General features: G+C 70.7%; 54 protein-coding genes and 1 tRNA gene (1 of these 55 cut by a window edge). 21 read left to right on the top strand and 34 right to left on the bottom strand.

From position 1 onward, the window contains the following. Together ABD844_RS34530 and ABD844_RS34535 are read left to right on the top strand one after the other, a co-directional pair. Positions 1-287: hypothetical protein (locus tag ABD844_RS34530; protein WP_344887302.1), on the top strand; the 287-nt coding region annotated here is incomplete at its 5' end. Positions 288-335: 48 nt separating this feature from the next. Next, positions 336-2,141, top strand: coding sequence for a hypothetical protein (locus ABD844_RS34535; protein ID WP_344887304.1), 1,806 nt, complete (start codon positions 336-338; stop codon positions 2,139-2,141). A gap of 74 nt (positions 2,142-2,215) precedes the next feature. On the opposite strand, the gene ABD844_RS34540 is transcribed toward ABD844_RS34535, so the two are convergent. After that, complete coding sequence (locus ABD844_RS34540) at positions 2,216-4,138, bottom strand: Xaa-Pro dipeptidyl-peptidase (protein WP_344887306.1); 1,923 nt, start codon at positions 4,136-4,138, stop codon at positions 2,216-2,218. A 73-nt stretch (positions 4,139-4,211) separates the two neighbouring features. Here ABD844_RS34540 and ABD844_RS34545 point away from each other — a divergent pair, with 73 nt between their 5' ends. Both ABD844_RS34545 and ABD844_RS34550 read left to right on the top strand, forming a co-directional pair. Next, a complete protein-coding gene (locus tag ABD844_RS34545; RefSeq protein WP_344887308.1) occupies positions 4,212-5,363 on the top strand; it encodes an ADP-ribosylglycohydrolase family protein in 1,152 nt (383 codons plus the stop codon). A gap of 80 nt (positions 5,364-5,443) precedes the next feature. Then, complete coding sequence (locus tag ABD844_RS34550; protein ID WP_344887310.1) at positions 5,444-6,103, top strand: FadR/GntR family transcriptional regulator; 660 nt, start codon at positions 5,444-5,446, stop codon at positions 6,101-6,103. A 108-nt stretch (positions 6,104-6,211) separates the two neighbouring features. On the opposite strand, the gene ABD844_RS34555 is transcribed toward ABD844_RS34550, so the two are convergent. From ABD844_RS34555 to ABD844_RS34595, 9 genes are all read right to left on the bottom strand, one after another. Then, positions 6,212-7,534, bottom strand: coding sequence for an NADH-quinone oxidoreductase subunit N (locus ABD844_RS34555; RefSeq protein WP_344887312.1), 1,323 nt, complete (start codon positions 7,532-7,534; stop codon positions 6,212-6,214). Beyond that, the gene (locus tag ABD844_RS34560; protein WP_344887314.1) at positions 7,531-8,991 is read right to left on the bottom strand and encodes a complex I subunit 4 family protein; all 1,461 of its coding nucleotides are present in this window, start codon (positions 8,989-8,991) and stop codon (positions 7,531-7,533) included. Before ABD844_RS34560 ends, ABD844_RS34555 begins: the two co-directional genes overlap by 4 nt. A gap of 2 nt (positions 8,992-8,993) precedes the next feature. Then, the gene (locus tag ABD844_RS34565; RefSeq protein WP_344887316.1) at positions 8,994-10,808 is read right to left on the bottom strand and encodes an NADH-quinone oxidoreductase subunit 5 family protein; all 1,815 of its coding nucleotides are present in this window, start codon (positions 10,806-10,808) and stop codon (positions 8,994-8,996) included. After that, positions 10,805-11,110 (bottom strand): NADH-quinone oxidoreductase subunit NuoK, encoded by a 306-nt coding sequence (gene nuoK, locus ABD844_RS34570; RefSeq protein WP_344887318.1) that lies wholly within the window; start codon positions 11,108-11,110, stop codon positions 10,805-10,807. The genes ABD844_RS34565 and nuoK overlap by 4 nt, the downstream gene beginning before the upstream one ends. Then, positions 11,107-11,604 carry an NADH-quinone oxidoreductase subunit J gene (locus tag ABD844_RS34575; protein WP_344887320.1) on the bottom strand — a complete coding sequence of 166 codons (498 nt, stop codon included), beginning with the start codon at positions 11,602-11,604 and terminating at the stop codon, positions 11,107-11,109. The genes nuoK and ABD844_RS34575 overlap by 4 nt, the downstream gene beginning before the upstream one ends. Beyond that, a complete protein-coding gene (locus tag ABD844_RS34580) occupies positions 11,601-12,548 on the bottom strand; it encodes an NADH-quinone oxidoreductase subunit H (RefSeq protein WP_344887322.1) in 948 nt (315 codons plus the stop codon). Before ABD844_RS34580 ends, ABD844_RS34575 begins: the two co-directional genes overlap by 4 nt. Beyond that, positions 12,541-13,575 (bottom strand): hypothetical protein, encoded by a 1,035-nt coding sequence (locus ABD844_RS34585; RefSeq protein WP_344887324.1) that lies wholly within the window; start codon positions 13,573-13,575, stop codon positions 12,541-12,543. The genes ABD844_RS34580 and ABD844_RS34585 overlap by 8 nt, the downstream gene beginning before the upstream one ends. Then, positions 13,566-13,940 (bottom strand): NADH-quinone oxidoreductase subunit A, encoded by a 375-nt coding sequence (locus ABD844_RS34590; protein ID WP_344887326.1) that lies wholly within the window; start codon positions 13,938-13,940, stop codon positions 13,566-13,568. The genes ABD844_RS34585 and ABD844_RS34590 overlap by 10 nt, the downstream gene beginning before the upstream one ends. 128 nt (positions 13,941-14,068) lie before the next feature. Further along, positions 14,069-14,806 (bottom strand): hypothetical protein, encoded by a 738-nt coding sequence (locus tag ABD844_RS34595; RefSeq protein ID WP_344887328.1) that lies wholly within the window; start codon positions 14,804-14,806, stop codon positions 14,069-14,071. A 298-nt stretch (positions 14,807-15,104) separates the two neighbouring features. Here ABD844_RS34595 and ABD844_RS34600 point away from each other — a divergent pair, with 298 nt between their 5' ends. Beyond that, positions 15,105-15,317, top strand: a complete 213-nt coding sequence (locus ABD844_RS34600) for a hypothetical protein (protein WP_344887330.1) — start codon at positions 15,105-15,107, stop codon at positions 15,315-15,317. A 309-nt stretch (positions 15,318-15,626) separates the two neighbouring features. On the opposite strand, the gene ABD844_RS34605 is transcribed toward ABD844_RS34600, so the two are convergent. From ABD844_RS34605 to ABD844_RS34635, 7 genes are all read right to left on the bottom strand, one after another. After that, a complete protein-coding gene (locus ABD844_RS34605) occupies positions 15,627-16,151 on the bottom strand; it encodes a YybH family protein (RefSeq protein ID WP_344887332.1) in 525 nt (174 codons plus the stop codon). 348 nt (positions 16,152-16,499) lie between these two features. Beyond that, on the bottom strand, positions 16,500-16,871 hold the full coding sequence (nirD, locus tag ABD844_RS34610) for a nitrite reductase small subunit NirD (protein ID WP_344887334.1): 372 nt from the start codon (positions 16,869-16,871) through the stop codon (positions 16,500-16,502). Further along, positions 16,868-19,297: a nitrite reductase large subunit NirB gene (gene nirB / locus ABD844_RS34615; RefSeq protein ID WP_344887336.1), complete on the bottom strand. Its 2,430-nt coding sequence runs from the start codon at positions 19,295-19,297 to the stop codon at positions 16,868-16,870. The genes nirD and nirB overlap by 4 nt, the downstream gene beginning before the upstream one ends. Beyond that, complete coding sequence (locus ABD844_RS34620) at positions 19,294-20,688, bottom strand: FAD-dependent oxidoreductase (protein WP_344887338.1); 1,395 nt, start codon at positions 20,686-20,688, stop codon at positions 19,294-19,296. Before ABD844_RS34620 ends, nirB begins: the two co-directional genes overlap by 4 nt. After that, the gene (locus tag ABD844_RS34625) at positions 20,685-22,697 is read right to left on the bottom strand and encodes a molybdopterin oxidoreductase family protein (RefSeq protein WP_344887340.1); all 2,013 of its coding nucleotides are present in this window, start codon (positions 22,695-22,697) and stop codon (positions 20,685-20,687) included. The genes ABD844_RS34620 and ABD844_RS34625 overlap by 4 nt, the downstream gene beginning before the upstream one ends. A gap of 1 nt (position 22,698) precedes the next feature. Then, entirely contained in the window at positions 22,699-24,009 is a 1,311-nt protein-coding gene (locus ABD844_RS34630) for an MFS transporter (protein WP_344887342.1), read from the bottom strand. A 230-nt stretch (positions 24,010-24,239) separates the two neighbouring features. Continuing rightward, positions 24,240-24,716, bottom strand: coding sequence for a GNAT family N-acetyltransferase (locus ABD844_RS34635; protein WP_344887344.1), 477 nt, complete (start codon positions 24,714-24,716; stop codon positions 24,240-24,242). Positions 24,717-24,817: 101 nt separating this feature from the next. Between ABD844_RS34635 and ABD844_RS34640 the strand changes: the two genes are divergently transcribed. After that, positions 24,818-25,795 carry an aldo/keto reductase gene (locus ABD844_RS34640; RefSeq protein ID WP_344887346.1) on the top strand — a complete coding sequence of 326 codons (978 nt, stop codon included), beginning with the start codon at positions 24,818-24,820 and terminating at the stop codon, positions 25,793-25,795. A gap of 322 nt (positions 25,796-26,117) precedes the next feature. Then, complete coding sequence (locus ABD844_RS34645; RefSeq protein WP_344887348.1) at positions 26,118-26,411, top strand: hypothetical protein; 294 nt, start codon at positions 26,118-26,120, stop codon at positions 26,409-26,411. A 205-nt stretch (positions 26,412-26,616) separates the two neighbouring features. Here the strand turns inward: ABD844_RS34645 and ABD844_RS34650 are convergent, their stop codons facing one another. Then, complete coding sequence (locus tag ABD844_RS34650; protein WP_344887350.1) at positions 26,617-28,266, bottom strand: helix-turn-helix domain-containing protein; 1,650 nt, start codon at positions 28,264-28,266, stop codon at positions 26,617-26,619. A gap of 328 nt (positions 28,267-28,594) precedes the next feature. On the opposite strand from ABD844_RS34650, the gene ABD844_RS34655 reads away from it, so the two are divergent. After that, complete coding sequence (locus ABD844_RS34655; RefSeq protein WP_344887352.1) at positions 28,595-28,918, top strand: hypothetical protein; 324 nt, start codon at positions 28,595-28,597, stop codon at positions 28,916-28,918. Between the two features lie 100 nt (positions 28,919-29,018). Here ABD844_RS34655 and ABD844_RS34660 read toward each other — a convergent pair whose 3' ends face one another. The 3 genes from ABD844_RS34660 to ABD844_RS34670 all read right to left on the bottom strand — a co-directional run bounded on the left by ABD844_RS34660 (position 29,019) and on the right by ABD844_RS34670 (position 32,956). After that, entirely contained in the window at positions 29,019-29,624 is a 606-nt protein-coding gene (locus ABD844_RS34660; RefSeq protein ID WP_344887354.1) for a response regulator, read from the bottom strand. After that, on the bottom strand, positions 29,621-30,892 hold the full coding sequence (locus ABD844_RS34665) for a sensor histidine kinase (protein ID WP_344887356.1): 1,272 nt from the start codon (positions 30,890-30,892) through the stop codon (positions 29,621-29,623). The genes ABD844_RS34660 and ABD844_RS34665 overlap by 4 nt, the downstream gene beginning before the upstream one ends. Positions 30,893-31,294: 402 nt before the next feature. Further along, a complete protein-coding gene (locus ABD844_RS34670; RefSeq protein ID WP_344887358.1) occupies positions 31,295-32,956 on the bottom strand; it encodes a TROVE domain-containing protein in 1,662 nt (553 codons plus the stop codon). Between the two features lie 864 nt (positions 32,957-33,820). Here ABD844_RS34670 and ABD844_RS34675 point away from each other — a divergent pair. The 3 genes from ABD844_RS34675 (at position 33,821) to ABD844_RS34685 (ending at position 36,663) form a co-directional block, all read left to right on the top strand. After that, complete coding sequence (locus ABD844_RS34675; RefSeq protein WP_344887360.1) at positions 33,821-34,411, top strand: DUF6461 domain-containing protein; 591 nt, start codon at positions 33,821-33,823, stop codon at positions 34,409-34,411. A 146-nt stretch (positions 34,412-34,557) separates the two neighbouring features. Next, positions 34,558-35,151, top strand: coding sequence for an HD domain-containing protein (locus ABD844_RS34680; RefSeq protein ID WP_344887362.1), 594 nt, complete (start codon positions 34,558-34,560; stop codon positions 35,149-35,151). A gap of 111 nt (positions 35,152-35,262) precedes the next feature. Continuing rightward, positions 35,263-36,663 (top strand): ATP-binding protein, encoded by a 1,401-nt coding sequence (locus ABD844_RS34685; RefSeq protein WP_344887364.1) that lies wholly within the window; start codon positions 35,263-35,265, stop codon positions 36,661-36,663. 960 nt (positions 36,664-37,623) lie between these two features. On the opposite strand, the gene ABD844_RS34690 is transcribed toward ABD844_RS34685, so the two are convergent. Continuing rightward, positions 37,624-37,995: a DUF5997 family protein gene (locus ABD844_RS34690; RefSeq protein ID WP_344887366.1), complete on the bottom strand. Its 372-nt coding sequence runs from the start codon at positions 37,993-37,995 to the stop codon at positions 37,624-37,626. A gap of 54 nt (positions 37,996-38,049) precedes the next feature. Between ABD844_RS34690 and ABD844_RS34695 the strand changes: the two genes are divergently transcribed. Next, positions 38,050-38,778: a LysR family substrate-binding domain-containing protein gene (locus ABD844_RS34695; protein ID WP_344887368.1), complete on the top strand. Its 729-nt coding sequence runs from the start codon at positions 38,050-38,052 to the stop codon at positions 38,776-38,778. 615 nt (positions 38,779-39,393) lie between these two features. Here the strand turns inward: ABD844_RS34695 and ABD844_RS34700 are convergent. Then, positions 39,394-39,624, bottom strand: coding sequence for a hypothetical protein (locus ABD844_RS34700; RefSeq protein ID WP_344887370.1), 231 nt, complete (start codon positions 39,622-39,624; stop codon positions 39,394-39,396). A gap of 101 nt (positions 39,625-39,725) precedes the next feature. Beyond that, positions 39,726-40,142 carry a hypothetical protein gene (locus ABD844_RS34705; protein ID WP_344887372.1) on the bottom strand — a complete coding sequence of 139 codons (417 nt, stop codon included), beginning with the start codon at positions 40,140-40,142 and terminating at the stop codon, positions 39,726-39,728. Between the two features lie 340 nt (positions 40,143-40,482). Here ABD844_RS34705 and ABD844_RS34710 point away from each other — a divergent pair, with 340 nt between their 5' ends. Next, positions 40,483-40,611 carry a hypothetical protein gene (locus ABD844_RS34710; RefSeq protein WP_344887374.1) on the top strand — a complete coding sequence of 43 codons (129 nt, stop codon included), beginning with the start codon at positions 40,483-40,485 and terminating at the stop codon, positions 40,609-40,611. Positions 40,612-40,659: 48 nt separating this feature from the next. On the opposite strand, the gene ABD844_RS34715 is transcribed toward ABD844_RS34710, so the two are convergent. The 7 genes from ABD844_RS34715 to ABD844_RS34745 all read right to left on the bottom strand — a co-directional run bounded on the left by ABD844_RS34715 (position 40,660) and on the right by ABD844_RS34745 (position 44,098). Then, a tRNA-Val gene (locus tag ABD844_RS34715) sits at positions 40,660-40,731 on the bottom strand. Between the two features lie 17 nt (positions 40,732-40,748). Next, positions 40,749-41,690, bottom strand: a complete 942-nt coding sequence (locus ABD844_RS34720) for an ROK family protein (RefSeq protein WP_344887422.1) — start codon at positions 41,688-41,690, stop codon at positions 40,749-40,751. 411 nt (positions 41,691-42,101) lie between these two features. Continuing rightward, positions 42,102-42,422 (bottom strand): hypothetical protein, encoded by a 321-nt coding sequence (locus ABD844_RS34725; RefSeq protein ID WP_344887376.1) that lies wholly within the window; start codon positions 42,420-42,422, stop codon positions 42,102-42,104. Positions 42,423-42,455: 33 nt separating this feature from the next. Continuing rightward, the gene (locus ABD844_RS34730) at positions 42,456-42,920 is read right to left on the bottom strand and encodes a peroxiredoxin (protein ID WP_344887378.1); all 465 of its coding nucleotides are present in this window, start codon (positions 42,918-42,920) and stop codon (positions 42,456-42,458) included. A 28-nt stretch (positions 42,921-42,948) separates the two neighbouring features. After that, on the bottom strand, positions 42,949-43,380 hold the full coding sequence (locus ABD844_RS34735; protein ID WP_344887380.1) for a DUF3052 domain-containing protein: 432 nt from the start codon (positions 43,378-43,380) through the stop codon (positions 42,949-42,951). A gap of 117 nt (positions 43,381-43,497) precedes the next feature. Further along, the gene (locus tag ABD844_RS34740) at positions 43,498-43,905 is read right to left on the bottom strand and encodes a YjbQ family protein (RefSeq protein WP_344887382.1); all 408 of its coding nucleotides are present in this window, start codon (positions 43,903-43,905) and stop codon (positions 43,498-43,500) included. Positions 43,906-43,915: 10 nt separating this feature from the next. Then, positions 43,916-44,098, bottom strand: a complete 183-nt coding sequence (locus ABD844_RS34745) for a DUF1918 domain-containing protein (protein WP_344887384.1) — start codon at positions 44,096-44,098, stop codon at positions 43,916-43,918. Between the two features lie 654 nt (positions 44,099-44,752). On the opposite strand from ABD844_RS34745, the gene aceE reads away from it, so the two are divergent. The 3 genes from aceE (at position 44,753) to ABD844_RS34760 (ending at position 49,989) form a co-directional block, all read left to right on the top strand. Continuing rightward, a complete protein-coding gene (gene aceE / locus ABD844_RS34750; protein WP_344887386.1) occupies positions 44,753-47,500 on the top strand; it encodes a pyruvate dehydrogenase (acetyl-transferring), homodimeric type in 2,748 nt (915 codons plus the stop codon). Positions 47,501-47,685: 185 nt separating this feature from the next. Next, the gene (locus ABD844_RS34755) at positions 47,686-49,197 is read left to right on the top strand and encodes an alpha/beta hydrolase (RefSeq protein ID WP_344887388.1); all 1,512 of its coding nucleotides are present in this window, start codon (positions 47,686-47,688) and stop codon (positions 49,195-49,197) included. A gap of 9 nt (positions 49,198-49,206) precedes the next feature. Beyond that, a complete protein-coding gene (locus tag ABD844_RS34760) occupies positions 49,207-49,989 on the top strand; it encodes a maleylpyruvate isomerase family mycothiol-dependent enzyme (RefSeq protein WP_344887390.1) in 783 nt (260 codons plus the stop codon). Positions 49,990-50,157: 168 nt separating this feature from the next. Here the strand turns inward: ABD844_RS34760 and ABD844_RS34765 are convergent, their stop codons facing one another. The 3 genes from ABD844_RS34765 to ABD844_RS34775 form a co-directional block, all read right to left on the bottom strand. Further along, positions 50,158-50,514, bottom strand: a complete 357-nt coding sequence (locus ABD844_RS34765) for a VOC family protein (RefSeq protein WP_344887392.1) — start codon at positions 50,512-50,514, stop codon at positions 50,158-50,160. A gap of 88 nt (positions 50,515-50,602) precedes the next feature. Beyond that, positions 50,603-51,331, bottom strand: coding sequence for a helix-turn-helix transcriptional regulator (locus ABD844_RS34770; RefSeq protein WP_344887394.1), 729 nt, complete (start codon positions 51,329-51,331; stop codon positions 50,603-50,605). Positions 51,332-51,597: 266 nt separating this feature from the next. Next, positions 51,598-52,620 (bottom strand): PHP domain-containing protein, encoded by a 1,023-nt coding sequence (locus ABD844_RS34775; RefSeq protein WP_344887396.1) that lies wholly within the window; start codon positions 52,618-52,620, stop codon positions 51,598-51,600. A 102-nt stretch (positions 52,621-52,722) separates the two neighbouring features. Here ABD844_RS34775 and ABD844_RS34780 point away from each other — a divergent pair, with 102 nt between their 5' ends. From ABD844_RS34780 to ABD844_RS34800, 5 genes are all read left to right on the top strand, one after another. Continuing rightward, positions 52,723-53,193 carry a hypothetical protein gene (locus ABD844_RS34780; RefSeq protein WP_344887398.1) on the top strand — a complete coding sequence of 157 codons (471 nt, stop codon included), beginning with the start codon at positions 52,723-52,725 and terminating at the stop codon, positions 53,191-53,193. A 2-nt stretch (positions 53,194-53,195) separates the two neighbouring features. Next, positions 53,196-54,341: a glutathionylspermidine synthase family protein gene (locus ABD844_RS34785; RefSeq protein ID WP_344887400.1), complete on the top strand. Its 1,146-nt coding sequence runs from the start codon at positions 53,196-53,198 to the stop codon at positions 54,339-54,341. 40 nt (positions 54,342-54,381) lie between these two features. Continuing rightward, entirely contained in the window at positions 54,382-54,813 is a 432-nt protein-coding gene (locus ABD844_RS34790) for a DUF350 domain-containing protein (protein WP_344887402.1), read from the top strand. A 154-nt stretch (positions 54,814-54,967) separates the two neighbouring features. Further along, positions 54,968-56,086, top strand: coding sequence for a PucR family transcriptional regulator (locus ABD844_RS34795; protein WP_344887424.1), 1,119 nt, complete (start codon positions 54,968-54,970; stop codon positions 56,084-56,086). 108 nt (positions 56,087-56,194) lie between these two features. Further along, positions 56,195-57,073, top strand: the 5' portion of a protein-coding gene (locus ABD844_RS34800; protein WP_344887404.1) for an ACP S-malonyltransferase. The gene runs 18 nt beyond the window's last position; 879 of the gene's 897 nt are visible here — the first part of the coding sequence; it begins with the start codon at positions 56,195-56,197; its stop codon lies beyond the right edge, outside the window.

Here is a 57,073-nt window from a genome sequence, read left to right on the forward strand (position 1 = left end):
GCTCGGTGCTGCTGCACCGGGTGGTCCCGCGGCGTGGGACGCGGCTGGCGGGCGTACGCGAACACGACAGCGCCCGGCTCGCGGCGGCCATGGCCGGGCTGCGGGCCATCGCGGGCGACCCCGACGCCACCCGCGCCTACCTGGCGCAGGCGTCGCTCCTCGACACCGTGCCCGCGGCGCGCAAGGACACTGTGCCTGTGGCGCACAAGGACACCGTGCCCGCGGCGCGCAAGCCCGTATCCGATTCCCTGCCGGATCCCCTGCCGAACCCCATCGGAAGCAACTGACCGAACCCGCACACCTGTCCGCGTACCGAATGGAGGAGGTGACACCGGATGTGGCGAACCCTGTCCGACGACGCACGTCAGGCAATCCGCGACGTGTGCGACAGGCATGGAGCGCGTCTCTATGACTACTGCCGCACCGAGCTGGCCGCCGGCGACGCCGAGCAGGCGGTGGCCGGCGCCGCGATGACGGCGCACCTGTACGCGGACCGCGTCGTGGATCCGGCCCTGCGCCGCGCCTGGCTGTACGGGGTGGCACGGGCGCACCGCGCGGTCGTGGCCAAGCCCGCGAGCATCGGCTCGTGGTCGCGTCCCGGCCGCATGTCGGAGCTGCTGCCCGAGGCGCTGCTGTCGCTGAACCGCCCGCAGCGGGAGCTGCTCGACCTGTCCGTCCGGCACGGCCTGGCGGACATGGAGCTCAGCACGATCTTCGAGCTGCCCGAGACCGAGGTCCGCGCCATCGTCACCAGGGCCGCCGCGGGCCTGGAGGCGTGGTTCGCCGCGATCGTCGCCGCCCGCTCCCGCGACGGATGTCCCGACCTGACGGCCCGGGTGTCCGAATGGGTCACCGCCCCCGGGCGGCGGGCCAGGGCCAGGATCGGCCGGCACATCCAGTCCTGCGCGACCTGCCGGGCCGCGCCGAGGACCATGTCGGCGGCGGCGTTGCTGCGCCGGCTGCCGATCGCGGCACTGCCCGGCACACTTCCCAACCGGCTGGCGTCGGCGCAGCCGTTGCCCGGCGAGGGGCCTCTCTGGCGGGCGGACGGCTTCCCTGTGCAGGCCCGCACACTGGTGGAGAGCGGCTCCTCGTCACCGCCTTCACCGGTCGCCGATGCCACGCCGTACGCCCCGGTCGCCGACCCCACGGCGGCGACCTCGGGAAAGCCCTGGTCGGCGGCGGGCGCGGCCGACGCCGACCAGGAGCACCCCGGCGTACCGGCGCAGCCGGGCGTACCGGCCGCGCGGCAGCCGCTGGCCGCACCCACGGGAGACGTGCCCATCGGGGACGAGCCCGCGGCGGCGCCCGCGGCGCGCGGACGGCATCCGTTCACGCCGCCGAGCCGCACCAGGGCCTACCGGGGCAGCCCGAGCGCCGACAGGCTCGTCTACAGCGCCGCGCTCAAGGGCGAGAGCAACGGCGTGCACCACAAGGACGCGGTCATCCGCTACGGCGGCATCAGCCTGTCGGGCCCCGACCAGCCGCCGGGCGGCGACGACGCGCAGTGGCGGGAGTTCTGGCGGGAACAGCCCGAGGACGACGACGCCGAGCCCGGCACGCCGATCAGGGCGGTGGCCAGGCTCGGCCTGATCCTGGGCGTCGGCCTGCTGGCCGCGGGCCTGGTCTGGGCGGTCATGAACGCCCGCGAGCACCCCGCCACGCTCACCAAGGCCGCCGCGCAGACCAGCGTGCTGCTGGAGCAGCCCGCGCGCTGGGTGGCCGAGGTCACCACCAAGGACGCCGCCGGGACCAGCGCCGGGTCGGCCCTGCGCGCCGTGCCCAGGAAGACCGCGCTGCCCAAGCCCGCGCCGCCGGTGGCGCGGCTGTCACCGGCGTCGTTGTCGCTGGGCCAGGACCGCGCCGGGTCGTTCGCGCTGTCGTGCACGGGCCGGTGCGAGATCGTCTCGGCCTCCGGCACGAACGGCATCGCGGTGTCCGGCAACGACTTCCAGATCAGGGAGTCGCGCTCCTCCTCATGCGACGCGGAACCGGCCGTGCGGCGCGGTCAGATCACCGTACGGTGGGCGGGCCGGACCACCGGCGACGGCCGCCGTACGGGCGGCACCACCGCCGGTGGCGGCACGCTGACCATGAACGTGGCCTGGACGGTCTCCCGCGACGACGACCGCGTGTGCTGACGCGCCTGACGGCGTCGGGAACGGAGCCGCCGCGGGTGCGAGCAGAGAGCCCTCACCCGCGGCGACAGCGCCTTCTAGAAGAACGTGAACTCGTTCTCCGGCGCGGGCAGGTCGAGCTTCTCCGGCCCGCGGAACCTGGCCGTGTCCTTGGGCACGTCGGCCAGCGGCGTACCGAGCACGAACGGGACGCTCACGCTGCTCTTGGACAGGTCGACGGTGACCTTGGCGCCGGTGCCGGTCTCGTCGCTGTAGGTGGAGTCGGTGCCGGCCAGCACCAGGCCGATCCTGTGGCCCTTCCTGAACGTGTAGTCCTGCGGCAGCGTCAGCCACTTGACCGTGCCGTACGTGCCCGTGGGCAGCGGCTTGGCCTGGCTGAGCGAGTCGCGGTTCTGCACGTCGATCCAGCCGCGGGCGACGATCTCGAGCGGGCGGGTGGCCACGTTCGTGACGACCTTGCGGTAGCAGGCGTCGTCGGCCGCGGTGCTCTCCCCTTGGCAGTCCTCCTCGGTGAGCGTCGTGATGCCCTGGTTGCGCCGCCAGTCGACCCGGGTCGCCTCCCCGAAGTCCACCAGGAGCGCGGTCAGGTTGGCGGTGGGCTTGTCCAGCTTGACCCGCAGGTCGGCCGTGGGCGTGCCGGACAGGCGCAGGTCGAGCGGGAGCGCCCCGGTGGTGAACGCGACCCGGCCCGTGTTCGCCGTGCCCACGTCGGCCACCATGTCGGTCTCGCTCATGGCGACGTCGGTGAAGGTGGCGGTGCTGTTCCTGGCGGCGGGCCGCAGGCCGAGCGAGCCGTCGGACGCGGGGCGCAGCGACGCCTTGAGCGCGAACGGCGCCGGCCAGTCGCGCTGGGTGATCCACTGGGCCGGGCCGATCTCGACGTCGGCGCGGGGCTCCTGGGTGATCCCGTTGCGCACGCCGTGCAGCCAGTGGTCGAACCAGCGGTGCAGGGTGTCCACCCACAGGTCCCTGCGGCCGTCGAAGTCGAACGGGTCCACGTGCTGGGTCTGGCCGACCCAGATCTTGCGCGGCACGTTCCTGTCGGCCAGGGCCTTCCACCAGGCGGAGAAGTTGTCGGGCTTGACGTTGAGGTCGTTGACCGTGTGGACGACGAAGACGCTGGCCTTGACCTTGGAGACGTCGCCGAGCAGGCCGTCGATGTAGTCGCGCTCGGCCCAGAACGCGTTGTAATTACCGGTGTCGTCGGCGTCCTCGGCGTCCATCTTGTCGCGGACCTGCCGGCACTTGTCCTCGGGGTCGGTGTCGACGTAGTTCGCCAGCCAGGAGGCGTAGTCGTAGTTGTAGATGACGCCATTGGAACGCTGGTACTTGTACCAGGAGCTGATCGCCGAGATGGGCACGATGGTCTTCAGGCCCTCGACCCCGGTGGCGGCCACGGCGTTGGCCAGGGTGCCGTCGTACGACTTGCCGATCATGGCGGACTTGCCGGTCGTCCAGTCGGCCACGGCCGGGGTGCCGTCGGCTTTGACCGCATTGGCGCGGCCGTTCAGCCAGTCGATGACGGCCTTGCCGCCCAGCACGTCGGCCTTGCCGCCGATGTCGGGGCAGCCGTCGGACCTGGTGGTGCCGAGCATGTCGACGTTGAGGACGGCGTAGCCGCGCGGGACGAAGTAGTTGTCATAGAAGAGGGGGAATTTCGCGACATTTCCGGCGGCGTCGTAGACCTTGCGCTCACCCTCGTTGCCACGGCCCGAGTTGTCGTAGTACGGGCTCTCGTCGATGATCACGGGCACCTTGAGCCCGGGACCGGACTCCTTGGGGCGGATGATGTCCACCCTGACCTTGTCGAGCGCGCCGTCGAGGTCGCTGTCGACGGTCGACTCGACGTACACGTGCTCGCGGATGGCGTCGGTGTAGGAGAAGACCGGCTGCGTACGGCCGTTCTCGATGGTGATGGCGGGACCGGCGGCCGCCTGGGCCGGGGTCGCGATCGCCATGGTGAGGGCGACGGCGAAGAGGGCCGGGCGTAATTGGGACACGCGTGACCTCCGGGACAATTGACCAAATAAGCGCAATCTCTCAGAAGGCCCGGAAGGTGGCAAGATCCCAGGTATGGATGTTCTGGATCGGGTCCGGGGCTGCCTCTTGGGCGGCGCGATCGGCGACGCGCTCGGGGCGCCGATCGAGTTCCAGTCGTTGCGGACGATCCGCCGGGATCACGGGCCCGACGGCATCACGGGATATGTCACGACGTGGCGGGGCAGGACCGGCCTGATCACCGACGACACCCAGATGACCCTCTTCACCGTCGAGGGCCTCCTGACCGCTCGCGCCGCTGCGCCGACCACTGGGCCGACCACTGGGCCCACCACTGCGTCGGCCGCTGCGCCGACCACTGGGCCCACCGCTGGGCTCACCGCTGTTTCCCAAGGTCACGGTAGTGGAGAGAGGGCCGAAGGGCGGGACGGCGCGCGGGAGGAGACGGTCGGGGCGGTGCGGCGGGCCTACCTGCGGTGGCTCGACACCCAGGAGCACTCGGGGCCGCCGCCCGCGAGCCCGCTCCCCCACCGCACGGGCCGACTCCGGGAGGAGGGCTGGCTCTACTCCAGGCGGGCCCCGGGCAACGCCTGCCTGTCCGGCCTGCACAGGCCCTTCCCCGGCCCGGTGTGGGACGGGCCGGGTCCGGTGAACCCCGACTCGAAGGGCTGCGGCACCGTGATGCGCTCGGCCCCGTTCGGCCTGGTCGCCGGTACGCCCCTGGCCCGTGACACGCGGGAGGCGTTCGAGCTGGCGGCGGCCTGCGCCCAGATCACTCACGGCCACCCGACCGGCTACCTGGCCGCCGGCGCGTTCGCCGCGATCATCGCCCGCCTGATGTCGGGCGAGCCGCTGGAGCCCGCCGTCGGCCACGCTCTCGACCTGCTGTCCGGCTACCCCGGCCATGACGAGACCACCGCCGCCCTGCGCGCGGCCCTGGCGCTGGCGGCGCGCGGCGGGCACTCGCCGGAGGCGGTCGAGTCGCTGGGCGGCGCCTGGGTGGCCGAGGAAGCCCTGGCCATCGGCGTCTACTGCGCCCTGGCGGAGCCGGCCGTGGACCGGGCGCTGCTGCTGTCGGTCAACCACTCGGGCGACAGCGACTCGACCGGGTCGGTGTGCGGCAACCTCCTGGGCGCGCTCCACGGCACCTCTGTGCTGCCGGCCGCCTGGCTGCGTCCATTGGAGGGCCGCGACACCATCGAGCGCCTGGCCGCCGAGCTGGCCTGAGCACGCGCGCCGCGCCCGTGGTTCCGGGCCGTACCGCAGCGTCTAGGGTGGATGCCGGACAGCCGTTGAGGAGAAGGCGCATGCGTAACGTCGCTCGGACCTCGCTCGTCGACTCCGCCATCGCCGAGCTACGCCGGGAGATCGCCGACGGGGTGTGGCCGGTCGGCACCAAGATCCCGTCGGAGAGCCGGCTCGCGGAGAGCCTGGGCATGAGCAGACTGTCGGTACGCGAGGCGGTGCGCGTCCTGGTCCACGCCGGGTTGCTGCACACCAGGCAGGGCGACGGCACCTACGTGACCGCCACCGACGAGTCGGAGGTGGCTCTGCGCCGCCGCCTCGACACGGCGGCGGCCATGGACATCATCGACGTACGACGCGGCCTCGACCTCGTGGCGGCCCGGCTGGCGGCGGGCAGGCGCACGGACGACGACCTCGCCGCGATGCGCGCGGCCCTGGCCCGGCGCGACGCGGCCGGCCGGGCGGGCGACCTCGACGGGTTCGCCGACGCCGACGTGGACTTCCACCTGCGCGTGGCAGGCGCCGCGCACAACCCGCTGCTCGGCGACCTCTACCGGAGCATGAGCGAGGCGCTGCGCGACAGCGTCCGCGACAAGGAGCAGGCGGCGCTGGCGCCGGACACCTCGCACGAGGAGCTGCTGCGGGCGATCGAGGAGGGCGACGCGGCCAAGGCGGTCGCGGTCTCCGTCGCCATCCTCGACCAGCAGGAACGCGACCTCTGACCCAGGCCCGCGCGCCGCGCGCCGCGCGATGGGCGTTGCATGCCAGGCGCTGGAGCCGGGCGCTGGAGCTGGGTGGTGGATGCCGGGTGCTGGATGCCAGGCGCGCGGTCAGAGGGCGCTCGCCCCGAGCAGGACGGCGACGGCGGCGATCCCCAGCACGAGCGACCCGACGGCGGCGACCACCGCCACCCCGCCGGTGCCGCGCTCCCCCGTCCCCTCCTGGGCGAACACCGGCCGGATCCAGCGCAGGTAGTAGAACACGCTGGCCACGGTGTTGGCGGCGGCCACGACCGCGAGCCAGGCGTACCCACCGTCCCAGGCCGCCGCGAACATCAGCAGCTTCCCGGCGAAGACCGCCGTCGGCGGGGTGCCGACGAGCCCGAGCAGGCACACGACCAGCGCGAACGCCGTCCACGGCGACCGCCTGGCCAGCCCGGCGTAGTCCGCGAGCGCGTCCGTGCCCGCCGCGACGACGACGGCGAACGCGCCCAGGTTCGTGATCGCGTACGCCGCCAGGTAGAGCAGCAGCGCCGGCTCGGCCAGCTCCGTACGCCCCGCCACGGCCACCGGCACCAGCAGGTACCCGGCCTGGCCGATCGTCGAGTACGCCAGCAGGCGGCGCACGTTGTCCTGCTGGAAGGCGGCCAGGTTGCCCAGCGTCATGGTGGCCGCCGCGACGACCGCGAGCAGCGCGGGCTCGTCGAGCACCGACCCGGCCAGCCGGTACAGCGCGGCCAGCGCCCCGATCTTCGGCACCGTGGTCACGAACGCCGCCACCGGCCGCGACGTCCCCTCCGCCACGTCGGGCACCCAGAAGTGCGCGGGCACCCCGCCGGCCTTGAACAGCGGCCCGGCCAGCAGCAGCACGGCGGCCACGGCCGGGGCGCGCGCCTCGGGGTAGGCGGTGGCGCCCGACAGGCCGTACGCGAGCGTCACGCCGGCCAGCATGAGCACACCGAGGAACGCGCCCATCAGGTAGTACTTGAGCGCCGCCTCCGTGCCGGGCGCGTCCTTGGCGAACCCGGCCAGCGCGTACGCGGGGATGCTCGCCACCAGGTAGGCCGCCACGAGCACGAGCAGGTCGGCGGCCCCCGCCATGAGGATCGTCCCGAGGGCGGCCAGCGACATCAGCGTGTACAGCTCGCTCTCGCGCGCGTGGGCCCTGATCCGGCCGGCGGCCAAGCAGAGGGCGAGCAGGGTGGCCAGGGCGACGGTGAGGCGGGTGACGTTCGTGACGAGGTCGACGGCGTACGTGCCGAAGGCCACCAGGTGAGGGCTCGTCGCGGCGAAGACGGCGGCCGAGGCCAGGCCGATCCCGTTGATCCAGGCGACCACGCGCTGCCGTTCCCGCGCCACGAACAGCCCTGTGACCAGCCCGCACACCGCGCCCGCCAGGATCAGCAGCTCGGGCAGCAGCGCGAGAGGGCTCATCGGCCGGCCAGCGTCACGAGGGCGCGGGCGGCGGGCTCGATCACGTCGAGCAGCCAGCGCGGCGCGATCCCGATGACCAGCGACAGGGCCAGCAGCGGGGCGATCGCGGCCAGTTCGTACGGCCGCACGTCGCTCACCCGGCCGGTCAGCTCGCCCGGCCCGCCGAGGAAGACCCGGTGGATCATCCGCAGCAGCAGTCCCGCCGTGATGAGGATGCCGAGCAGCGACAGCGCGCCCGCGACCACCGCGCCCGCCCCGATCACGCCGGTGAAGATCTGGAACTCCGCGATGAACCCGGACAGCGCCGGCAACCCCATCGAGGCGAACGCGGCCACCGCCGTCAACCCGGTCAGCACCGGCGCCCTGCCCGCCAGCCCGCCGTACTCGCCGAGCCCGTAGTTCCGTGCGCGGTCCCACAGGACGCCGGCGATCAGGAACAGGGCGCCAGTGACGAGCCCGTGGCTGACCATCTGGGTGACGGCCCCGCTGACCGCCAGTTCCCTGGCGGCCCGGCCGCCGTCCAGCCCGGCCGCTCCGAGGGCGAGGATGACGTAGCCCATGTGGTTGACGGAGGTGTAGGCGATCAGGCGCTTGAGGTTCTCCTGGGCGAGGGCGACCAGGGCGCCGTACAGGACGCTGACGACGCCGATCACGATGGCCGCCCAGGCGTACGCGCGCCACTGTTCCGGCAGCATGGGGACGGCGATGCGGGCGAAGCCGTACGTGCCCATCTTGAGCAGCACCCCGGCCAGGATCGCCGACCCGGCGGCGGGCGCGTCGGTGTGGGCGGGCGGCAGCCAGGTGTGCACGGGCACGACCGGCGTCTTGACCGCGAACCCGATCCCCACGGCGAGCAGCACCGCCGCGCCCGCGCGCGGCGGGTTCGCGATCAGGTCGGCCATGTCGAACGTGTGCGGCTCGGCGGCCAGGTAGAGCCCGATGAAGCCGAGCAGCAGCGCCAGCGAGCCGAGGAAGGTGTAGAGGAAGAACTTCAGCGCGGAACGGGCCCGGTCGCCGTGTCCCCAGCCGACGATCACGAAGTACATGCCCACGATCGCCAGGTCGAAGAAGACGAAGAAGAGCAGCAGGTCGAGGGCGCTGAACAGGCCCAGGCAGACCGTCTGCAGGAACAGGAACAGCGCCGCGTACCCCCGCACGCGGTGGGTCTGGCGCAGCGAGCAGACGGCGCAGAGCAGGAAGAGCAGCGCGGTCATCGCGATCAGCGGCAGCGACAGGCCGTCCACGCCGACGTGGTAGCCGGCGCGGGCGGAGGGGATCCAGCGCAGTCTGGTCTCGTACGCGGTGCCGCCGCCGTACCCGGCCCACAGGGCGGCGACCAGGGCCAGGTCGGCGGCGGTGGCGGCGATCCAGATCCGCACGACCGTCCGCGCGCCGAGCCCCGGCAGGGCCAGCAGGGCCGCCGCCGCCAGGGGCAGGAAGATGACGATCGAGAGCACGGTCACCTCAGCAGGACGAGCGCGACGGCCAGCACGGTCAGCACCACGGCGGCCTGGGCGAAGTAGCGGTGCACCTGGCCGGTCTGCGGGCGTCGGGCCAGCGCGCCGAGCCGTGCGGTCGCGGCGGCCACGGCCCGTACGACGCCGTCGAGCCCGGTCTCGAACGGGGCCCTGACGACGCGGGCGAGCGCCAGGCCCAGGCGCGGCACGCCGTTCACGGCGGCGTCGAGCACCCGGTCGTCGAACCTGGCCAGCGCCCCGGCCAACGCCAGCACCGGCCGGACGACCAGCCCCACGGCCGCCCGTTCCAGATACAGCCAGCCCGCGAGGAACCCGATCACCCTGCGCGGGCGAGCCGCCGCAGTCGCCACCACAGTCACCGCCGCCACCGCGACAGCCGCGCCACCGGACATCGCGAGCTCCCCCCACGCGGGCGCGACGGCCCTGGGCTCGCCCACCAGCCGCCCCCAAGCCTGGAACACCCCGGGCAGCGCCACCGCCCCCGCACCGGCCGCGACCAGGGCCAGCACCGGCAGCGGCGCCCGCTCCCAGCCCGTCACCTCCCGTACGCCCTCCCGTCCCGGCCCCGCCCGCCAGACCGCGGCCAGCGCCCTGGCCGAGTACGCGGCGGCGATCAGCCCGGCCACGACCAGCACCGCGTACAGCCCCGGCGTCCGCACCGCCGCCAGGATCGTGTCCTTGGTCACCCACAGCGACAGCGGCGGCACCCCCGCCAGCGCCACCGCCCCCACCCCGAACGCCACCCCCACCAGCCGATCCCGCCGTCCCGCCCCGCCCAGCCCGACGAGGTCCTCGGTCCCCAGCACCGCCAGCCACACCCCGGCCGCCAGGAAGAGCAGGCTCTTGACGGCCGCGTGCGCCACGAGCTGCGCGACGCCCCCCGCGACCGCGGGCACCCCGGCCGCCGCCACCATGAACCCGATCTGCGCGCACGTGGAGGCTGCCAGCAACTGCTTGAGGTCGCGCTGCGCCACCGCGACGGCCCCCAGCGTCAGCGCCGTCAGCGCCCCCGCCCACACCACCACGGAGGCCGCCCACCCCGTGGCGGCCAGCAGCGGCTGCACCCGCAGCAGCAGGTACGCCCCCGCCGCCACCATGGTCGCCGAGTGCAGCAGCGCCGAGACGGGGCTGGGCCCGGCCATCGCCCGCGACAGCCAGAACGAGAACGGGAGCTGCGCCGACTTCCCGAGTGCCGCCACCACGATCCCGGCGGCCGCCAGATCCCGCCAGGCGAGCGCGGGCAGCTCCCGCAGGGCCAGGCTGCCCCCGGCCATGGCCGCGCCGGCCGCGACGTAGAGGCCGAGGTCGCCGGTGCGCGTGGTGAGGAAGGCGAGGGCCCCGGAGCGTACGCGGGCGGGGTCGCGCCACTGGTAGCCGATGAGCGCGTACGACATCGCGCCCATGACCTCCCACCCCATCAGCAGCAGGACGAGGTCCTGGGCCGTCACGGTCACGAGCATCGCGGCCACGAAGATCAACATGAGCCCGTGGAACCTGGCCCCGCGCGTCTCCCCCGCCGCGAACACCAGCACCGCCAGCCCGGCCGCCGCCACCGTAACCACCATGACGGCCGACAGCCCGTCCACGGCGAGCCCCGCACCCGTCCCGTCGGGCAAGCCTCCGGGGAAGAACAGCCGGGCGTTCACGACGGGCCTGGTCACCGCCGCGTGCACGGCCAGCGCGAGGGTCAGCGTGGCGACCGCGATCGCCACGGGCGCGCCGGCCCGGCGCAGGAGCAGCAGCAGGCCGCCCGCCCCGGCGGGCAGGGCGGGCAGCAGCCACAGCGAGGCGTTCACCCCTTGAGGTCTCCTGCCTCGTCGGTCAGGTCAACGTCCCTGGCGCGGAAGATCGCCGTGGTGACCGCGAAGCCCATGGCCATCTCCAGGGCCATGACGGTGACGGCGACCAGCACGAGGACCTGGCCGTCGGCGGTCTGAGGGGCGACGTGCCGCCAGAGGGCGCCCCCGGCCGCGATCAGCCCGTTGATCATGAGTTCCAGGCCCATCATGAGCATGACGATGGACTGCTGGGACAGGGCGCCGTACAGGCCGACGGAGAACAGCGCGGCGGCCAGCAGCAGGAACGCCTGGAGCGTCATCGGTCGTACCGTCCCCGGTGGGTGGCGAGCACCACGGCGGAGATCATGGTCGCCAGGATCGCCACCCCGATGACGATCATCACGAGCATCTTCCCCTCCATGATCGCCAGGCCGAGCGCGTGCGTGGGGTCGGCGGGCGGGCGGCCCCGCGCCGGGGGCCACGGGGTCACGAACACCCCGGCCGCCAGCAGCACGAAGACGCCGCCCGCGATGAGGACCGCGGTCCGGTTGTCGTGCACCATCGTCATGGGCATGAGCCCGCCGGGGTTCATCATGTACATGATCATGAAGACGACCATGACCAGCATCTCCATGACCATCATGAGGATCACCAGCACGCCGACGTAGTGCAGGTCGATGAGCAGCAGCGTCCCGCCGACGGCCAGCAGCGAGACCAGCAGCGCGAACGTGGCCCGCGCCATCGAGTCGACCACGAAGACGGCCACGCCGCTCGCCACGGCCAGGACGGCGAGCGCCCAGAAGGCTCCGCTCACGGCAGCACCACGATTCCGACGACCAGCGTCTGGACGAGCGTGAGCGGGATGAGCACCACCCACGCGAACTGTGTGAACCGATCCATCCGTACGGCCGGAACCCGGTGCTTGACCAGCACCAACACGCCCAGGACCGCCGCTGTCTTGATGGCCGTCCAGGCCCAGCCGGGCAGCAGCGGCCCCGCCCCGCCGCCCAGGAAGAGCGGCACCGCGGCGGCGGCCACGACGACGAGCAGCGCGTACCGTCCGGCGGTGAACACCAGCCGATCGGGCCCCGACAGCTCCCCCGGCACGCCACCGGCCACGTTCCGCCCGACCGGCTCCCCCATCGGGCCCCAGAACGCCATCGCCAGCGCGGAAATCAGATAGACCACGAACGCGACGGGCATCCAGACCGCGAACCACAATCCCCGCTGCGCCGCCACCACGTCGCCGAACCGCAGCGACCCCGCGCCGAGCGCCACGGTGATCAGCGCGAACATGTGCGGCAGCTCGTAGCTCAGCCCCTGCACCAGGAACCGGTAGCCGCCGATCAGCGGGTTCACCGAGTTGACGCCCCATCCGACGAGCCACAGGGCTCCCCAGACGCACACCTCCATGGCGTTGAACCAGACGATCCCGACGCCGGTGTCGAGCACGGGCCGCTCGCCCACGGGCAGCACGACCGCGGCGAGGAGGGCGGCCAGGGGCAGGGCGACGACACCGGCGCGGACGAGCAGGACGTCGGACGCGAGCGTACGCCGCCGTCCCTGCACGAGGAGCCGCGCCACCTCCCCTGCCGCCGCCGCGACGGTTTCCGCGACCGCATCCCGCACCCGGCAGCGCCCCGCCCGCCGCCCACGCCGCCCAGCTCGTCCCAGCCCCGCGTCCAGCGCCGCCGCCGCCCACGCGAGCAGGGCCATCGACATCACCAGCGACACCGCCGTACCCGCCGAGTCACCCATCGGTCGCCTGTCTTGCGGGCAGCCGTTCGAGGTCCGGGTCGAGGCTCGCCACGATCAACCGCGCCACCGCCAGCTCGGTTCCGGTCAGCAGCTCGGGTAGGAGCGACAGCGCGACGGCGGCCTCCGTACCCGGCGCACACCCGTCGCCCGCGGGGCCGCCGACGGCCCGCGCGCCCGCGTCCGCCCACCTGTACGCCCGATCCAGCACGTCACCGCGCATCCACCCCGGCACTCCGGTCCCGTGCCCGACCGTCCCCAGCCCTCGGAGCATCCAGCGCAGCACCCGCGACCCGCGCACCCGCCGCGCGAGCCGCTCGCAGTCGCCCGCCACCTCGCGCCCGCCACCCCCGGCGAGCAGCAGGTCCCGCAGCCGACGGGCCTCCAGGGCCGCCCCGAGCCAGCCCGCCACGCCGAGCAGCCGCGTGAGGCCGTCCAGATGCCGCGCCGCCCACCGGCCCGCACCAGCACCCGCGCACGAGGTGGGGGGCCAGAAGGCCGCTCCCGTCTCCCCTGCGGACACGGCCCGTACGGCGGCCTCCTGGATCACGTCCCCCTGCAGCACCGTCTCGACGACGAGACCGGCGGGCCAGTCGACCAGCACCGGCCCCAGCGGCACGTGCAGCCGGTCGAGCTTCAGCCCGTCCCGGTCCGGGCCGCGCCCCGCCATGGCCACCTCGCCGTACGCCGCGCGCTCGAACCCGCCGCCGCCCCCTTCCGCCAGCGTCTCGACCGCGCCGTCCAGGGCCAGGGCCACCTCCTCCGCGGACGCGTCCGGCGCGGCGGAGACCAGCGCCCGGGGCTCCGGCAGCTCGCCCCAGACCACCCGGACCGCCTCGGACAGCTCGTCCCCGGGGGTCCCGCACACCGCCAGCACCCCGGCCTGCGCGGGGGACAGCGCGAAGGCCCACCCCCGCGCGGCGACCTCGGCCTCGACGAGCAGCCGGGCCCGCGTCCCGTACGGGCAGGCGGCGACGAGCACCCGGGGCCGCAGGGCGGCACGGCGCAGCAGCCACCCCCTCACGCCCATCGGAACGCCCCTTCCCGCCACGCGTAGAGCACTCCCACCAGCAACAACCCGAGAAAGACGAACATCTCCACCACCGCCATGGCCCCCAGCTCGGCCACGACGAGCGCCCACGGGTACATGAAGATCATTTCCATGTCGAAGGCGAGGAAGACCAGCGTCACCGTGTACCACCGCACGTGGTAGCGCGACATCGCGTGCTCCCGTGGCCGGGCCCCCGACAGGAAGGGCCCGGTCTGCGCGACCGGACCGGGCGCGAGGAGGCGGGACACCGCATACACCCCCGTGATCCCCACGGCGAGCAGCCCCACCAGCACCAGCACCGCGCCCACGAATCCGCACCGCCCGCCGTCGTTGTCGAGAGTCACGCAGAGACAAGCCGGGGTGGGCCCCGACGCGTGCCGCTCGGGAGAACGGCGTCGCGGGCCCACCCCGGCGGTCCGAGCCACCGCCGTGGAGGGAGATCACGATGACCTGGAGACCCCGGATCCGGAGATCACGACGATCCGGAGATCACGATGGTCTCCGCCGTGTCGTCCGCGGGCAGGTCCCGCTCCTCCTCCTTCCCGCGCCGCGCCGCGGCCGTGAGCCGCGACGCCGCCACCGCCAGTACCGCACCGCCGACTGCGGCGAGGAGCAGGGCGTACGCGGGCACCTCGCCCGGCTCCGACCGCGGTGGCGCGACCGGCGCCGAGACGGCCACGGGTGACGAGGACACCGGCGCCTGCCCGGCATCGGCAGGCGTCGCCCCGCCGGGCCCGAACCCGGGCGGCCGTACGGTGTCCCAGTGGGTGTCCGCGTCCGAGCGGCCCGCGGCCAGCAGATCCGACGGCACGGGATTGATCCGCAGCGGGCCGGGAACGGTGAGCGTCCCGACCCCGTACGGCTCGAACGGCCCCTGGACGCCCTCCACCCTCCACACGCCCTCGGGCACCACCACGGACGCCGCGTAGTGCGCCGCCTCCGGCAGCGCCGTCCCGTCGAACGTCACGCTCCTGCCGTCGGCCCGGGTGAACCGGAGCCCCACGGGCCGCATCCGCCCTTCGAACGGATGGGTGCCGTGCTGCAGCACCCAGAAGCCCACCGCGTACGACCGCCCGGCCTCGAACCGGGACGGGTGCGGATCCACGTACGTCATCGCCCACCCGCCGGCCGCGACGGCCGGGACCGCGGGTGCGACGCCACCGGTGACCAGAGCCAGCACCGAGGCCAGCACGATCAGGCCCTTCCTCATGGGACCACCTCCGGTGTTGGTACACCGGCCACCCGCCCGAGGTTCTCCACCCCGCGAACGCGCACCCCGAACCCCGCCCCCCGAACCCGCGCCCCGGCCCCCGCCCCCCGGACCCGCGCTCCGGACCCCGAAGTGCGAACTCCGAAGCGGAAAGTCCGGAATCGCGGCTCCGAATCGCAGCGAAGGGTGCGACATTTCCCGAAAGGGCGCGCACAATGGAGGGCCAGGGGCGAGAATTCGGCGAGGAGCGAGGAGGCTTACGCCGTTGTCCGCCGCCAGACACGAATATCTGACCGCAATGCTCGATGTGCTCGTTTACGAGAACATCCTGCTCGCCTGGCAGCGAATGCCGCTGGGCGATTACCTGATCGTCTCGCACGAGGGCGAGGAGATCAGGCTGACCGCCCAGCAGGCCGACCTGTGGACGCGGGGGGCCTTCGCGGTCTACCTCGCGCTGGTGGACCAACGCCGCATCAGCCCCCGCATCCCCGGCGATTCCCCCCACAATTAATCCGCATCCTCGAAGGCCGATAATTCCGGATAACTTCCGCCCTAACCCTGCGGTATACGGCTAGTTGCGCACCGGGTTTTCCTCCGGCGTTCGCTCTGGCGTTCGCTCTGGCGTTCGCTCTGGCGTTCGCTCTGGCGTTCGCTCCGGCGAGGATGCGTGCCGGTGGCGGCCGATCGCCCGCGACCCGCCGCCGTTCCCCGTCGTCCCCGCCCTCGGGCCCGCCCGAGGAACCGCCCGAGGGCCCTCCTCCCGACCCCGTCCGAGTACGCGTACCCGGACGGCGCCAGAGCCCTCAGGACGCCCGGCCGGTCACGCCCGGTTGTTCATGAACTGCGAGATCTTCCAACTGCCGCCGTCCTTGGTGAGCAGGAACAGCTCGCGGAAGTTGTTGTCGCCCTGCTTGCTCGTGGAACGCACGACGGCGTCCTCGGTGCCGATCGGGCGCGACTCGTCGATGGTGTACGTGGCCGACTTCATGCCGTTGCCGCCCTGGAGCTGCTTCTGGAAGAGCGTCCGGATGGCCTGGGTGCCCTCGGCCGTGGGCTGGCCGTTCACGGCGGCCACCCCGTCGTCCGCGAACGAGCTGGCGACCTGGTCGGCGTTGCCCGACTTGACGGCCTTGAAGAAGCCCTGGACCGCCGCCTCCGCCGCGCCTCCGGTCGGCGACGCCTCGCTCGTCTCGCCCGGGCTCTCCCCCGGCCCTATGGACTCCATGTCGGTGGGCGAGGCGGCCCCCTTCATCGCCTGTGAGTTGTTCCCCGAGCAGCCCGCGACGAGGAGGGCGGGGACGATCGCGGCCAGCAGGAGGGCCTTGTGCTGAAAAATCTTGCTCATGGCCGCTTTGATGCCCGCACCGGTCGACGGCGAATGCGCGGTTTAGGCACTCCGCACAACGCCTTTACCTGCTTCAGGTATTACTCACGGTAACGGTTAACGGGAACTGGCGAGACGGGTCAGAGCCGTGATCGTTGCCGTCCCGATACCAGCGGGCACGGGAGCGCCTATACCGTCCATCCAGTGCCGCGAATCCAGGCGAATCCCGAGCCACTCCCCCAGCGCGAGGACTCCGAGCGCTGCGACAACGTCGACTCCGGACGGCGTTGTGTGCTACCAGCGGCCCATCGCAGCCCGCACGTCTACCCACCGGCCGAGGCACACGCCGTGACGGCCGGAGCCTGACGCTCAGCCGCCCGCCGCCACCCGGCGCTCCGGCGCGACCTCCACGCGTCCCTCCGCCGTCACCCGCACCGGGTATACCGGCACCGACACGCCCTCCTCGTCCAGGCAGCGCCCGGTCACCAGGGAGAACACCTGCTTGTGCAGGGGCGAGGCGACCGTCGGCTCGCCCTTCCTGGTGCCGACGATGCCGCGCGAGAGCACGTACGCCCCGCTGAACGGGTCGAGGTTGCCCAGCGCGTACAGCTCGCCCTCGTAGGTACGGAAGACCGCCACCTGGACGCCCGCCACCAGCGCGCAGACGCCCCGCTCCGGCAGCAGCGCCTCGTAGGCGCAGACCGTCGCCCAGTCGGTGGCCGTGGCCGTGGCGTGGCTCATCGGGCCATCACCGGCCTGATCTGGCCGCGCTCGCCGGCGAACACGATCGACGGGTCGGGCATGCCGGGCGCGTTGACGAAGCTGACGAACCTGCCCAGCTTCTCCGGGTCCTCCAGGGTGGCCCGCCACTCGTCGGCGTACGTGGCGATGTGCCGCTCCATCTGCGCGTCGAGGTCGGCGCAGAGGCCGAGCGAGTCCTCCATGATCACCTCGCGAAGGTAGCCGAGCCCGCCGTCCAGGGACTCGATCCAGGCCGCGGTGCGTTGCAGCCGGTCGGCGGTGCGGATGTAGAACATCAGGAACCGGTCGATGGTCCTGATCAGCTCGCCGGTGGTCAGGTCGGTGGCCAGCAGGTCGGCGTGGCGGGGCTTGAAGCCGCCGTTGCCGCCGACGTACAGGTTCCAGCCCTGCTCGGTGGCGATGACGCCGAAGTCCTTCGACCGGGCCTCGGCGCACTCGCGGGCGCAGCCGGAGACGGCCGACTTGAGCTTGTGCGGCGAACGCAGGCCGCGGTAGCGCAGCTCCAGCTCGATGGCCAAGCCCACCGAGTCCTGTACGCCGTAGCGGCACCAGGTCGAGCCCACGCACGACTTGACCGTGCGCAGCGCCTTGCCGTACGCGTGCCCCGACTCGAACCCGGCCGCCACCAGCCGCCGCCAGATCTCCGGGAGCTGCTCGACCCGGGCCCCGAACAGGTCGATGCGCTGCCCGCCGGTGATCTTGGTGTAGAGGCCGAAGTCGCGGGCCACCTCGCCGATCACGATCAGCTTGTCCGGCGTGATCTCGCCGCCCGGGATGCGCGGGACGACCGAGTACGTGCCGTTCTTCTGGATGTTGGCGAGAAAGTGGTCGTTGGTGTCCTGGAGTGCGGCCCGCTCGCCCTCCAGCACGTGCCCGTTGTGCAGCGAGGCCAGGATGGAGGCCACGACCGGCTTGCAGATGTCGCAGCCCCGGCCCTGCCCGTGCCGGGAGATGAGCTCGGAGAAGGTCGTGATGCCGCGCACCCGTACGATGTCGAACAGCTCGGCCCGCGAGTACGTGAAGTGCTCGCACAGCGCCTTGCTGACCTCCACGCCCGACCTCTCCAGCAGTTGCCTGAGCATCGGCACGCAGCTCCCGCAGGTCGTGCCGGCCCGCGTGCACGCCTTGAGTCCGGGGACGTCGGTGACGCCCCGGTCGGCGATGGCCGTGCGGACGTCGCCCGCGCACACGTTGTTGCACGAGCAGACCTGGGCCTCGTCCGGCAGGTCGAGACTCGCGCCCGCCCCGCTGAACAGCAGGTCAGACGGAGCGGCGGGCAGTTCCTTGCCCACGAACGGCCGCAGCGACGCGTACGGCGTGGCGTCGCCCACGCAGATGCCGCCGAGCAGCGTCCGCGCGTCGTCGCTGACGAACAGCTTCTTGTACACGCCGCCCACCGGGTCGAGGTAGGTGACGTCGAGCGCCCCCTCCATCGCCCCGAACTGCGCCACCTCGACCCCCAGCAGCTTGAGCCTGGTGGACAGGTCGGCGCCGTCGAAGGTGGCCGAGCCGCCCGTGATCCGGTCGGCGGCCACCTCGGCCATCGTGTTGCACGGCCCGACGAGCCCGTAGGCCGTGCCCCCGGCCAGCGCGCACTCGCCGATGGCGTAGATCGACGGGTCGGAGGTGAGCATCGAGGGGCCGACCACGACGCCGCCGCGCGGGCCCACCTCCAGCCCCGCCGACCTGGCCAGCTCGTCGCGCGGTCTGATGCCGGCCGAGAACACCACGATCTGCGCGCCGATCAGCGTCCCGTCGGGCTTTCTGAGCCCGGTGACCTCTCCCGCGGCGTCGGTGACGATCTCCCGTACGCCCGCCCCGGCGTGCACGCTCAGCCCGAGCCCTTCGATGTGCGACCGCAGCACCGAGCCGCCGCCCTCGTCCACCTGACGGGGCATCAGCCAGGGACTCATCTCGACGATGTGCGTCTTCAGCCCCAGCGACCGCAGCGCGTCGGCGGCCTCCAGGCCGAGCAGTCCGCCGCCGACCACGACGCCCTCCGCGGCGTCCTTGGCGGCCGTCCTGATCGCGTCCAGGTCCTCGATGGTGCGGTAGACGAAGGCGTGCTCGGCGCCGGGCACCGGCGGCACGAACGGGGCGGAGCCGGTGGCCAGCACGAGCACGTCGTACGGCTCGGCGCCGCCGTCGGCCAGCGTGACGAGCCGGGCCTCCCTGTCGATGCCGGTGACCCGGCTGCTCAGCCTCGTCACGACACCGGCGGGCACGGGGTAGGTGAGGTCCTCTGCGCTGGTGCCCGACAGGTACGACGTGAGCGCCACCCGGTCGTACGCCGGGCGCGGCTCCTCCCCGATCACGGTGACGGTGCCGTCGAAGCCCTTGCTCGCGAGGGTCTCGACGAGCCGGTGGGCCGCCGGGCCGTACCCGACGACGACGATCCTGTTCATACGGAGACTCCTTCTTGCTCGCACAGCCAGCCGACGATGCCCTCCACGGCGTCGCGGCAGGTCCCGCAGCCGGTCGTGGCCCGGGTGGCGGCCACCACGGCGGCCACGTCCCGAGCGCCGGCCTCCCAGCACGCCCTGATCCGGCCCTTGGTCACGTTGTTGCACTGGCAGACCTTGGCCGCGTCGGGCATCAGCGTCGGGCTGTCGGTCACCGGCGCCGAGGCCGTCCCGGGGAACAGCAGTCCCGCCCGGTCACCGGGGACCGGGGAGCCGCGGTCGAAGAGCTGGGTGAGCGTGCCGACGGCGTCGCTCTCGCCCAGCAGGATCGCGCCGACCAGCCGGCCGTCGCGGATGACGAGCTTGCGGTAGGTGCCGCGGGCCCGGTGGCTGAAGCGCACCACCTCGGCGTGCTCCTCGCCGAGCTGCGTCTCACCCATCGCGGCCAGCTCCACGCTCTTGGCCTTGAGCCGGGTGACCAGCCGCGAGCCCCGGTAGAGTGCCTTGCCGCCGGTGATGACGTCGGCGGCCACGGCGGCCTGCTCCCAGGCGGGGGCGACGAGGCCGTAGACGGTGCCGTCGTGCTCGGCGCACTCCCCGATCGCGAAGATCGACGGGTCGTCCGTACGCAGTTCGTCGTCCACGACCACGCCCCGGCGCACCTCCAGGCCCGCCTCGGCGGCCAGCCCGGTCACCGGGCGCACCCCGCAGGCCAGCACCACGAGGTCGGCGGGGACCAGCTCGCCGCCGTCGAGCCGGACGCCGTCCGCCTCCACGCCGGCGGCGCTGACGCCGGTGCGGATCTGCACGCCGAGCCCGGCCAGCGTCTCGCCGAGCACCTCGCCGGCCTCGGCGTCGAGCTGCCGCTCCATGAGGTGCCCGGCCAGGTGCAGCAGCGTGACGGGCAGGCCGCGCCCGGCCAGGCCGCGGGCCGCCTCGATGCCCAGCAACCCGCCGCCGACGACCACGGCCCGGCCGGCCCGTTCGGCGGCCTCGATGATGCGCTCGCAGTCGTCGAGCGTGCGGAACGGGATGGCCCGCTCCACCCCCGGGACCGGCGGCACCACCGCGTCGCTGCCGGTGGCCAGGACCAGCAGGTCGTACGGCTCGCGCCGCCCGTACTCGGTCACCACGTGCCGGGTCTCCCTGTCGACGTGGGCGACCGCGCCGCCGAAGACGGCGGTCACGTTGTGCGCGTCGTACCAGGTGGGGTCGAGCAGCCGCACCTGTTCGGGACGGGAGCTGCCGGCCAGCACGTTGGACAGCAGCACCCGGTTGTACGGCCGGCGCGTCTCCGCCCCGAAGACGGTGATCCTGATGTGCGGGTCGCGCGCGCGTACCTCGCTGACCAGCCGCGACCCGGCCATCCCGGTGCCCACGACGACGAGTCTCATGAGTCCCTCTCCACCCTGACCGCGCAGACCTTGAACTCCGGCATCCTCGACACCGGGTCGAGTGCCGGGTTGGTGAGCCGGTTGGCGCCCTCCCAGTGGAAGGGCATGAACACGGTGTCGCGCCTGATGGCGTCGCTGATCCTGGCCACGGCCTTGCTCTCGCCCCGCCTGCTGCTGACCCTGACGACGTCCCCGGCGGCGATGCCGAGCTGTTCGGCCAGGTCGGGGTGCAACTCGACGTACGGCTCCGGGGCGGCCCGCACGAGCGGCGCGATCCTGCGGGTCTGGGCGCCGCTCTGGTAGTGGGCCAGCACCCGCCCGGTGGTCAGGTGGACGGGGTAGTCCTCGTCGGTCACCTCGGCGGGCGGCCGGTGCTCGACGGGCACGAACCTGGCCCGCCCGTCCGGGTGCGCGAACCGGTCGAGGAACGGGCGCGGCGTGCCGGGATGCCCTGGCGCGGGGCAGGGCCAGAACACGCCGGTCTCGTTCGCGATGCGTTCGTAGGTGATGCCGGAGTAGTCGGCGGGGCCGCCCTGGCTGGCCCGGCGCAGCTCGTCGAAGACCCTGACCGGCTCGGTCTCGAAGCGGTGGCCGAGCCGCTCGGCCAGCCCGGCGATCACGTCGAGGTCGCTCCTGACGCCCGCGGGCGGCGGGTAGGCCCGGCGGCGCAGCAGGACGCGGCCCTCCAGGTTCGTCATCGTGCCGTCCTCCTCGGCCCACTGAGTCACGGGGAAGACCACGTCGGCCAGCGCAGCCGTCTCGGACAGGACGAAGTCGCAGGCCACGAGCAGGTCGAGCCCTCCGATGCGCGAGGCCACGTGCTCGGCGGCCGGGGCGGACACCACCGGGTTGGAGCCGAACAGCAGCAGCGCCCGCGGCCCCTCCGGAGTGCCGAGCGCGTCGAGCAGCTCGTACGCCGACCGCCCTGGCCCAGGGATGTCCTCGGCCGGGATCCCCCAGACCCGCGCCAGGTGCTCGCGGGCCGCCGGGTCGTCGATTTTGCGGTAGCCGGGGAGCTGGTCGGCCTTCTGCCCGTGCTCGCGCCCGCCCTGCCCGTTGCCCTGCCCGGTCACGCAGCCGTAGCCGGAGCCCAGGGTGCCGGGCAGGCCCAGCGCGAGCGCCAGGTTGATGAACGCGGTGACGGTGTCGGTCCCCTTGGCGTGCTGCTCGGCGCCGCGCCCGGTCAGCACGTACGCCTTGCCCGCCGCCGCCAGCGCCCTGACCGCCTGCCGCATCTGGTGCACGGGCACCCCGGTGATCCGCTCGACCCGCTCGGGCCACCAGGAGGACAGCGAGGTGCGTACCTCCTCGAACCCGGTGGTCCTGGCGGCCACGTACGCCTCGTCGACCAGCCCGTCGGCGATGGCCAGGTGCAGCAGCCCGAGCGCCAGCGCCAGGTCCGTGCCGGGGGTGGGCTGCAGGTGCAGCCAGGCCAGCTTCGCGGTCGGGGTGCGGCGCGGGTCGACGACGATCAGGCGCGGCCCGTCCAGGTGCCGCACGAACGGGGGCATGGTCTCGGCGACGTTCCCGCCGGCCAGCAGCACGACGTCGGCGCCGGCCAGGTCGGTGATGGGGAACGGCATGCCCCGGTCCAGGCCGAACGCCCTGATGGAGGCGGCGGCGGCCGACGACATGCAGAAGCGGCCGTTGTAGTCGATCTGGCTGGTGCCCAGCGCGACCCGGGCGAACTTGCCCAGCGAGTACGCCTTCTCGTTGGTCAGCCCGCCCCCGCCGAACACGGCCACGGCGTCGGGGCCGTACTCGGCGCGGATGGCGGACAGCCGGTGCGCCACGTGGTCCAGCGCGGCGTCCCACGCGACGGGCTCGCCGTAAAGGAGGGGGGCGGTCAGGCGTTCGCCGCTGGTGAGCAGCTCGCCTGCCGTCCATCCCTTCTGGCACAGCGCCCCCGAGCCGTTGGCCGGGATGTCGGTCCGCGGGCTGATGGCCAGCTCGGGACCGATCTCCATGCCGCACTGCAGGGCGCAGTACGGGCAGTGCGTCTTCGTCACCTCAGACCCGAGCATGGGCGAGGCTCGCCACGACCCGGACCCCGACCTTGCGCGTGTAGCACCACCAGGTCAGGGCGAAGCAGGACAGGTAGAACAGCCCGAAGGCCAGGAAGGCGGGGGCCGGGGTGCCGGCCGCGGCGAACGACATGCCGAACGCCCGGTTGATGAGGAACCCGCCGAGCGCTCCGACGGCCGAGATGATGCCGATGGCGGCCGCGGCCTGGCGCTTGCCGTACAGGAGGGCGTCCTCGCCCTCGCCGCGCTCGGCCACGGCCTTGGCCTGGAAGATGGCCGGGATCATGCGGTAGGTGGAGCCGTTGCCGATGCCGGCGGTCAGGAAGAGGAGCTGGAAGGCCAGGAAGAACGCCCAGAAGCCGCCCCCTTCGCCGGCCAGCCAGACCAGCAGCACCCCGCCGCCCATGGCCGCGAAGTTCCACAGCGTGACGGGCGCGCCGCCGAGCCTGTCGGCCAGCCAGCCGCCGACCGGCCTGATCAGCGACCCGACGAGCGGCCCTGCGAAGGCCACCGCGGCGTACGGCGCGTCGGGGAACAGGCTCTGGCTCAGCAGCGGGAACGCGGTGGAGTAGCCGATGAACGAGCCGAACGTGCCGATGTACAGGAACGACATGATCCACGTCTGCGCCCGGCCGGCCACCGCGAGCTGCTCGCGCGGGTCGGCCTTGGCGCTGGTCAGGTTGTCCATGAAGAGGAAGGCGCAGATTCCGGCCACGACGATGAACGGGATCCAGAACCACCCGGCGGCGGCCAGCCCGAGCGAGCCGATGACCAGCGGCATGACGAGCTGGACCGAGCTGACGCCGATGTTGCCGCCCGCCGCGTTCAGGCCGAGCGCGACACCCTGCTTGTCGCGCGGGTAGAAGTAGGTGATGTTGGCCATGCTGGAGGCGAAGTTCCCGCCGCCGAGCCCGGCCAGCGCCGCGATCACCAGGAAGAGCCAGTAGGGCGTGGCCGGGTTGTTCACCGCGACGCCGAGCGCCACGGCCGGGATGAGCAGCAGCAGGGCGCTGACCACGGTGAAGTTGCGCCCGCCGAACCTGGCCGGGCCGAAGGTGTAGGGCACCCGCAGCACCGAGCCGATCAGGTTCGGCAGGGCGACCAGCCAGAAGAGCTGGTCGGTGGTGAACTCGTACGACCCCATCCTGGTCGCCACGATGCTCCACAGGGTCCACACGGTGAAACCGAGGTGCTCGGCGGCGATCGAGAAGATCAGGTTGCGCCGTGCCACCCGCCTGCCTGAGCTCTCCCAGAAGGCGGGGTCATCGGGGTGCCACTCGGCGATCCAGCGCGCCATCGACCTCTCCTACGCTCGGCGTCCAGGATCCCCAAGGTAGGAAGCGCTCGTTACGCACTCTGACCGTGCGTGGCCGTGCGTTCGTTACGAGTGATTCACCGCGGTAACACGTCACGCACAAGCGTCACGCCGGAAACACGCTCGTAATGATCGGTTATCGGACACCGGCAGGACCGGCGCCGGGTGTGCGGCGCCGGGTGCGCGGCGGCCCTGTCGCTCAGCCGCGCCACTCAGCCGCGTCGCTTGGCCAGGTCGCGCAGCGGCCCGTCGGTCAGCCGGTACCGGTACCAGTCGTCCTGGTTGACCGCACCGAGCTTCTCGTAGAAGGCGATGCTCGGCTCGTTCCAGTCGAGGACCGCCCACTCCAGGCGCTGGTAGCCGCGTTCGGCACAGATCTCGGCCAGCCTGCGCATGAGGGCCGCGCCGTGGCCGCCGCCGCGGTGCTGGGGGCGTACGTACAGGTCCTCCATGTAGATGCCGTGCACGCCGCGCCAGGTGGAGAAGGTCAGGAACCACAGCGTGAAACCCACCACCTCGCCGTCCTGCTCGGCGAGGTGCGCGAAGGCGGCGGGGTGTTCGCGGAAGAGCGTGTCGTGGAGCTGCTCCTCGGTCACGCGCACCTCGTGGGCGGCCTTCTCGTACGCGGCCAGCTCTTTGATCATGCTGACGATCGCGGGCACGTCAGCGGGTGTGGCAGGACGAATCATGGGATTCAGGGTACGTGCCCCCCGAACCCACCCCAGGGCACGTTCCCCGTCCGGGACACTGGTGCTGCTCCTATGCGTTCGAGAAAGGTTGGGCACCACCTATGGAACAGCGCGTGTTGGGACGTACCGGACGCCAGGTCGGAGTGGTCGGCCTCGGGGCCTGGCAGCTCGGCGCCGACTGGGGCGAGGTGAGCGAGGCCGAGGCCGCCGCCACCCTCCAGGCCGCGGTGGACGCGGGCGTCACGCTCATCGACACCGCCGACGTGTACGGCGACGGGCGCAGCGAGCAGATCGTCGGCCGTTTCGCCAAGGACCGCCCGGGGCTCACCGTGGCCACCAAGATGGGCCGCCGGATGGAGCAGATCCCCGCGAACTACGTCATGTCCAACTTCCGCGCCTGGAACGAGCGCTCCCGCCGGAACCTGGGCGTCGACACCGTCGACCTGGTCCAGCTCCACTGCCCGCCGACGCCCGTCTACTCGACGGACGCGGTGTTCGACGCGCTGGACACGCTGGTGTCGGAGAAGAAGATCGCCGCGTACGGGGTCAGCGTGGAGACGTGCGAGGAGGCGCTGACCGCGATCGCCCGGCCGGGTGTGGCGACGGTGCAGATCATCCTCAACGCGTTCCGGCTCAAGCCGCTCGAACGCGTCCTGCCGGCCGCCCGCGCCGCCGGGGTGGGCGTCATCGCCCGGGTCCCGCTGGCCAGCGGGCTGCTGTCGGGCAGGTACGACGAGCACACGACGTTCGCGGCCGACGACCACCGGAGCTACAACCGGCAGGGGGAGGCATTCGACGTCGGGGAGACGTTCTCGGGCGTGGACTTCGCCACGGGCCTGGAGGCGGTGCGCCGCCTGGCGCCGTTGGTGCCCTCCGGCGTCACGATGGCCCAGTTCGCGCTGCGGTGGATCCTCGACCAGGAAGGGGTGTCGGTGGTGATCCCCGGTGCCAGGAACCCCGGCCAGGCCATGGCCAACGCGGGGGCCGCCGCCGTACCGCCGCTGGACGCCGCCACCCTGGAGGCGGTCCGCGGCGTCTACGACGAACTGATCAGGCCACAGGTCCACGACCGCTGGTGACCGCGGCGCCGTCGCACCGCCCTCCGGCCTCCCCATCGGGAGGCCGGGGCCCGGACGTTTGGTGCTCCAGTTGGCCCCCGGCTGGAGCCCTGCCAGGTTAATAGCCGACTGTCCGATTTGCATAGGTTTGCTGCGCAGGAACTTTCCGGCCGCATTTTCCGCGAGTGAAGCCCGGCGACAGGTCCCGCCCCAGGAGACCCACAGGCCGAACACCCAGGATCGCCCCCTTCAAGACCCATCACTACCACTGTCATTGACTTTAAGTAGTCGTTCGATTACTAATCGTTGAGTCATGTTCGCGGCAGGAAGGACCACACACACCATGCGACGCGTTCTCACCGCCCTGACTCTGGCTTGCTGCGCCTTCGCCACGGCCGCCCCCGCCCAAGCAGCCGCCCCGGCCGGCAACGCCCCCTCCTGCGTGGTCGTCTGGCAGACCACGGGCACCGTCACCAAGACGGGCTACGCGCGCAACGACTGCTCCTCGACCCTGCGCCTGAAGATCATCTGGGCCCGCGGCACCGACGGCGATTGCCGTACCGTCCGCCCCGGCGGGACCATCTGGTCCAAGGTCGCCCGAGGCGTCCGCACGTTCGACGGGGCCAACACCTGCTGACCCCCGGGCGCCGGGCAACACCGCGGGCGCCCACAGCGTCCAGGAGGAGGGCGGACACCCGGCGGGAGATCCTGCCGGGCGTCCGCGCGAGCGAGGCGGCTCGCCGTCACCACGCGCCGACGCGCACGAGGACGTCGACCGATTCGAGGAGATCACCCGGGAGATCTGGCCCCGCCTGCCCTCGATCTACTAGTTTCCTGCACGTTCAGGGCACACCGAGGTATTCGACGTAGACGGGGTCCTCGCCGAAGGTGACGACCTCCAAGGGGCGTAGGCGCCGTGACGTGCCGTCCAGGCGGCGCAGCTCTGCCGCCTCGCGTACCGTGGTCTTCGCCATGCCGCCGATCGACCAGACAACGGCGGCACGGCGGGTGTTGCCGGCATCCGTGACCAGGAACTCGCACCGCCACACGTTCGCGGGCATCCCGATGGCGCTCCCCTGCCCGCACGAACGACTGCGGGCCTCGGCCAACCAGCCCTGCAGCCGCTCGACCGCCAGCGCCGCCTCGGTCGGCTCGCCGCCCACGGCCTGCAGCACCAGGGGCAGCTTCGTGCCGCCCCAGTTGTAGAAGTACATCCGTTCGAGGTTCAGGTCGCGCGCGTAGATGCCGGCGAGGAAGTAGCGTACGGCGAAGTCGCGGGCGGTGAGCGCGTCCAACGGCCGGTCCAGCGGGAGCATGTAGGTGGTGCCCGTGCTCCACAGCGGCGGATGCGCCCCGGCCTCGTGCAGCACCTTGTAGGCGACGTCCGCGAGTTCGAGCATGGTTTCCGGCGGCTCGGACGCGCTGCGCTGATGCAGTTTGACACTGGCCACGTCGCAGTGGGCATACCCGCCGAGCTCGGCGAAGCGCCGCATGGCGTCGCGGCCCTCGTGGGACCACAACTGGCCCATCCCCGGGCATACGACGTCGGCGTCCGGGTCGGCGGCCCGGATGATCCGGCTGGCGCGGCGGGTCATCTCCGCCAGCGTGCCGAGGTCGCCGTTGAAGAAGCGGTCGTCGTTGCCCAGCACCCACAGCTCGTACGCCTCGATGCGCCCGGTGTAGCGGCGGACCGTGGCCCGTACGAACGCCTCCCAGTCCTTGAGGTCGTCGGGCGGGGCGGCGCGGGCACCGTCGGGATAGGGCGCGGGCGGACCGTCGGGGCTGGCCCAGCCGGGTGTGCCGCCGAAGACGAACAGCACCGGCAGCCGCGATCGCTCGGCGCCGGTCACCAGCCGGTCGAGCGTCGCCCAGTCGTACTTCCCACGCGCCCGCTGAATCTGCGACCACCGCGTCGCACTGTCCCACAGCCGCACGGCGCCCACGCGGAAGGACGGCATGTCCCCGGTGGCGCTGTTGACGGTGACCCCGAACAAGGTGTGCGGCACGGGAGCCGGCGGCAGTGCCCAGCTCGGCCCCGTGATCTGCTGCGCCTGCCCGCGCGCGGCCGTCAGGGGCGGCGAGGAGCCTACCTGCGAGATGAGCAGGCTCACGAGGACCAGCCCGACGCCTGCCCAGGTCGCCGCGTGCCGGCTGCCCTGCCAGAACGGCCCCCGCCTGGGCGGCTCCGACCTGACCGGCTCGGCAGGCGGGTGCGAACCAGGCGGCGGATCGTCTGTCTCCTCCGCCTCGGCGGTCGCCAGGATCCAGAGCCGGTGCAGGCGGACCAGGTCGGCCCGATCCGCCCGGCACGCGAGGGCGATCTGCTCGACCGTCGCGAAATTCGGCGGAATTATCTCGCCGGAACAGTATCGATGGACGGTCGATTTACTGGCATTTATCCGCCGGCCGATCCATTCGTAACTGCGCCCACTCCGTCCTTTGATCTCCCGCAGGAGTCGCCCCAGTTCTTCGGCACGCGATTGTGCGCCCACGGGCTTCTCCAGGATCTCGTGATGACACGCTCCATCATGCTACCCCCGTCCGCGAAACGTCCCAGAACACCATCGTTCTCCCAGGTCAGAGCGCATAGTACGTCCCGAGCTTCCCACCTTTGACCCGAGGCGTCGACAGACGGGCAACGGCCTTGGCACGCTTTCGTCCATGGCCGCCGGCATCCGCTTCCGAAGGGAATAACCAACAATGCGTACAAGAAAGTCAGCGGCATCCGCCGCCGTGGCGGGAACGACCGCATTGGTCGCCTGCCTGATGGGCACTTCACCCGCGCACGCCGATCCGCCGCCTCCGGAAAAGTCCATCATCATGTCGGATACCCCACCTCCGGGCGAGGTGGCTCCGCTCAGCCCATCGTGCGGAGGCGTCACCAACCCGTGCGGCATCGCCTACAACCGCACCGGCTCCACGCTCCAACTCAGCAGGGACGCGAGCAGTCACTTCTACTGCGGCGCCAAGGGCCCCTACCGTGATCTGCCCAACGGGCGCAACTCCAACGCCTACGGGTCGCCGCACTGGCCCGACGTGGACTGCGTCCGGTCCCGCAGCCACTGGATCGTGACGAACGGCCGGGTCTATCCTCCCGGCGAATGGATCAGGATCTGGACTTCCAAGTGGTTCTACGGGGCCTGACCTCAGCTCCGACGCTGACCGCCGGGCAGGACCGACTGCTCGGCGGTCCCAACGTCACCGGCCGCATGGACTTCACGCCGATACCCGGGGGCGGCGTCGTTCAGATCCAGCCCCGTTCGGCGGCGATGCGCGCGGCCTCGTGCCGGTTCGCGGCGCCGAGCTTGGCGATGGCGGCGGCGAGGTAGTTCCGCACGGTCCCGCGGGAGAGCGAGACGCGTTGCGCGATCTCGTCGATGGGCGCGCCGTCACGCGCGAGGGCGAGGACATCGGTCTCGCGCGGGGTGAGCGGAGAGTCGCCCGCGCCGATCGCCTCGGCCGCCAGCTCGGGGTCGACGTGCCGTCCGCCGCTCGCGACCTTTCGTACGACGTGTGCGAGGGTACGCGAGGAGACGGTCTTCGGCAGGAAACCGCGCACACCCGCGGCGAGCGCCGTCTTCAGATAGCCGGGACGGCCGTGCGAGGTCACGATGACACAGCGGCACTCCGGCAGCGCGATCGCGAGCCGCCTGGCCACCTCGATCCCGTCGGGCTCGGGCATCTGCAGGTCGAGCAGGGCCACGTCGGGACGGACCCGCAGAGCCGTCGCGATCGCCTCGTCACCGGACGCCGCCTGCCCGACGACCTCGAAGTCGTCGTTGAGGTCGAGGAGCCCGGCGATGGCGTCGCGGATGAGATGTTCGTCGTCGGCGACGAGGATGCGGATCACGCGCGGTCTCCCTTCGGGAGCGGGATCGTGGCCTCGAGCAGGAACCAGGCACCGTCGCGGCGCGTCGCGATGTGCCCTCCGATCGCCCGGATCCTCTCGGACATGGCCCGCAGCCCCGTACCGGCGTTGAGGTCGGCCGCAGTGAACCCGTCGGATACAGGGGACCCGTCGGACACAGCGAACCTGTCGGACATAGTGGACCCGTCGGACCCCTCGGCCGTGGCGGACCCGTCGGACGCGGCGGTCTCCGTGAAGCCGACGGATTCTGCGCCGTCGTTCGCGATCGTGAGCAGCACCTCCCCGTCCTCCCTCGCCGTCGCGAGCGTGACCTGCGTCGCCGCCGAGTGGCGCAGCACGTTCGTGACGCCCTCGCGGACGACCCACGCCAGCGCCTCCGCGCACTCCTCCGGCACGGGGTCACCGGTCACCGTGCAGCGGATCCCTGCGGAGCCGAGCAGCGAACGCGCGCCCGACACCTCGCCGTCCCAGGTCGTGCGCAGCTCGCCGCGCACGACGCGGCGCACCTCGCTGCCCGCCTCCTCGGCGAGCCGCCGGACGCCGGTGATCTCGTCGGCCGCCTGCTCGTTGCTGCCGCGGCGGACGAGTTCGGACGCCAGCTCGCTCTTGACCGCGATCGTCGCGAGGGTGCGGCCGAACACGTCGTGGAGGTCGCGCGAGATGCGCAGGCGTTCGTTCGCGAGCGTGAGGGCGGCGCGATCCTCGTGCGCTCTCTGCAACTCGCGCAGCACCCGCAGCATCCACGCGCTCGACCAGCCGGCCCACAGGATGACGCTGATCGCCAAGATCCCGACGATGAGCAGCGGAAGGTCCACGACGGCCACGAGCGGGACGGCCAGGACGAGGATCGCCGCGTTGAGGTAGAGCATCCGCCGCGCGTCGAGCACGGGCACGAAGCTCGCGCCGACCGACCCGATGGCCACCGCGACCGTCACGCCCATCACGGGGCTCGCAATCGCGACGGCCACGACGACGAGCCCCACGAGGGCGAGCCCCCACGCGACGGCGACGCCGACCGGGAGCCGCCGGGCATGGCCGCTGAGGACGTCGAAGCTCCACCGGCTGACGAGGACGTTCCCGGTGACGAGGGCGAGCGTGAGCCCGAGCGCCACGAGACGCGTCCCGTCGAGCGGGCCGGCGTTCGCCATCCCGCCGAGGAAGGTGACGATCGGGGCCGAGACGACGACGTACGTGGACCAGCGCACGTAGTTCTCGAATCGACGCGCGCTGGTCGCCGACCACTCCCCCATGAGCCTCATTCTGCCGTCAATGGCTCAGTCCTCCGTCCCGCGTGCCAGGCGACGAGCGACCGGAGCGCCACCGTACGTGACGGAGGAGAGGCGGATCACCGTGACCAGCGGGCCCGGCACGACGGCCCCGATGACACTGCGAACCCCGAGGACACCGCCGAACGTGATGGCGACTCATGCCTCCACCCTTCCGCCACGCGTGATCACGGAAAAGTGCCGCCACTCACGCGTTCCTCAGCGATCCACACAGGTCAGGCATGACGGATGTCATGCGCCGGCGAAGTCCGCGGCGGCATCCCACGAGCCCCACGCCCAGTCACCACTCCCGGTCACAACACCCGTCCACGTCCGACCACCAGACCGGCCCCGTACACCCCCGACGGAGGCGCGCCTTCCCTGGCGTCAGCGCACGAACCCATTCACGATCAGCGGCAGCGACGCGTCCAGCCCGGCGACATCGAGCACACCGTCGTCCTGCGTGTCACCGATCGTGTGCCCGGCGGCGGTCATCGCGGCCACGACGACGCGGACGTTCGGGTTGACCGTCCGGCGGTAGGACTCCAGCGCCTGCGTCGGATGGGACCGCCCTGCCCACGTCTCGTTGTCGGTGAAGACCACGATCCCGTCCACCTCCATCCGCCGTTCACGCGCCCACGTGAACGGCAGCGACAGATCGGTGCCCCCGCCGGACGGCCGCCACGCCGAGATCTCGCGCAGGTTGGTACGCGGGGTCACCTTCGACGCGTGCACACGCGTGTCGACCTCGATGACGTGCACACCGCCCCGCTCGATACGGGCGAGCATGACGGCCATGGCGTTGCCGACCTCGTACGGCGACCCGATCGGCGAGCCGCCCACCCGGACACCGCTGCTCCACGTCATCGACCCGGACGAGTCCACCGCGACCAGCAGCCGCTTCCCCGACGGTTCGACCGTGCCGAACGACAGCTCGTACGTCTCCTCCAGCGCGTCCAGGATGGCCGGGACCGGACGCCAGGTCTGGCGGTCGGCGCGCGGGTTGGGCTGTGCCTGTCCGGAGGCGTAGACGCGCAGGGCGAGCCACGCGTCCATGGGGTGGATGCGGGCCCTCAGCAGCGCGTCCCGGTCGGTGAGCCGGGCCGCGGCGCGGCGCGTGGCCTCGCCTGTCGGCTCCAACGTGCCGAGCCGGGTCATCCTGGCGAGGTTGCGGAGGAGCGCGGTCATGCCGATCGTGCCGACCAGCGCGTCCCAGACCGCGGGCTCCCTGAGCATCGCGTCGGGCAGGAACTCCCACGGCACCCGCTGATCGGACACCACCCGAACGGCCTCGTCGACGCTCGTCACGGCCTTGGCCGTCAGGAAACGATCCACCGCGGGCAGCGCCTCGCGAGCCTGCTCGTCGGTGACGTTTCCGGCGATCCACCCGAACAGCGTCCTGCGCTGCTCGTCGTCGGCGGCGGGGTGGGCGATGCGCAGCACGTCGCGCAGGTCGAAGCTCTCGCCCTGCGGGGTCCTGCGCTGCCGTGCCTTGCACGCCCTGAACGCCACCTCGTCCGCGGTGCCCGTCAGGAACCAGGAGCCGAGAGCGGTCCGCAGCGACCGCCCGGCCGTGGGCGCGACACCGCGGGCGGTCGGCTTGCCGCCCAGGTTCTTGTAGTAGCCGAAGAACTGGGCCAGATGGTCCGTCGTCCGCGCCACCTTCGCCAGCGCCGCCTTGGCCGCCTGCCGGGTGTCGGCGTCGCCCTTCGCGTAGCAGGCGGCCAGCGCGAACAGCGCGGGACGCTGCTTCGGCGCCCGCGGCGGCCGAGCCGTCGAGATGCCGGTGAGCAGGGCGACGACGCGCGGCCCGTCGGCGGCGATCGCCTGGAACAGGACGTCCGCGTTGTCGGCGGTGAGCTTGTCCGCGCCGACGTAGTAGGTGCCGCCCGTGGTGCCGAGGATGAGGAAGTCCTCCAGCTTGGTCCACAGGTCCTTGTCGAAGACGTAGCCGCCGGCGGCGTTGCGCACCTGGTCGCCACGGCCGGGGATCGGCCGCGTCTGCGGGGTGGCGAGCGTCGAGACGTTCGCGAGGGGGTCACGTGCCATTGTCTGCTCCTTCCGTTCGACCCGCCGCCCACGGGCGGATATGAGAAAGGGGAGAGCGGATGTGGTGGCGTGCACCGGTGTCTTCGGTGCTCTACCGCTGAGCTACGCGAGGCCGTTGATCCCCGCGGCAGGGATTCGAACCCTGCGACACCCGGCACCCAAGGCGATAACCGATGTACTTCGACCCGCTCTCCCCCGGTGCTCGTCAGCCTTGCCGCTGGCACGGATGTGGCGCACCAACCGGATGCCCTGGCCAACTGGGCGACGGCCCCCCGAAGAGGGGCCGAAAGGAATCGAACCTCTGATAACCGATCTGGATTCGACCCGTGCCACCGGCAAGGATGACGAGCGGTCAGGTCCGGAACCGGAACGGATATGGGAGACCCACCGGCGTTTTGGCGCTCTACCAGCTGAGCTACACGAACCCGAAGTCCGTGACGGGACTCGAACCCGCGACTACCCGATTACGAGTCGATAACCGATGAGATTCGACCCGTGCCGGCACCAGACCTGACCAGCCCGCACAACCAAGAAAGACACGAACGCGAGGAAACGGGCACCGGAGCAATCCCGAAAGAATAACCGCCGCCCATTCGCTCCGTACCTCTCCAGGTCTTGCGAACTGCCCCCAACGGTAGCGAACAACATGATGCGTCACACCTGAATATCCATCCCCCAAAAACCCGTCACGCGGCCACAAACGACATTCGACACACTCGCTCGGACGCCCTCGGCGCGGACATCATCTACACAACACAACCCCCGCCCACATCCCGCAGCCGGAGCACCGCTGCCGAGGACAACCCGAAACCCCAGGACACACCGTCGGCAGGTACTGTCGGTGGGCTCTGCCATGATCGCCGCATGATCACGCCCCCCGGCGACTACGCCTGGTTCACCGATTCCGGCCTCGCGGAGGCTTACAGTTTCATCTTCGTCCGCGGGCTCACACCAGAGCAGCTCATAGCCCGGATGGGCGGCCGAGTGGAAGACTTCTCCAGGATGACGTTCGACGAGTCGATCGGCACCGGCACCCACTACGGCTACGAGACCGAGTTCGTCGCGGTCATGGCCGTCGACGACTGGGCGTTCGTCGCGCAGTCCAACAGTTCGCTCGGCGCGGACGACGAGTTCGTCGTGCCGCTGTCGGCGGGCACCCGCCTGGTCTCCCTCTACCGCCTCGACATCAAGGGCCTTGAGGAGTTCCGCTGGATCGAGGACGGGGAGATCCGGTTCGCCTTCTGGGCCCAGGAGGGCTACTCCGAAGAGGTTCCCGACGAACTCGTGGAGACCATGGAGCAGATCGAGCGCGACTATCGGGACAAGTACCAGCTCTACCGAGGGCCGGGGCTGGTCCTGATCGAGCACCTCACCGGGATCAAGCTCACACCCCAACTCCTGGAGGGGTCCGCTTTCCTGTCCGGAGTCATCACCAAGCCGCCAACTGCGACGTAAGCGTGCCCCTTGAGGCCAGGCAGTTTTAGGGGCTTTGCCGTCCATGGCCCACCCGAATGCTTCCCGTTCGCAGAGGCGCTGTCAGCAGTCGTGGATGGAACGACGGCAGACGGCGGTTCTGCGGCGGCTCCACCTATCGTGACTGGGTGACCACTGCACCAGGGCTCCACCAGGCGCTCACCGACCCGCCGCCGCGTCCGCTCCCCCACCGGGCCGAGCAGTTGTTACGCGAGCTGGACGCGCCACCCCGCCTGGCAGCCCACCTGCGCGCCGTCCACGACACGGCCCTCGACCTGCTCTCCTGGCTGGCCGAACACCACCCGGAGGTCGCGGTGGACAGGGAAGCGGTGCTGTTCGGCGCAGCCACTCACGACATCGGCAAATGCCTCCATCCGGGCGAACTATCGGGCCCAGGATCGCGGCACGAGCCCGACGGCCACCGCCTGCTCCTGTCCATGGGCGTGCCGGAGCGCCTCGCCCGCTTCGCACGTACCCACGCGAGCTGGGACGATCCCAAAACAACGCTGGAGGACCACCTGGTGAGCCTGGCCGACAAGGTATGGAAGGCCAGACGCACACCGGACCTGGAGCAACTCGTCGTGGACCGGCTCGCGCGCGAGGCGCCGCCCTGGCAGGTCTTCATGCGGTTGGATGACGTACTCACCACGATCGCCGACGGCGCCGACGCACGCCTCGCCTTCCAGAACGCCTACCCGATCACCACGCAAGCCCCTAGATGACCAAGCACCCCGTCATCCCCGCAGGAACTGAACCTGCCCTGACATCCGCGAGCCACTACGCGAACTGAGATCGAGGCGGCTTCCGACGTCACCCGGACAGTCACTCAGCAGGTGAGCCGGCGACGTGCCCACGATCGTTCCGGCAGAACGCCCACCGACTGTCCGGCAGAACGCCCACACACTCGCTGGCAGATTGCCCATGAAGCTGCTCTGGCCTGCGACAATCTGTCCGACTGTGATGAAGACCAACTTGTTCCCACGCCGCGCACGGGCCATGGCGTGTGGGCGGCTCTGGCCGACACACAGGTGGTCGTCGTCAACGGTGCCAGGCAGGTCGGCAAGAGCACACTTGCCAGGCTGATCGCCGACCAGGCCGACAACGCCCGTCAGCTATATCTCGACGACCCGGCGATCCTGGCCGCGGCCGAGGAGGACCCCGTCTCCTTCCTCCGGCACGACGGGCTTCTACTGATCGACGAGATTCAGCGAGCTCCGCGACTCCTCCTCCCGATCAAGCACGAGGTCGACAAGGATCCACGGGCGGGCCGCTATCTCCTCACCGGCTCCGCGCGCCTGTTGGGCCTACGCGATCTCCCAGACGCCTTGCCCGGCAGAACGGAGACCATCGAACTGTGGCCGCTTTCCCAAGGGGAGATCGACAACGCTCCAGACGGATTCGTCGATCACGTCCTCACCCATGAGACCTCGACACCGCCATGCGCTCCTGCCCTCTCCGTAAGCATGACTACGTCGACAGAGCCTTGCGTGGCGGCCACCCGGAGGCGGTCCGGCGAGAGCCTGGCCGCAGACGCAACAGGTTCTTCGACTCGTACATCACCGACGATAACCCGGGACGTGCGCCAGATCTCCGACATCGAACGCCCAGCAGAGATGCGCAGGCTTCTGAGCATCGTCGCGGCCCGGATGGGAGGGCTGGCGGTGGCCCAGTCGATCGCGGGCGACGTGGGCCTGCCCAGGATGACGCTCTCCCGCTATCTCGACCTTCTGGAACTGGTCTTCGTCATCAAACGCATACCGGCCTGGTCGTCGAACCTCACCCGCCGCGCGATCTCCACCCCGAAGTTGCTCGTCACGGACACCGGGCTTCGCGGGCGCCTCATCAGCATGTCACCCGAACGCGCCAGAGACGTCACAGCCCCCATCGGGCCACTCCTTGAGAATTTCGCGATCGGAGAAATAGCTCGTCAACTGACTTGGGCCAACGAACCCGTCCAACTGTTCCACTACCGAGACCGCGACAAGGTGGAGGTGGAGGTGGACATCATCTTGGAGCATGCGTCCGGGGAAGTGATCGGCATTGAGATCAAGGCCGCGGAAACAGTGCGAAGCGACGACTTCCGCGGACTGCGCCATCTGGCAGACCGGCTGGGCTCACGATTTCGTGCCGGCTTCGTCCTCTATACCGGCGAACAGCCCCTGGCTTTCGGCGAGCACCTCCGAGCACTCCCCATGGCATCCCTGTGGACGACAGGAGGCACAACCGAAGTCTGACGACATGATGGGCAAGCCGCCGCCGTAGGCGCAGGGTGGGCGGCACTGGGTTCGAACCAGTGACCCCGCGCTTGCAAGAGTGGTTATTCGATCATTGGAGCTGGCGTATTTGCTGGTCAAACCTACGTTCGGTGTGCGCTCATGTGCATGGTCGCGCTGTGGTGGGCGTCCTTGGTGTCACTCGGTTTGTCATTCAGCGCACTCCACTGCACCACCGTCCCCACTCCTCAGCCAATCACGGTTTGTGAGTAGGGAGGCTTCACCGCACCAACGTCTGGCCTCTGCCTTACCGCGCCTCTACGATCATCTCTGTGACGGGGCGAAATGTGTGCTTAACCGCTGGTGCGGTGATCCTGATTTTAGCTGGGTACGGCGCTCTGACCGTCAACTCAGCAGTGAATATCGGCAAGGCTGTCGTCTTCGCCATTGTGGGCGTAGGCTTCATGATCGGTGCTGTAGCGCTGGCCGTTGGAGTGGACAACCGACACCGTAGACGCCCTCCGCAGCCGAAAAGCAAGTCGACGCACCCAAGCCATGGGGTACGGCTGTGAGTCATCTGATGATCGTCGGCTTCCACACGTCTGTCCGCCGTCGTCACACCCGAAGAGGTAGCGGGGCAGCCCCCAGTCGTGCGCCCGGTGTCATGGCCGTGATGGAGGCTCAGTCGCCACCGCGTTGATCGTGGCCCACTCGGTCGGGTAATCCGGCCGCACCTCGACAACCATCCGCACCGCTCGACGGCGCGGCTCGGGCGGGGTAGGGAGACTTACCGGCCATGGACTCGATCCTCTCAAGAGATCAAGTCTCCACCGAAGCCGGGGCGATTCACAGGCCAAAAGCGCCTGCCTGGTATCGGGTGGATCAGCTGGGTGACGAAGGTACCCTGCCCCGAACTGGCCCCCCTCGGCGGCTCATTTGACGGGCCCGTCCGAGGTCGGAGACGTGCAGGATCTCAGCTGTCTAACGTTGCTTGAGGCGGAGTGCTTCTTTGCGGGTCTCAACCTGGATGGACCGCTCGCGCTCCAGCCACTCTGGGTTTTCCGCTTTCAGCGCATCGATCTCAGCGGTGGTGAGCGGTCCGGTGATCCCGCCTCTGGTCAGGCCGGAAGTGGAGACCCTGAGCTTTGCGGCGACGACCTGCTTGGGGTGCGGGCCGTTGCGGCGCAGCTCAGTAAGCCAGGCGGGTGGCGTCGACTGCAGCTCGTTCAGCTCGTCCCTGGAGACGACACCCGTCTGAAACTCGGCGGGAGTGGCCGAGAGGAGGACACCCAGCTTCTTGGCCGCGGTCGCGGGCTTCATCGTCTGGGTGGTCTTCGGTTTGGGCGAGGTCATGGAGTAAAGATTAGTCAGTCGGAACGGGTTCCCTGACATCGGTACTCTGAGGAAGTGACTGATGGGGAGACCGGCAGTGTGTTCCGGCTGGCGTACGTGCCCGGGGTGACACCCGCGAAATGGGTCAACATCTGGTCCGAGAGGGTGCCCGGCGTGCCGATTACCCTGGTCGCGGTTCCCGCCGCTGAGGTGGTGGGACTCCTGCGGGACGGCGGCGCCGACGCCGGATTCGTCAGGCTGCCCGTCGACCGGGACGGGCTCAGCGTGATTCCTCTCTACATGGAGACCACGGTGGTCGTCGTACCCAAGGACCACGCGGTGGCCGCGGCCGACGAGTTGGCCATCGCCGACCTGACCGACGACGAGGTGCTCCATCCTCTGGACGACACCATCGAGTGGACGGTCCGGCCCGGGCTGCCCGCGTTCACCCGCCCGGCCACCACGGCGGACGCGGTCGCGCTGGTAGCAGCCGGCACTGGGCTTCTCCTGGTTCCGCAGTCGCTGGCACGCCTCCACCATCGCAGAGATCTCACCTACCGGCCGGTGCTGGACGCGCCGCAGTCTCAGGTCGCGCTGGCCTGGCCCACGGACGCGACCACTGACCTGGTGGAAGATTTCATCGGCATCGTCCGCGGCCGGACAGTGAACAGCTCGCGGGGTCGTGCCCCCGCCTCCCCCTCGGAGAAACCGGCACAGCGGCGGGCACAAAAACCCGCACGGGATGGCTCCGGTCGCAAGGCCGTGCCGGCTAGCCGTAAAAGGAAGGGCCACCGGCCTCGGTGACCCGCAGCCCCGGACCTCCGCTTCGGACCCGGCAACAAATGTGGCCGACCCGGTCTCAACTGGACTGACCTCCCGGCCCGGACGGTCAGCGTTCGGCAACAGCATGTCGAGCTCGACACGGGCGAACTCCTTGTTGGCCCGCCAAGTCCCGTGCGGGAGTCCGTACAGTCGCAATCCCGGAAGGGATCATCGCAGCGCTTCGCGACCACCTCGACCGGTTTACCGCCCCAGAGGCCGACTCGCTGCTCTCCACCGGCTCACGGGGCGGCATCCTCCGCCGCAGCAACTTCCGGCGCGCGGGCAAGCGGAACGAGAGCACAAGGAAGATCGTCTTCCCGGGTCGGCGCTTCCGTGATCTTTGGCACACCGGCAACACGATCACTGCGAGACTCAAGGATCTCATGGAGCGTATAGGGCATGGCTCGGTCCGGGCCGCGCTTGTCTACTGGCGCAGTACGGCGGAGGCTGACCGCAGGATCGCCGATGGGATGAATGCGAAGACCGCGAACAACCCCGATGGATCTTCAAACGCGCACTCTCGCGCCTGCAAATGGCACGCAGGCCCCGTTTCCGTGATCGAGGACGGGCTGTCGTCACAGATGGGCGGTACCGGGCCTACGGGCGAGCAGGGCCGCTCTCCCGATCATCCTGAAGCCGAGTCTCTGCTGGAGGCGTATAGTTCTGATCATTTCGTTCCACCAGCGCCATGACCCCTGACGCCACTATGAAGGCAAGCCCGATGAGGGCGAAGGTGACGCCCGAAGTGCCTTCCGACATGAACGCGGCAACAACCAGGGCGAGTAAGCCAAGCCCGACGAAGCAGAGCAGTATGTCGCGGTTCTTCATGGCGAGCGATCGTAAGGGTGCGAGGCGTCTGGTGCATAGACGGGCCGCGCGACTCCCGCCCGTGACCAGCCCCCAGCCCGATCACGTGATCGGGCTGCCGTCTACGCGCAGCGGATGTCCCATTCGCTGGGCCTGATGTCCTTGAACTCCACGATGACGGATCCGCTGTTACCAACGTCTTCGCCCATGTCCACGGACACCTCCGCCTTGTGGTCGCCCACTCCCCCGATCGCGGCCCTGTCGTAGTACGCCTGGAGTTCTCTTTGGGACAAGTTGGTGCGGAGCTTCAAGTGGATCCGGTACTCGCAGTAATCGCCGTTCCCGCTCGAGTTCTTGTCGAAGGCGGCGACGCTGTCACTCCGACTGCGCGTCTCGGGCGGTAGTGGATGAGCGAGCACTCGCTCGTGGAAGTCGTCGAGCCGGGCATCGTCACGCCACATCGGCATCTTGAACAGCAGGAACAATCCGACCAGCGGAGCGATCACGACTACGGCTAAGCAGCCCCACAGGATTCGCACCGGACCCTCCTCAGGTTGTCGTGCCATCGGCTTGGGCAAACGTCTATCGCAGTGGCGACACGACCGTCACCCCCACACCTAGCCACTTGACCTAGCAAACTACGCGGAGTTACAAGGCCGTTCTCATGACGGCAGCAGACGATCAGATCATCCCGCGTAATCCTCGCCGCATTCGGGGGTGCTGGTCCGCCCAAGTCCCGTGCAGGCATCCGTACGGTCGCCATCCCGGAAGCGATCATTCCGGCGCTCAGCGATCACCTGGACCAGTTCACCGATCCAGAGGCTGATGCGCTGATCTTCACTGGCTCACGAGGCGGCATCCCGCGTCGGAGCAACTTCCATGGGCCATGACTCGGTCCGCGCCGCGCTGATCTACCAGCACAGCGTGGTGGAAGCCGACCAGAAGATCACCGAGGACGCCAGTGGATCTTCGAAGGAGCTCCCCGACCAGCGGCTAATGGCACGCTAATGACACGAAGCCCCGTTTCCAAGATCGGAGACGGGGCGTTGCCGCAGGTGGGCGGTACTGGGTTCGAACCAGTGACCCCTCGCTTGTAAGGCGAGTGCTCTACCGCTGAGCTAACCGCCCCTGATCGGCACTACACCTTACGACACCAAGGGCCCCGACCGCACATCCACCGCCCACCCGGGCCCCAGCTCAGGACGGCCTGCGGCGCGCCAGCCGAGCAAGGCGGCCCCGAGCATGCCCGCGTCCACCCCGAGTGCCGCCGGCACCAGCGGGGGCGCCTCGCGGAAGGCCAGGCGTTTGACCAGACGGGTACGCACCGGGTCGAACAGGGCCGGGCCCGCCTCGGCCAGGCCGCCGCCCAGGACGATGACCGACGGGTCCAGCAGCAGCGTGTACGTCGCCAGGGCCAGCGACAGCGCCTCCACGGCCTCGTCCCAGACCTCTATGGCGATCGGGTCGTCCGAGGAGACCACCTGTTCCGCCTTGACGCCCTCCACGCCGGCCCGCTGGCTGTAGCGGCGTCCGACGGAGGCCGCCGACGCGTACGTCTCCAGGCAGCCGAACTGGCCGCACGCGCACTGTTCCCCGTCCGGGAAGACCGGGGTGTGGCCGATCTCGCCGGCCCAGCCCGCGGCGCCGCCGTACGGTTCGCCGCGGATGATCGAGGCGCCGGCGATGCCCGTGCCGATGGGGAGGAAGAGGAAGTCCGTGAGGCCGCGACCGGCGCCGAGGATGCTCTCGGCCAGTCCGCCCGTGCGTACGTCGTGGCCCAGCATCACCGGGATGTCCAGGGTGGTGAAGTTCGAGGCGGGGACGTCACGCCAGCCCAGGTTGGCCGCGTACACGACGGAGTTCTCCGTCACCAGGCCCGGCACGGCCAGCCCGACGCCCGCCGGGATGCCGTCTCCCGAGGCGGCGAGGTGGCTGATGAAGTCGGAGATGGCGGTGACGACCGCCTCAGGACCCTCCGCCCGGGGGGTGGGGCGCCGCTCGCTCAGCAGCACCGCGCCGGACTCGCTGACCAGGCCGCCCTTCATGGACGTGCCACCGACGTCGAGCGCGACGACGAACGAACTCATTGCGGACACGGAAGGAGACGATAGCGCAGCTCAGCAAATGTCTGGAAAGCCATCCGCTCCGGTCCAGGCCAGACGGGGTTCGCTTTCAGGCATCGCCCCATTTCCGGCACAGACAGGTCCGACTCCTGGACTGCACACTCGCCCAGGCTTCCTGGCTACCTGGACGGCACACTCGCCCAAGCTTCCTGACCACCCGGACTGCACACTCCCCCGGCCTCCGAGTCACCTGGCCTGCGCACTTACCTGGCCCCGCATTACCCGGCTTCCCTGATCACCCGAAAGGCTCGAGCCGAGCCCCGAGAGCCGGCGCGCGCCATCCCCGGCGCACCCCTCACAACGCCCCATAACCCCCGTGAGCCCCGCGGGCATGCGACGGGGTCGCAAATCCCGCCGAAGCGCCTCAGAGGCCGTCTAGGCCCGTCCGAGCACCCGGTTGAGTGCCGCCTCCACTTCCGCCGACAGCCCTGGCGGTGACGTGACCGGAGGAGGGGTGAGCCCGTCAGAGCAGGAGCGCGCCGATCGCACCGCCCCGCAGGCCCGGCACTCCACCTCGCCCAACCTGCAGATCAACGTCGTGGACCCGCAGGTCGGGCAGGAGTCGAGGTCGAGGTCGTGCAGCCGTTGACAGTCCGGGCAGATCAGCACCTGGGACTCGTTGCGCACCCCGCGCTGCCACGGGCTGGCGCCGCGCACCGGGTCCGTCTGCCTGGCCCCGCACCGGTAGCAGGGCATCCTTCCCTCCGAAAAGTCAAGAAGTCCCGAATGTCACGAAATATCGGCAAGTGCCGTGACGTAGTCGGCGACGTCGCGTGCGGAGGAGGCCGGATTGACCACCGACCACCGGATCACACCCTCGCCGTCGATGATGAAGGTCCCCCGCCGTGCGAGGCCCTTGGCCTCATCGAACACACCGTACGCCTGCGCGACCTGTCCGTGTGGCCAGAAATCGGAGAGCAGCGGAAACGGATAACCCTCGCGATCCGCCCAGGCACGGTGCGTGAACACGGAGTCGACGGAGACGGTCAGCAGCCGCGCGCCCTCGATCGGGTGATCGCGCAGGGCGGACAGCTCACTGTGACAGATCCCGCTGAACGCCAGCGGGTAGAAGACCAGCACGACCTTCTCGCCCCGGAGCCGCCCCAAGCTCACCGGGGTGCCGTGCTGGTCCTGCAGCTCGAAATCCGGAGCCAGGGCGCCGACCTCGGCAGGATGTGCGTTCACGGGCTCCATCCTGCCGCACGGCAGGCGCTCGGGCTTCCTAACGACGGCTGCCCTTCGGCGGAACGAGCCTGGTGCCGGACCAGTCGGGTGCGGCTGAGATGCTGCTGGTCTGCGAGAGACCCGCGGTAGTGGAATCCTCCCCGATGTCGCTCGGCTCCACGTGGCCATCGCGCCCGGCCTTGGGAGTCAGCAGCCAGATCTGGCCGCCGTCGGCGAGTGCTCGCATGGCGTTGGTCAGAGCGTCGAAAAGGTCGCCGTCACCGTCGCGCCACCACAGCAGCACCACGTCGACGACGTCGTCACTATCCTCATCCAGCAGCTCGTTGCCGGTCAGGTCTTCGATGGAGTCGCGAAGTTCGTCGTCGACGTCCTCGTCCCAACCGATCTCCTGCACCACCTGACCCGGCTTGAGTCCGAGTCGTTCGGCCAGGCCGCGCTCGCCCTGCGCCTGACCCGCGGTCGCGCTCACGTTTATCCCTCCTGCTTGAGTGGCCCCGCTTATGCGGTTTATCGCTTCGGCACAGTCCACACGCTGTGACCCTCAGTCGTCAACGGTCGCCACGGGTACGGCGGTAGTCGAGCCGAATCAATCAGACAAAAACGACAGGCGAACCTGGCGTTGCGCGTTGTCGACGTTCAGGTCGACCAGGGCGACCGACTGCCACCTGCCCAGCGCCATTCGCCCGTCCAGCACGGGGATCGTGGCGTACGGCGGGATCACCGCCGGCATGACGTGTGACCTGCCGTGACCACGGGAGCCGTGCGCATGACGCCAGCGGTCGTCGGCCGGCAGCAGATCGCCCAGAGCGGACAACAGGTCGTCGTCGCTGCCCGAGCCCAGCTCGAGCAGCGCCACGCCCGCCGTCGCGTGCGGCACGAAAACGTGCAGCAACCCGTCCCCGCCCTGGGCGCGAACGAAGTCAGTACATTCGGCCGTTATGTCGTGCACAGTCTCTCGTGAACCCGTGGCCACAGAGATGATTTCAGATCTCACGGGGAAAATCTTACTTATGCACGACGACGGCGTCGGGGCCGGGAAACACCAGTCCCGTGTGCCCGTCGTCGAACCGCACCACGTACGGAGGCCCTCCGTCCGAGCCCTGGACCTCAGTGATTACCCCGCTCCTGTCCCTTTCGCCAACGGCATTCCCATGCACGAGGAGCCGGTCGCCAACCGTCGCATTCATACCTCCCACATTGGTACGGGGAAAGCCGGACGAAAAGAGCGATTCACAAGTTTTGCTCCACCTAGATGGAGAGGAGAAAACATGACCGGATCGTTACGCTGCGCGGGATGCGACGTTCCGGTCCGGAGGCAGGACGACCACGGCCGTTACCTGATCGTCGCCACGATCTCGGGGCTCATGATCAAGGACCGCGATGGGCATGCACGGCCACCTGTACGCGTACAGAGATCGCGAGAGCCCGTCCCGGCGCACGACCGCGCCCAGGCGCGCGCTCCGACAGGGCCGAGCCAGGTGAAGGCCCCCGGGAGGGCGCTCGAGGGTCGCTCGGGGCAGCCTTGAGGGAGGGCGGCTAGACTCGCCCGCCGCGGGTGAGACCGCCCCCGGACGGGGAGGCTAAGGCTACAGAGGAGGCATCGGGGGTGACACAGGCATTCGAGCGAAATTTCGTTCGTTTTCCTGTCTTGTTAAATTGCTCCCGCGATGTAACCTTTGGTGGCGATTCGTCCTACCATCGGTGGTCTAGGCCATCGAACGTGGCCCTGCCAGCAGGGACACGCTGGTTACTGGCTGGTAGAGATGCGATTTCTACGGCTAGCGACCAGGATGGAAGGCGACCCAGACCAGACATCAGACCATCTCGGAAGGCGAGACCCAGTGGCTTCCGGACGCCAGCGATTCTCGATCATCAGCGACGGCCTACCCAGCCAACTGCCTGATGTCGATCCCAGCGAGACCAACGAGTGGCTCGAGTCTCTCGACAACGTCGTCAAGACCGAAGGCCGCACCAGAGCCCGCTACCTCATGCTCCGCATGCTCGAGCGGGCCCGCGAGCACCAGGTCGGCGTGCCGGGCCTGCGCAGCACCGACTACATCAACACGATCCCGCCGGAGCGCGAGCCCTGGTTCCCGGGTGACGAGCACGTAGAGCGGCGCATCCGCGCCTACATCCGCTGGAACGCGGCCATCATGGTGTCGCGGGCCAACGCCCGCACCAACGTCGGCGGCCACATCGCCACCTACGCCTCGGCCGCCTCTCTCTACGAGGTGGGCTTCAACCACTTCTTCCGCGGCAAGGACCACGGCGAGTCGGGCGACCAGGTCTTCTTCCAGGGTCACGCGGCCCCGGGCATCTACGCCCGCGCCTTCCTCGAAGGGCGGCTCAACGAGGCCCAGCTCGACGCGTTCCGCCAGGAGCTGTCGCACGGCTTCCACGGTCTGCCCTCCTACCCGCACCCGCGGTTGATGCCCGATTTCTGGGAGTTCCCGACGGTCTCCATGGGTCTGGGCCCGATCGGCGCGATCTACCAGGCGCGGTTCAACCGCTATCTGCTCAACCGGCAGATCAAGGACACCAGCCGCAGCCACGTGTGGGCCTTCCTCGGCGACGGCGAGATGGACGAGCCCGAGTCGCTCGGCGCGATCGGCCTGGCCGCCCGCGAAGAGCTCGACAACCTCACGTTCGTGATCAACTGCAACCTGCAGCGCCTCGACGGCCCGGTACGCGGCAACGGCAAGATCATCCAGGAGCTGGAGTCGTACTTCCGCGGCGCCGGCTGGAACGTGATCAAGGTCGTGTGGGGCCGCGACTGGGACCCGCTGCTCGCGGCCGACGTCGACGGCGTGCTGGTCAACCAGATGAACACCACTCCCGACGGGCAGTTCCAGACCTACTCGGTCGAGTCGGGCGCCTACATCCGCGACAACTTCTTCGGCTCCGACCCGCGCCTGCGCAAGATGGCCGAGCACCTGACCGACGACGACATCCGCAAGCTGTCGCGCGGCGGCCACGACTACCGCAAGGTCTACGCGGCGTTCAAGTCGGCCCGCGAGCACGTCGGCCAGCCGACCGTGATCCTCGCCCAGACCATCAAGGGCTGGACCCTGGGCAAGGACTTCGAGGCGCGCAACGCCACCCACCAGATGAAGAAGCTCACGAAGGCCGAGCTGAAGGAGTTCCGCGACCGGCTCTACCTGCCGATCCCCGACTCCGCGCTGGAAGGCGACCTGCCGCCCTACTTCCACCCGGGCGAGAACGACCCCGAGATCGAGTACATGAAGGAGCGCCGCGCGGCGCTGGGCGGCGTGCTGCCCAAGCGCGTCGTCCGCGCCAAGCCGGTCAAGCTGCCCGGCGACGAGGTGTACGGCTCGTTCCGCAAGGGCTCGGGCAAGCAGCAGGTGGCCACCACGATGGCGTTCGTGCGGCTGCTGAAGGACCTCATGCGCGACAAGGAGATCGGCCACCGCTTCGTGCCGATCATCCCCGACGAGGCCCGCACGTTCGGTCTCGACGCCATGTTCCCGACGGCCAAGATCTACTCACCCCACGGGCAGACGTACGAGGCCGTCGACAGGGAGCTGCTGCTGTCGTACAAGGAGGCCGTGCAGGGGCAGATCCTGCACGAGGGCATCAGCGAGTCGGGCTCGATGGCCTCGGCGATCGCGGCCGGCAGCGCCTACGCCACGCACGGCGAGCACATGATCCCGATCTACATCTTCTACTCGATGTTCGGGTGGCAGCGCACCGGCGACCAGATGTGGCAGATGGGCGACCAGATGGGCCGCGGCTTCCTGCTGGGCGCCACCGCGGGCCGCACCACGCTCAACGGCGAGGGCCTGCAGCACGAAGACGGCCACACCCCGCTCATCGCCTCGACGAACCCGGCCGCCGTCTCCTACGACCCGTCCTGGGCGTTCGAGGTGGCCCACATCGTCAAGGACGGCCTGCGCCGCATGTACGGCGACCAGCCTGAAGACGTCTTCTACTACCTGACCGTCTACAACGAGCCCTACCTGCAGCCGGCCCAGCCCGCGGACATCGACGTGCAGGGCCTGCTCAAGGGCCTGTACAAGTTCGCCGACGGGCCGCAGACGCAGGGCCCGAAGGCCAACATCCTGTCCTCCGGCGTGGCGGGCCCGTGGGCGATGGAGGCGCAGCGGCTGCTCGCGGAAGACTGGGGCGTCTCGGCCGACGTGTGGTCGGCGACGTCGTGGTCCGAGCTGCGGCGCGAGGCGCTGGCGTGCGACGAGCACAACCTGCTCAACCCCGAGGCCGAGCGCCGCGTGCCCTACGTGACCCAGGCGCTCTCGCGGGCGCAGGGGCCGTTCGTGGGCGTCAGCGACTACATGAAGGCCGTGCAGGACCAGATCGCGCAGTGGGTGCCGGGTGACTGGTCCTCGCTGGGCACCGACGGGTTCGGCCTGTCCGACACGCGTTCCGCGCTGCGCCGCCACTTCCACGTGGACGCGGCCTCGATCACGCTGGCCGTGCTGAGCAGCCTGGTCAAGCGCGGCGAGCTCGACGGCGAGGTGCTGCGCGAGGCCATCGCCCGCTACCACCTCAAGAACGGCGTCACCGAGGCCGGCGGCGCCGAGAGCAACGACACCCAGTCGATGGGGGTCTGAGTCATCCGGCACCGGCGCTCCCGCGAATTTCTTCGCGGGAGCGCCGTCATATTCGGCCGCCCACGCCGTTTGGCGGAGTGAGGCGGCACGTTCAGGAGGGGTACGTGCCGCCTCACCCACGTTTGGTGCAGGGTCACGTATTGTGGGCACTACTTCCCCCTGAAACATATGAGGGGAAGTTCGTCATGCGTCGCGTCATCGCCGCCGCCCTGCTCCTGGCGGCCGCCGCCTGTTCCACGGCACCCGCGCAGCCGGCCGCGCAGTCCGCTTCGGAATCCGCCGCCGATCCCGGCACGATCGCATGGGGGCCCTGCACCGACCTCAAGCGCCCCGGCGGCGAGCCGCCCGCCCGCCAGGACCCCTCGGTACGCTGCGGCAAGCTCGCGGTCCCCCTCGACTACGCCAGGCCCGACGGGGACAAGCTGGACCTGGCGCTGATCAAGGTCCCGGCCAACGGCAAGGAGCCGCGGCTGGGCTCGATGGTGTTCAACTTCGGCGGACCGGGAGCGTCCGGCGTCGACACCCTTGACCAGGCCGCCAAGGCGCTGACGACGCTGCGCGCCCGCTACGACCTGATCAGCTTCGACCCGCGCGGCGTCGAGCGCAGCGCGGGCGTACGCTGCGGCGACGGCGCCGAGATGGACAAGTTCACCTCACTCGACACGCTGCCGCCCAACGACCGGACGCACCAGGAGAACGCGGCGGCCAACAAGGAGTTCGCCTCGCTCTGCCAGCAGAACTCCGGCAAGATCCTGCCCTACGTCGGCACCGTGAACGCCGCCCGCGACATGGACCGCATCCGCACCGCCGTGGGCGACGCCAAGCTCAACTACGTCGGCATGTCGTACGGCACCCAGCTCGGCGGCGTCTACGCCACCCTGTTCCCCAAGAACGTGGGCCGCATGGTGCTCGACGCGCCGCTGGACCCGAAGGTGTCGTTCGAGGAGCGGACGCTGGCCCAGACACGCGGCTTCCAGCAGGCGTACGAGAGCTTCCTGCGCTCGTGCGTCAAGACGACGAGCTGCGACGTCGGCAAGGACCAGGCCGGCGCCGACGCGAACGTCGAGAAGCTGATGAACCAGCTCGCCGCCAAGCCGCTGCAGGTCAACGGGCGCCCGCTGACCCAGGGCCTGGCCTCCACCGGCGTGGCCGCCGCGCTCTACTCGGAGCTGACCTGGCCGTTCCTGGAGCAGGCGCTCGGCGAGGCGCTCAAGGGCCGCGGCGACGCGCTGATGTACCTCGCCGACTCCTACACCGGACGCAGCCAGGACGGCAGCTACTCCACCCAGATGACCAGCTTCCCCGCCATCACCTGCGTCGACTCCGCAGAACGCCCCGACGAGGCGGCGCTGCGGCGCACCGAGGCGGCCGCGTTGAAGATCTCGCCGCTGTTCGGCAGTGAGGGCTCCGGCGGCCTGTGCCGGGTCTGGCCCGCCAAGGGCAGCAACGAGGCCAGGCACGTGGACGCCACCGGGTCCGCGCCGATCATGGTGGTGGGCGGCAAGGGCGACCCTGCCACGCCGTACGAGTGGGCGCCCAAGCTGACGGCCCAGCTCAAGACCGCGACGCTGGTGACGTACGAGGGTGAGGGGCACGGGGCGTACCTGTCGGGCAGCAAGTGCATCCAGGGGCTGGTGGACGGCTACCTCATCGACGGCAAGATGCCGCAGAAGGGCACCACGTGCCCGGCGGCCTAGTCTTGCGGGGTGACTGACAACCACCTGACGGACGGCGACGTGACGAACAGCGACGTGACCGACTACAACTTCCAGATCCAGAGTGAGGCCGCGCGTCTGGGGGCTCTGGCGGATGACCCGTCCATCCCGGTGCCGACGTGCCCGGGATGGACGATCGCCGAGCTGATCACGCATGTCGGGCAGACCCACCGCTGGGCGGTGCACGTGCTACGCAACCGGGTCCAGGAGCAGATCTGGTCGCGGCAGGTGCCCAGCGGGCTGGGCGAGGGCGAGCACGGCGACGCCGCCTGGCTGGCCGGCGGCGTCGCCGAGTTGCTGGAGACCCTGCGCGTCACCGACCCTTCGACGGAGGTGTGGACGTGGGGCCCCGACAAGCGGGCGTCCTGGTGGCCGCGCCGGATGCTCTTCGAGCTGGTGATCCACCGGGCCGACGCCGAGCTCGCACTCGGCGTCGTCCCGGAGATCCCGGCGGGTGTCGCGATCGACGGGATCGAGGAGTTCCTGCACAACCTGCCGGACGCCGCGTGGGTCACCCGGACGCTGGCCGGGCAGGGCGTGGAGGGGGCCACGATCCACCTCCACGCGGACGACGCCGACGGCGAGTGGACCATCACGCAGGGCCCCGCCGGGAAAATCAGTTGGGCGCGCGGTCACGCCAAGGGCGACGCGGCGGTGCGCGGCCCGGTGGGCGACCTGCTCCTCCTGCTCTACGGCCGCCGATCGCCCGACGCGCTCACCGTGCACGGTGACCGCGACCTCCTCGGCCGCTGGCTCTCCGCCGCCGCCTTCTGAGCCCTTCGGAAGGGCCCTGGACGCGCCAGAAGGGCCCTGGACGCGCCGCCGCTCGGCGATCGGCGGCGTGTCCAGGGCAGAGGTGACCCGCCCCCGGCCTCGTACCGGGGCCGCTCATCGGCCGGGATGTTCGCGGGGAAGGCGCAGCTCCCGGCCCCGAGCGGGTGATCACCTGCGGTGGAAGACCCCGAAGACGCTGCCGGACGTGTCGCGCAGGTAGGCGAAGTCGGTGCCGGCGCCGTCGTCGATCACCTTCGTGATCACCTTGGCGCCGAGCGACTCGCTCTTGGCACAGGTCTCCTCGACGTCGGCCACCTGCACGTGGAAGATCGCGTGGGCGGGGAACGCGCCCTCGGTGTTGTAGAGCCCACCCGTGGGCTGACCCTCGCCCGGGGGCGTGATCAACCGATAGTCGATCGGGCCCTCGTCGCGGGCGAACGTCCAGCCGAACAACCCGCCGTAGAACCGCTGGGCGCCTTCGGGGTCGTCGGTCGCGACCTCGAACCAGGTCACCGTGTTGTCCATCGTCGTCTCCTCGTTTCTCGAACAAGACAACGATGTATCGCTATGGCGACAACCCTATGTCGGTGTTTTCGAACGACTATTGGCGCGATCAGTCGAGCAGCGTGCCATGCACGATCATCTCGGGCAGGTCGGTGGCGAAGCCTTCGAGCGGCCGGTCGGGGCAGCGCTCGGCGGTGACGGTGGCGGCGGCGATGCGGTCGAGGCGGAAGACGCGTACGTCGTCGCGCAGCCGGCACCACGCCACGAGATACCAGAAGCCGCCCCGCCCGCCCAGGAACACCCCGGGCTCGACGTCGCGCGAGGTCAGCGCGCCCTTGGCGTCGGCGTAGTCGAGCCGGAGCACGCGGCGGCGCAGCAGCGCCTCCTCGATGGCCCGCGAGATGCCCTCGGCGCCCAGCGGCTGGATCTCCTCGCCCGGCTCGGCCGGCGGGTGGACGAGCTGCACGCGCCGGGCCAGCTCTCTGGCCAGCTCGCCCTCGGAGCCCGGCATGGCCGCCACCACCTTGCGTAACGCGCTGCGCGCCTGCCTGCCGAACGGCTGGTCACCGGCCCTGCTGAGCGCCACCGCGATGGCCACGGCCTCGGCCGGGGTGAAGTTGAGCGGGGGCAGGGACATCTTCTTGTCGATCGCGTAGCCGCCTCTGCGGCCCGGCTCGGCGTAGATCGGCACGCCCGACTCCTGCAACGCGGTGATGTCGCGCTCGATCGTGCGCACGCTCACCTCGAACCGCAGGGCCAGCTCGCGGGCGGAGCGGCGGCGCGGCGCGATGGCGCGCAGGTCTTCGACGAGCGCGTAGAGCCGGTCGGTACGGTTCACAGCCGGAACGCTACGCGCCGCCACCGACAATCGCGGGGCGCCCGGCAGCCCCGGCACACCCACGTAACCGCGCGGCCACAGGGGTCTCACGCCCGCGCCACCGCCTCAGCGACGCCCCGCGGGCAGGTCACGCCGGGCTCACACTAGGCCCGGCTTTTCCCGCCGGGCAAGGACGGCCGGATTTCCCACCGGACGCCACGGGCCGCGCGGGGTCGGGACCGCGGTCAGGCCCGCGTCCAACGGGTCGCTCGGGGTCGGGGCCGCGGTCAGGCCCGCGTCCAGGCGAGGAGCCGGTCGAGCGGCCAGGTGTTGACGATGCGTTCCGCCTCGATCCCGCACCGGGCGGCGCGTTCGCACCCGAACCGCTGCCAGTCGAGCTGCCCGGGCGCGTGCGCGTCGGAGTCGACGGCGAACACGCACCCCATCTCGTACGCCAGCCGCATCAGCCGCTTGGGCGGGTCCAGCCGGTCGGGCCTGGAGTTGATCTCGACGGCCACCCCGAACCGCCGGCACGCCTCGAAGACCAGCTCCGCCTCGAACTCCGACTCCGGCCGTTTGGCCCCGCGCGCGCCGCCCGCCCGCACGACCCGTCCCGTGCAGTGCGCGAGCACGTCCACCACGGGGTCGGCGACGGCGGTGACCATCCGGCGGGTCATGTCCTCCGCGCCCATGCGCAGCTTGGAGTGCACGGCGGCCACCACCACGTCCAGCCGTTCCAGCAGCCCGGTCTCCTGGTCGAGGGAGCCGTCGGGGTTCACGTCGACCTCGATCCCGGTCAGGATCCGGAACGGCGCCAGCCGCTCGTTCAGCTTGGCCACCACCTCTAGCTGGCGCTCCAGCCGCTCGGCCGACAGGCCCTTGGCCACGGTCAGGCGCGGCGAGTGGTCGGTCAGCGCCCAGTACTCGTGCCCCAGCGCGAGGGCCGCCTCGGCCATCTCCTCGATCGGCGACCCCCCGTCGGACCAGTCGGAATGGCTGTGCAGGTCGCCTTTGAGCGCGGCCCGCAGCGCGGCCGTCTCGGTGTCCAGCTCGACTCCGGCAGTCGCCCGCATCCGCCGCAAATACGTTGGAACCTCACCGGACAAGGCTTCGTTGATCACCAGTGCGGTGACCTTGCCGATGCCGGGGAGGTCGCCGAGCCCGCCCGTGCGGGCCAGCCGTACCAGCTCGTCCCCGGGCAGGTCCGCGACGATCGCCGCGGCGCGGCGGAAGGCCCGCACCCGGTACGTGGGCTCCCCGGCGCGCTCCAGCAGGAAGGCGATCTCTCGAAGGGCATCAACCGGATCCATGTCTTGATTCCTACCCAAACCAATGGCAACCGGCAGGTAGTACAGATTGAACGCGGACAAGACACACCGATAGGCTGACCGGCCAAGGAAAGCAGGAGCTCCATGGCACCACCGCCCCCACCCGAAGAGCCGCCACGCAAGTCGTCGAAGGCAGTGCCCCTGGCCATCCTCGGCGTGCTGTCCCTGACGCTGGTCGGCGTCTGGGCGATCGCGGAGGCCAACGACGATGACGACGACGTCACGGCCGACTGCGTCATGCTGGTCGACGACGCGACCACCACGCCGACGCCGTCCCCCGACGTCTCGCCGTCCCCGGGCATCAGCACGTCACCCCCTCCGGCCGGCTCCTACGTGGTCGTCGACGACTCGTACTGCGACGATGACGGCTCCTACCGCTACTACAGCAGCGGCCGTTCGCTCGGGGCGTACTCGTGGTACTACGGCGGCATCAGGAACGGCAACCGCGTCTCCGGCGGCACCACCCTGCGCCCCTCCGACGTGAACATCAGCACCCGCGCAGGCAAGGAGATCCAGCGCGGCGGCTTCGGCAACCGCTCCAGCAGCGGGAGCTGAGCGTGCGCCGCGAGCACCACCCCGCCAGAGACGGCTGGGACAAGACGATCGAGAGCCAGGGCCTGGCCTACCACCGCGCCGCCCACCCGGAAGGGCTGAGCAGGCCCTACTGGGACGAGTCCGTCCACTACGTCTTCTCGATGGACGAGGTCGAGTCGCTGGAGGCGCAGGTCGAGGAGCTGCACGGCATGTGCCTGCGCACCGTCGAGCACGTCGTCTCCACCGGGCGCTTCGCCGACTTCGCCCTCCCCGAGTGGACGTGGGAGGAGGTGGCCCGCTCGTGGGAACGCCGCGACCCGCACGTGTACGCCCGCTTCGACCTGCGCTACGACGGCACCGGCCCGGCCAAGCTGCTGGAGTACAACGCCGACACGCCGACCTCACTGGTGGAGTCCTCGGTCGTGCAGTGGTTCTGGCTGCAGGACGTCTTCCCGGCCGACGACCAGTGGAACTCCGTGCACGAGCGGCTCGTCGAGCGCTGGCGCGGGCTGCGGCTGCCGCCCGGCCCGACGCACTTCGCGTTCACCAGCATGGACGAGACCGGCGAAGAGGCCATGACGGTGGCCTACCTGCAGGAGACCGCCGAGCAGGCCGGCCTGCCGACCATGGCCATCGCCGTCGAGGACATCGGCTGGGACCCGCTCAACCGCCGCTTCGCCGACCTCGACGGCCAGATGATCCGCTCGGTGTTCAAGCTCTACCCCTGGGAGTGGATGCTCGCCGACGACTTCGGACGGCACGCCGTACGCCACTCGACCTGGATCGAGCCCCTGTGGAAGACGCTGCTGTCGAACAAGGCGCTGCTGGCGCTCCTGTGGGAGCTCTACCCGGGCCACCCCAACCTGCTGCCCGCCCACCTCGGCGACCCCCGCGACCTGACCGCGTACATCGCCAAGCCGTTGCTGGGCAGGGAGGGCGCCTCGATGCGCATCGTCACCCCCGAGGGCACCCAGGAGACGACCGGAGGGTACGGCCGGGAGGGCTACGTGTTCCAGGGCTTCGAGGCCCTGCCCGAGTTCGAGGGGCAGCGCCCGGTGCTGGGCGCCTGGGTGGTCGCCGACGAACCCGCCGGGCTGGGCATCAGGGAGACCACCGGCCTGATCACCGATGACACCTCCTCCTTCGTCCCGCACCGCATCGCCGACTGACGCACCACCCTCTGCACGCCTTTCGTGATTGGAACCTGACGTGACGCTTCTCGAAACCCTCGCCCGCGGCGCCGGCGCCATCGCCGCCTACGCCGCCGTCGGCGTGATCCTGCTGATCATCGGCTTCTACGTGATCGACTGGGCCACGCCGGGCAAGCTGAGCGAGGTCATCCGCACCCAGCGCAACCCGAACGCCACGCTGCTGGCCACCTCCGCCCTGGGCGCCGTCGGCCTGATCGTGGCCTCCTCCATCTGGGCCTCCGGCGGCCGGCTGGCCGAAGGGCTGGCGGGCACGGCGGTGTTCGGCCTGGTCGGCATCGTGGTGCAGACGGTGGCGATGCTGGTGTTCGACCGGATCGTCGGCATCTCCGTACGCGACCTGGTCAAGGAGCAGGAGCTGCAGCCGGGCGCGCGGCTGCTGGCGGTCACCCACCTGGCGATCGGCCTGATCACCGCCGTGGCCGTCATCTAGCGGCCGTCATCCCGAAGCCGTGATCCGGTCGTGGTCCGGCGGCCCGGCCAGGCGCGGCGCGTACCGCCGTTCCGGTCATCGGGACGGACCTGGCACTCTAGGAGGCGTGACAGACCGGACCCGGGAGGACACCACACGTAGGCTCGAGCGGGCCATGGGCGCGCTCGGCACCGCGGCGATGGCCCGCATGGACGAGCAGTTGCCGTGGTTCCGCGCGCTCAGCGCCGAAGACCGCTCGTGGGTGGGGCTGGTGGCCCAGGCCGGCATCGCCGCGTTCGTCGAGTGGTTCCAGCACGCGAGCAAAGACCGGCCCACGCCCAGCATCGAGTTCTTCGGCACGGCCCCGCGCGAGCTCAAGCGCTCGATCTCGCTCCAGCAGACGGTCGACATCGTCAGGGTCGTGGTCGAGGTGGTCGAGGCGCAGAGCCACGAGCTGGCCTCCCCCGGCGGCGAGGACCAGCTCCAGCAGGCCATGCTCCACTACACGCGCGACGTGGCCTTCGCCGCCGCCCACGTCTACGCCCGCGAGGCCGAGGCCAGGGGCTCGTGGGACGCCCGCCTGGAGGCCCTGATCGTCGACGCCCTCGTACGCGGCGAGGTCGACGACGGCCTGCACTCCTGGGCCGCCGCGCTCGGCTGGACCTCCTCCCCCGTGGTCGTCATCGCCGGCCACGCCCCCGACGACGACCCGCGCGCGGTCATCGACAGCCTGCGCGAGAAGGGCCGCCGCATCGGCATGGACCTGCTGGCCGGGGTGCAGGCCGACCGGCTGATCGTGATCGTGGGCGGGGCGGGCAACGCCGACGAGGCGGCCAGGCAGGTCGTGGCCCGCTTCGGCGTCGGGCCCATCGTGATCGGCCCCGAGGTGCCCGACCTGCACGCCGCAGCCAGGTCCGCCGGGGCGGCGCTGGCCGGGCTGAAGGCGGCCTGCGGCTGGCCCGACGCGCCCAGGCCGGTGCACGCGGAGGATCTGCTGGCCGAGCGGGCGCTCGACGGCGACGCCGACGCCCGCGGGCAGCTCATCGAGAACGTCTACCTGCCGCTCGCGGGCACCCCGCTGCTCGACACGCTGGCGACGTACCTGGAGCAGGGCACCTCGCTGGAGGCGACGGCGCGGCTGCTGTTCGTGCACCCCAACACCGTGCGCTATCGGCTCAAGAAGATCACCGAGCTGACCGGCTACCAGCCCACCGAGGGGAGGTCCGCGTTCACCCTCCAGGTGGGCCTCATTCTCGGCCGGCTCTCGGAGAACGCGGTAGCTTGGGGGCCTTAACGTAACGGCGTCGAAATCCACATTGTAGGCTTCCTACAAATCACCCCGGACAAAGTTCGTGCGGATCTCCATCCGCGTGTCGAAGTTCTACAGGGCAAGGTGGATTTTGTGCTAGTACTCGTCGCCCCGGGCCAAGGTGCCCAATCACCGGGCTTCCTGACTCCCTGGCTTGAGCTGCCCGGTCTGGCCGACAGACTCGGCGCGTGGTCGGAGGTCGTCGGGCTCGACCTGATCGCCTACGGCACCACCGGCGGCGCCGACGAGATCCGCGACACCGCCGTCGCCCAGCCGCTGCTCGTCGCCGCCGCGCTGGCCTCCGCCGAGGCGCTCGGCGTGACCCCCGGCCTGCTGGCCGGGCACAGCGTGGGCGAGTTCGCCGCGGCCGCGCTCGCCGGGGTGCTCACCCCCGAGCAGGCGCTCGGCCTCGTCCGCGACCGCGCCGGGGCCATGGCCAAGGCCGCCGCCGTCACCGCGACCGGCATGACCGCCGTGCTCGGCGGGGTCGAGGAAGAGGTGCTGGCGGCCCTCGACAAGCACGGCCTGACCCCCGCCAACATCAACGGCGCCGGGCAGATCGTGGCCGGCGGCACGCTGGAGCAGCTCGCGGCGTTCAAGGAAGACCCGCCCGCCCGCGCCCGGCTCATCGCGCTGTCCGTCGCGGGCGCCTTCCACACCCACCACATGGCCCCGGCGGTCGACAGCCTGCGCGAGGCCGCCTGGAACGTCGTCCCCTCCGACCCGGCGATCCCGCTGCTGTCCAACTCCGACGGGCAGGCGGTCGCCACCGGCGCCGAGTTCCTCCAGAGACTGGTCGACCAGGTCAGCAGCCCCGTCAGATGGGGTTCCTGCATGGAGACCATGGCCGGGCTCGGCGTCACCGAGATGATCGAGCTGCTGCCCGGCGGCACGCTGACCGGCCTGGCCAAGCGGGCCCTGCGCGGCGTGCGGACCGTGGCACTGAAGACACCCGACGACCTCGACGCGGCC

It is taken from the genome of Nonomuraea antimicrobica (assembly GCF_039536965.1).
Lineage (GTDB): Bacteria > Actinomycetota > Actinomycetes > Streptosporangiales > Streptosporangiaceae > Nonomuraea > Nonomuraea antimicrobica.

Coding starts and splice junctions, on each gene's coding strand:
- ABD844_RS34535 (WP_344887304.1), top strand. CDS start 336: ATGTGGCGAACCCTGTCCGACGACGCACGTCAGGCAATCCGCGACGTG.
- ABD844_RS34545 (WP_344887308.1), top strand. CDS start 4,212: ATGGATGTTCTGGATCGGGTCCGGGGCTGCCTCTTGGGCGGCGCGATC.
- ABD844_RS34550 (WP_344887310.1), top strand. CDS start 5,444: ATGCGTAACGTCGCTCGGACCTCGCTCGTCGACTCCGCCATCGCCGAG.
- ABD844_RS34555 (WP_344887312.1), bottom strand. CDS start 7,534: ATGAGCCCTCTCGCGCTGCTGCCCGAGCTGCTGATCCTGGCGGGCGCG.
- nuoK (WP_344887318.1), bottom strand. CDS start 11,110: ATGACGCTCCAGGCGTTCCTGCTGCTGGCCGCCGCGCTGTTCTCCGTC.
- ABD844_RS34580 (WP_344887322.1), bottom strand. CDS start 12,548: ATGGGTGACTCGGCGGGTACGGCGGTGTCGCTGGTGATGTCGATGGCC.
- ABD844_RS34585 (WP_344887324.1), bottom strand. CDS start 13,575: ATGGGCGTGAGGGGGTGGCTGCTGCGCCGTGCCGCCCTGCGGCCCCGG.
- ABD844_RS34595 (WP_344887328.1), bottom strand. CDS start 14,806: ATGAGGAAGGGCCTGATCGTGCTGGCCTCGGTGCTGGCTCTGGTCACC.
- ABD844_RS34600 (WP_344887330.1), top strand. CDS start 15,105: ATGCTCGATGTGCTCGTTTACGAGAACATCCTGCTCGCCTGGCAGCGA.
- ABD844_RS34605 (WP_344887332.1), bottom strand. CDS start 16,151: ATGAGCAAGATTTTTCAGCACAAGGCCCTCCTGCTGGCCGCGATCGTC.
- nirD (WP_344887334.1), bottom strand. CDS start 16,871: ATGAGCCACGCCACGGCCACGGCCACCGACTGGGCGACGGTCTGCGCC.
- nirB (WP_344887336.1), bottom strand. CDS start 19,297: ATGAACAGGATCGTCGTCGTCGGGTACGGCCCGGCGGCCCACCGGCTC.
- ABD844_RS34620 (WP_344887338.1), bottom strand. CDS start 20,688: ATGAGACTCGTCGTCGTGGGCACCGGGATGGCCGGGTCGCGGCTGGTC.
- ABD844_RS34630 (WP_344887342.1), bottom strand. CDS start 24,009: ATGGCGCGCTGGATCGCCGAGTGGCACCCCGATGACCCCGCCTTCTGG.
- ABD844_RS34635 (WP_344887344.1), bottom strand. CDS start 24,716: ATGATTCGTCCTGCCACACCCGCTGACGTGCCCGCGATCGTCAGCATG.
- ABD844_RS34640 (WP_344887346.1), top strand. CDS start 24,818: ATGGAACAGCGCGTGTTGGGACGTACCGGACGCCAGGTCGGAGTGGTC.
- ABD844_RS34645 (WP_344887348.1), top strand. CDS start 26,118: ATGCGACGCGTTCTCACCGCCCTGACTCTGGCTTGCTGCGCCTTCGCC.
- ABD844_RS34655 (WP_344887352.1), top strand. CDS start 28,595: ATGTCGGATACCCCACCTCCGGGCGAGGTGGCTCCGCTCAGCCCATCG.
- ABD844_RS34665 (WP_344887356.1), bottom strand. CDS start 30,892: ATGGGGGAGTGGTCGGCGACCAGCGCGCGTCGATTCGAGAACTACGTG.
- ABD844_RS34670 (WP_344887358.1), bottom strand. CDS start 32,956: ATGGCACGTGACCCCCTCGCGAACGTCTCGACGCTCGCCACCCCGCAG.
- ABD844_RS34675 (WP_344887360.1), top strand. CDS start 33,821: ATGATCACGCCCCCCGGCGACTACGCCTGGTTCACCGATTCCGGCCTC.
- ABD844_RS34690 (WP_344887366.1), bottom strand. CDS start 37,995: ATGACCTCGCCCAAACCGAAGACCACCCAGACGATGAAGCCCGCGACC.
- ABD844_RS34700 (WP_344887370.1), bottom strand. CDS start 39,624: ATGAAGAACCGCGACATACTGCTCTGCTTCGTCGGGCTTGGCTTACTC.
- ABD844_RS34710 (WP_344887374.1), top strand. CDS start 40,483: ATGGGCCATGACTCGGTCCGCGCCGCGCTGATCTACCAGCACAGCGTG.
- ABD844_RS34720 (WP_344887422.1), bottom strand. CDS start 41,690: ATGAGTTCGTTCGTCGTCGCGCTCGACGTCGGTGGCACGTCCATGAAG.
- ABD844_RS34725 (WP_344887376.1), bottom strand. CDS start 42,422: ATGCCCTGCTACCGGTGCGGGGCCAGGCAGACGGACCCGGTGCGCGGC.
- ABD844_RS34730 (WP_344887378.1), bottom strand. CDS start 42,920: ATGGAGCCCGTGAACGCACATCCTGCCGAGGTCGGCGCCCTGGCTCCG.
- ABD844_RS34745 (WP_344887384.1), bottom strand. CDS start 44,098: ATGAATGCGACGGTTGGCGACCGGCTCCTCGTGCATGGGAATGCCGTT.
- ABD844_RS34755 (WP_344887388.1), top strand. CDS start 47,686: ATGCGTCGCGTCATCGCCGCCGCCCTGCTCCTGGCGGCCGCCGCCTGT.
- ABD844_RS34765 (WP_344887392.1), bottom strand. CDS start 50,514: ATGGACAACACGGTGACCTGGTTCGAGGTCGCGACCGACGACCCCGAA.
- ABD844_RS34775 (WP_344887396.1), bottom strand. CDS start 52,620: ATGGATCCGGTTGATGCCCTTCGAGAGATCGCCTTCCTGCTGGAGCGC.
- ABD844_RS34780 (WP_344887398.1), top strand. CDS start 52,723: ATGGCACCACCGCCCCCACCCGAAGAGCCGCCACGCAAGTCGTCGAAG.
- ABD844_RS34795 (WP_344887424.1), top strand. CDS start 54,968: ATGGGCGCGCTCGGCACCGCGGCGATGGCCCGCATGGACGAGCAGTTG.